44 protein-coding genes (1 of these 44 cut by a window edge) are annotated in these 45896 nt (G+C 73.1%); 20 read left to right on the top strand and 24 right to left on the bottom strand.

Features of this window, described 5'->3' with window-relative positions; genetic code table 11:
• Window positions 1–295, bottom strand: a 295-nt coding sequence (locus tag AB0M16_RS28855) for a biotin carboxylase N-terminal domain-containing protein (protein WP_365347990.1), incomplete at its 3' end; no start/stop codon positions are given.
• A gap of 384 nt (window positions 296–679) precedes the next feature.
• Between AB0M16_RS28855 and AB0M16_RS28850 the strand changes: the two genes are divergently transcribed.
• Window positions 680–1105 carry a hypothetical protein gene (locus AB0M16_RS28850; RefSeq protein WP_365347988.1) on the top strand — a complete coding sequence of 142 codons (426 nt, stop codon included), beginning with the start codon at window positions 680–682 and terminating at the stop codon, window positions 1103–1105.
• A gap of 9 nt (window positions 1106–1114) precedes the next feature.
• Here the strand turns inward: AB0M16_RS28850 and AB0M16_RS28845 are convergent, their stop codons facing one another.
• The 3 genes from AB0M16_RS28845 to AB0M16_RS28835 all read right to left on the bottom strand — a co-directional run bounded on the left by AB0M16_RS28845 (window position 1115) and on the right by AB0M16_RS28835 (window position 2631).
• Window positions 1115–1720 (bottom strand): nucleoside triphosphate pyrophosphatase, encoded by a 606-nt coding sequence (locus AB0M16_RS28845; protein ID WP_365347986.1) that lies wholly within the window; start codon window positions 1718–1720, stop codon window positions 1115–1117.
• Window positions 1721–1759: 39 nt separating this feature from the next.
• Complete coding sequence (locus AB0M16_RS28840) at window positions 1760–1888, bottom strand: hypothetical protein (RefSeq protein ID WP_365347984.1); 129 nt, start codon at window positions 1886–1888, stop codon at window positions 1760–1762.
• A 71-nt stretch (window positions 1889–1959) separates the two neighbouring features.
• A complete protein-coding gene (locus AB0M16_RS28835; protein WP_365347982.1) occupies window positions 1960–2631 on the bottom strand; it encodes a TetR/AcrR family transcriptional regulator in 672 nt (223 codons plus the stop codon).
• Window positions 2632–2768: 137 nt separating this feature from the next.
• Between AB0M16_RS28835 and AB0M16_RS28830 the strand changes: the two genes are divergently transcribed.
• The gene (locus tag AB0M16_RS28830) at window positions 2769–4118 is read left to right on the top strand and encodes an MFS transporter (RefSeq protein ID WP_365348006.1); all 1350 of its coding nucleotides are present in this window, start codon (window positions 2769–2771) and stop codon (window positions 4116–4118) included.
• Here AB0M16_RS28830 and AB0M16_RS28825 read toward each other — a convergent pair.
• From AB0M16_RS28825 to AB0M16_RS28810, 4 genes are all read right to left on the bottom strand, one after another.
• Window positions 4100–8653, bottom strand: a complete 4554-nt coding sequence (locus AB0M16_RS28825) for a caspase family protein (protein WP_365347980.1) — start codon at window positions 8651–8653, stop codon at window positions 4100–4102. The two genes, AB0M16_RS28830 and AB0M16_RS28825, sit on opposite strands and share 19 nt — an antisense overlap.
• A 3-nt stretch (window positions 8654–8656) precedes the next feature.
• Entirely contained in the window at window positions 8657–9106 is a 450-nt protein-coding gene (locus AB0M16_RS28820) for a hypothetical protein (protein WP_365347978.1), read from the bottom strand.
• A gap of 272 nt (window positions 9107–9378) precedes the next feature.
• Window positions 9379–9591, bottom strand: coding sequence for an acyl-CoA carboxylase subunit epsilon (locus AB0M16_RS28815; RefSeq protein ID WP_365347976.1), 213 nt, complete (start codon window positions 9589–9591; stop codon window positions 9379–9381).
• Window positions 9592–9611: 20 nt separating this feature from the next.
• On the bottom strand, window positions 9612–11216 hold the full coding sequence (locus AB0M16_RS28810) for an acyl-CoA carboxylase subunit beta (RefSeq protein WP_365347974.1): 1605 nt from the start codon (window positions 11214–11216) through the stop codon (window positions 9612–9614).
• 134 nt (window positions 11217–11350) lie between these two features.
• Between AB0M16_RS28810 and AB0M16_RS28805 the strand changes: the two genes are divergently transcribed.
• From AB0M16_RS28805 to AB0M16_RS28785, 5 genes are all read left to right on the top strand, one after another.
• The gene (locus tag AB0M16_RS28805) at window positions 11351–12202 is read left to right on the top strand and encodes a biotin--[acetyl-CoA-carboxylase] ligase (protein ID WP_365347972.1); all 852 of its coding nucleotides are present in this window, start codon (window positions 11351–11353) and stop codon (window positions 12200–12202) included.
• Between the two features lie 173 nt (window positions 12203–12375).
• Window positions 12376–13527: an adenylate/guanylate cyclase domain-containing protein gene (locus tag AB0M16_RS28800; protein ID WP_365347970.1), complete on the top strand. Its 1152-nt coding sequence runs from the start codon at window positions 12376–12378 to the stop codon at window positions 13525–13527.
• A gap of 283 nt (window positions 13528–13810) precedes the next feature.
• Window positions 13811–14605, top strand: coding sequence for an enoyl-CoA hydratase-related protein (locus AB0M16_RS28795; protein WP_365347968.1), 795 nt, complete (start codon window positions 13811–13813; stop codon window positions 14603–14605).
• 139 nt (window positions 14606–14744) lie between these two features.
• The gene (locus AB0M16_RS28790; protein WP_365347966.1) at window positions 14745–15860 is read left to right on the top strand and encodes a GGDEF domain-containing protein; all 1116 of its coding nucleotides are present in this window, start codon (window positions 14745–14747) and stop codon (window positions 15858–15860) included.
• 138 nt (window positions 15861–15998) lie between these two features.
• Window positions 15999–16505: a DinB family protein gene (locus AB0M16_RS28785; RefSeq protein ID WP_365348004.1), complete on the top strand. Its 507-nt coding sequence runs from the start codon at window positions 15999–16001 to the stop codon at window positions 16503–16505.
• A 21-nt stretch (window positions 16506–16526) separates the two neighbouring features.
• On the opposite strand, the gene AB0M16_RS28780 is transcribed toward AB0M16_RS28785, so the two are convergent.
• Complete coding sequence (locus AB0M16_RS28780) at window positions 16527–17444, bottom strand: hypothetical protein (RefSeq protein WP_365347964.1); 918 nt, start codon at window positions 17442–17444, stop codon at window positions 16527–16529.
• 410 nt (window positions 17445–17854) lie between these two features.
• Here AB0M16_RS28780 and hutH point away from each other — a divergent pair, with 410 nt between their 5' ends.
• On the top strand, window positions 17855–19396 hold the full coding sequence (hutH, locus tag AB0M16_RS28775) for a histidine ammonia-lyase (RefSeq protein WP_365348002.1): 1542 nt from the start codon (window positions 17855–17857) through the stop codon (window positions 19394–19396).
• Window positions 19397–19463: 67 nt separating this feature from the next.
• Here hutH and AB0M16_RS28770 read toward each other — a convergent pair whose 3' ends face one another.
• The gene (locus AB0M16_RS28770; protein WP_365347962.1) at window positions 19464–19733 is read right to left on the bottom strand and encodes a hypothetical protein; all 270 of its coding nucleotides are present in this window, start codon (window positions 19731–19733) and stop codon (window positions 19464–19466) included.
• A 109-nt stretch (window positions 19734–19842) separates the two neighbouring features.
• Between AB0M16_RS28770 and AB0M16_RS28765 the strand changes: the two genes are divergently transcribed.
• Window positions 19843–20187 (top strand): hypothetical protein, encoded by a 345-nt coding sequence (locus AB0M16_RS28765; RefSeq protein ID WP_365347960.1) that lies wholly within the window; start codon window positions 19843–19845, stop codon window positions 20185–20187.
• A gap of 192 nt (window positions 20188–20379) precedes the next feature.
• On the top strand, window positions 20380–21642 hold the full coding sequence (locus AB0M16_RS28760) for an Ig-like domain-containing protein (RefSeq protein WP_365347958.1): 1263 nt from the start codon (window positions 20380–20382) through the stop codon (window positions 21640–21642).
• A 217-nt stretch (window positions 21643–21859) separates the two neighbouring features.
• Here the strand turns inward: AB0M16_RS28760 and AB0M16_RS28755 are convergent, their stop codons facing one another.
• Complete coding sequence (locus AB0M16_RS28755; RefSeq protein ID WP_365347956.1) at window positions 21860–22726, bottom strand: helix-turn-helix transcriptional regulator; 867 nt, start codon at window positions 22724–22726, stop codon at window positions 21860–21862.
• Between the two features lie 129 nt (window positions 22727–22855).
• On the opposite strand from AB0M16_RS28755, the gene AB0M16_RS28750 reads away from it, so the two are divergent.
• Together AB0M16_RS28750 and AB0M16_RS28745 are read left to right on the top strand one after the other, a co-directional pair.
• Complete coding sequence (locus AB0M16_RS28750; RefSeq protein WP_365347954.1) at window positions 22856–23902, top strand: NAD(P)-dependent alcohol dehydrogenase; 1047 nt, start codon at window positions 22856–22858, stop codon at window positions 23900–23902.
• A 177-nt stretch (window positions 23903–24079) separates the two neighbouring features.
• Window positions 24080–24427: a DUF1330 domain-containing protein gene (locus tag AB0M16_RS28745; RefSeq protein WP_365347952.1), complete on the top strand. Its 348-nt coding sequence runs from the start codon at window positions 24080–24082 to the stop codon at window positions 24425–24427.
• 7 nt (window positions 24428–24434) lie between these two features.
• Here AB0M16_RS28745 and AB0M16_RS28740 read toward each other — a convergent pair whose 3' ends face one another.
• The 3 genes from AB0M16_RS28740 to AB0M16_RS28730 all read right to left on the bottom strand — a co-directional run bounded on the left by AB0M16_RS28740 (window position 24435) and on the right by AB0M16_RS28730 (window position 26927).
• Window positions 24435–24944, bottom strand: a complete 510-nt coding sequence (locus AB0M16_RS28740; protein ID WP_365347950.1) for a hypothetical protein — start codon at window positions 24942–24944, stop codon at window positions 24435–24437.
• Between the two features lie 112 nt (window positions 24945–25056).
• Window positions 25057–25998 carry an RNA polymerase sigma-70 factor gene (locus tag AB0M16_RS28735; protein ID WP_365347948.1) on the bottom strand — a complete coding sequence of 314 codons (942 nt, stop codon included), beginning with the start codon at window positions 25996–25998 and terminating at the stop codon, window positions 25057–25059.
• Window positions 25995–26927 carry an NAD(P)-dependent oxidoreductase gene (locus AB0M16_RS28730; RefSeq protein ID WP_365347946.1) on the bottom strand — a complete coding sequence of 311 codons (933 nt, stop codon included), beginning with the start codon at window positions 26925–26927 and terminating at the stop codon, window positions 25995–25997. The genes AB0M16_RS28735 and AB0M16_RS28730 overlap by 4 nt, the downstream gene beginning before the upstream one ends.
• Window positions 26928–27035: 108 nt before the next feature.
• Here AB0M16_RS28730 and AB0M16_RS28725 point away from each other — a divergent pair, with 108 nt between their 5' ends.
• A complete protein-coding gene (locus AB0M16_RS28725) occupies window positions 27036–28379 on the top strand; it encodes a BTAD domain-containing putative transcriptional regulator (protein ID WP_365347944.1) in 1344 nt (447 codons plus the stop codon).
• 103 nt (window positions 28380–28482) lie between these two features.
• Window positions 28483–29802, top strand: a complete 1320-nt coding sequence (locus tag AB0M16_RS28720) for a hypothetical protein (RefSeq protein WP_365347942.1) — start codon at window positions 28483–28485, stop codon at window positions 29800–29802.
• 96 nt (window positions 29803–29898) lie between these two features.
• Here AB0M16_RS28720 and msrA read toward each other — a convergent pair whose 3' ends face one another.
• Both msrA and AB0M16_RS28710 read right to left on the bottom strand, forming a co-directional pair.
• Entirely contained in the window at window positions 29899–30558 is a 660-nt protein-coding gene (gene msrA, locus AB0M16_RS28715) for a peptide-methionine (S)-S-oxide reductase MsrA (RefSeq protein WP_365347940.1), read from the bottom strand.
• Window positions 30559–30618: 60 nt separating this feature from the next.
• Window positions 30619–31725 (bottom strand): hypothetical protein, encoded by a 1107-nt coding sequence (locus AB0M16_RS28710; protein ID WP_365347938.1) that lies wholly within the window; start codon window positions 31723–31725, stop codon window positions 30619–30621.
• A gap of 83 nt (window positions 31726–31808) precedes the next feature.
• On the opposite strand from AB0M16_RS28710, the gene AB0M16_RS28705 reads away from it, so the two are divergent.
• Window positions 31809–32963, top strand: a complete 1155-nt coding sequence (locus AB0M16_RS28705) for a cystathionine gamma-synthase (protein WP_365347936.1) — start codon at window positions 31809–31811, stop codon at window positions 32961–32963.
• 61 nt (window positions 32964–33024) lie between these two features.
• On the opposite strand, the gene AB0M16_RS28700 is transcribed toward AB0M16_RS28705, so the two are convergent.
• Genes AB0M16_RS28700 through AB0M16_RS28690 form a run of 3 tightly spaced genes read right to left on the bottom strand, consistent with a single transcriptional unit; the run spans window position 33025 to window position 34289 of the window.
• Entirely contained in the window at window positions 33025–33276 is a 252-nt protein-coding gene (locus AB0M16_RS28700; RefSeq protein WP_365347934.1) for a hypothetical protein, read from the bottom strand.
• Window positions 33273–33719: a sigma factor-like helix-turn-helix DNA-binding protein gene (locus AB0M16_RS28695; protein WP_365347932.1), complete on the bottom strand. Its 447-nt coding sequence runs from the start codon at window positions 33717–33719 to the stop codon at window positions 33273–33275. The genes AB0M16_RS28700 and AB0M16_RS28695 overlap by 4 nt, the downstream gene beginning before the upstream one ends.
• A gap of 57 nt (window positions 33720–33776) precedes the next feature.
• Window positions 33777–34289, bottom strand: coding sequence for a MarR family transcriptional regulator (locus AB0M16_RS28690; protein WP_365347930.1), 513 nt, complete (start codon window positions 34287–34289; stop codon window positions 33777–33779).
• A 180-nt stretch (window positions 34290–34469) separates the two neighbouring features.
• Here AB0M16_RS28690 and ilvA point away from each other — a divergent pair, with 180 nt between their 5' ends.
• The 3 genes from ilvA to AB0M16_RS28675 all read left to right on the top strand — a co-directional run bounded on the left by ilvA (window position 34470) and on the right by AB0M16_RS28675 (window position 37883).
• Window positions 34470–35705, top strand: a complete 1236-nt coding sequence (ilvA, locus tag AB0M16_RS28685; RefSeq protein WP_365347928.1) for a threonine ammonia-lyase — start codon at window positions 34470–34472, stop codon at window positions 35703–35705.
• A 229-nt stretch (window positions 35706–35934) separates the two neighbouring features.
• A complete protein-coding gene (locus AB0M16_RS28680; protein WP_365347926.1) occupies window positions 35935–37029 on the top strand; it encodes an ATP-binding cassette domain-containing protein in 1095 nt (364 codons plus the stop codon).
• On the top strand, window positions 37026–37883 hold the full coding sequence (locus AB0M16_RS28675; protein ID WP_365347924.1) for an ABC transporter permease: 858 nt from the start codon (window positions 37026–37028) through the stop codon (window positions 37881–37883). The genes AB0M16_RS28680 and AB0M16_RS28675 overlap by 4 nt, the downstream gene beginning before the upstream one ends.
• Window positions 37884–37923: 40 nt before the next feature.
• Here the strand turns inward: AB0M16_RS28675 and AB0M16_RS28670 are convergent, their stop codons facing one another.
• From AB0M16_RS28670 to AB0M16_RS28655, 4 genes are all read right to left on the bottom strand, one after another.
• Window positions 37924–40254, bottom strand: a complete 2331-nt coding sequence (locus tag AB0M16_RS28670) for a serine/threonine-protein kinase (RefSeq protein WP_365347922.1) — start codon at window positions 40252–40254, stop codon at window positions 37924–37926.
• 20 nt (window positions 40255–40274) lie between these two features.
• Window positions 40275–42713: a serine/threonine-protein kinase gene (locus AB0M16_RS28665; RefSeq protein WP_365347920.1), complete on the bottom strand. Its 2439-nt coding sequence runs from the start codon at window positions 42711–42713 to the stop codon at window positions 40275–40277.
• A gap of 117 nt (window positions 42714–42830) precedes the next feature.
• Complete coding sequence (greA, locus tag AB0M16_RS28660) at window positions 42831–43328, bottom strand: transcription elongation factor GreA (RefSeq protein ID WP_365347918.1); 498 nt, start codon at window positions 43326–43328, stop codon at window positions 42831–42833.
• Window positions 43329–43529: 201 nt separating this feature from the next.
• Window positions 43530–43931: a DUF4307 domain-containing protein gene (locus tag AB0M16_RS28655; RefSeq protein WP_365347916.1), complete on the bottom strand. Its 402-nt coding sequence runs from the start codon at window positions 43929–43931 to the stop codon at window positions 43530–43532.
• Between the two features lie 97 nt (window positions 43932–44028).
• Between AB0M16_RS28655 and mca the strand changes: the two genes are divergently transcribed.
• Complete coding sequence (gene mca, locus AB0M16_RS28650) at window positions 44029–44910, top strand: mycothiol conjugate amidase Mca (RefSeq protein WP_365347914.1); 882 nt, start codon at window positions 44029–44031, stop codon at window positions 44908–44910.
• Window positions 44903–45136 (top strand): hypothetical protein, encoded by a 234-nt coding sequence (locus AB0M16_RS28645; RefSeq protein WP_365347912.1) that lies wholly within the window; start codon window positions 44903–44905, stop codon window positions 45134–45136. The genes mca and AB0M16_RS28645 overlap by 8 nt, the downstream gene beginning before the upstream one ends.
• An 81-nt stretch (window positions 45137–45217) precedes the next feature.
• Here AB0M16_RS28645 and AB0M16_RS28640 read toward each other — a convergent pair whose 3' ends face one another.
• Window positions 45218–45896, bottom strand: partial view of a tetratricopeptide repeat protein gene (locus AB0M16_RS28640; RefSeq protein ID WP_365347910.1) — the 3' end only. It continues 2492 nt past the right edge of the window; 679 of the gene's 3171 nt are visible here — the last part of the coding sequence; its start codon lies beyond the right edge, outside the window — the gene reads right to left on this strand; its stop codon occupies window positions 45218–45220.

Raw genomic sequence — 45896 nt, 5'->3', positions numbered from 1 at the left:
GACCGGCGTCGAGCACGGCCTGCGCGAACTCCGCGTTCTCCGAGAGGAAGCCGTAACCCGGGTGGACCGCGTCCGCACCCGAATCCTTGGCCGCCTGGAGCACCTTGGCCATGTCCAGGTAACTGGTGGCCGGGGTGTCACCGCCCAGGGCGAACGCCTCGTCGGCCGCGCGGACGTGCAGAGCGTCCCGGTCCGGGTCGGCGTAGACGGCTACGCTGGCGATCCCGGCGTCCCGGCAGGCCCGGGCGACGCGGACAGCGATTTCGCCACGGTTGGCGATGAGCACCTTGCGCACGATGGCTCCCTCCTTGAAACAAGCTGAGTTTAGGGACTGCCGACACGGCCTTTCGACCCGGTCCCAGTGGTGAGCTTGCCCACACGGAGCGTGATGCGAGGCTTGCTCGGGTCGTGAAATCCCTTGTCGCACCACGGTACGCAGGGATTCTTTACGGCACAGTAGCTCCGAGGTGTGGCGCAGGTCTCTGTTCGCGCGGCCAGTCGCCAAACGGGTTTCTTTGTGGAGTCCCTACGAATGGCTCAATCATTCTTTGCCCGCACGCCGCCGACCTGTGCCCGTTCCCCTTCCCGTCCCGAACCCTTGTCCAGAGATTTACCGGCCAGTAGCCTTCGGATTGACGTACGTACCGGAGGTAACAGCCGTATTCAGGGGGTGGCCGAGGTGGCCCGCAGACCGATAGCACTCGTGACGGCGGCGGTGCTCTTCCTCGAAGCACCCGGCATCGTGGCGATCAACGCCGTCATGGCCCGCTTCGTGAAGGCCCAGTCGATGTCCCTCGACGGGCTCGACCCGGACGCGATGTACACCGGCACCTGGGCGCTCGGCCTCGGCTCCGGCGCCCTGCTGGTCCTCTGCGGCCTGGTCCCGCTGATCGCCGCGATTCGCGACCGCCGGCCGGGACGCGCCGGCCGTGCGCTGCTCATCGGCTGCGCGGTCGTCCACGGCATCCTGGGCGCCGTGACGGTCGGTCTGCTGGGCTGGGCCGCCTTCACGTTCATGATGGTGGTCCTCGGTCTGATCGTGCTCACCCTCGTGGCGTACGGGGAGGCGCGTGCCGACGCCCAGGAGGCGCCGGCCGCCGCGTGAGGCCGGGGCTCAGGCCCAGAGGTCGGTGATCTCGACCCCGAGCTTGCCGAGCAGCGTGCGCAGCAGGGGCAGGGACAGGCCGATGACGTTGCCCGGGTCGCCGTCGATGCCCTCGATGAAGGGGGCGGAACGCCCGTCCAGGGTGAACGCGCCCGCCACGTGGAGGGGTTCGCCGCTGGCGACGTACGCGGCGATCTCGGCGTCGGTCGGCTCGCCGAAGCGGACCACGGTCGACGCGGTGGCCGACTCGTAGCGCTTGGCCGCCGTGTCGTAGACGCAGTGGCCCGTCTGGAGGATGCCGACGCGGCCGCGCATCGCCTTCCAGCGGGCCGTCGCCTCCGCGGCGTCGGCGGGCTTGCCGAGCGCCTGCTTGTCCAGCTCCAGGACCGAGTCGCAGCCGATGACGAGGGCGCCGAAGGCCTCCGGCCGGGCGGCGACGTGGGCGGCCTTGGCCTCGGCGAGGGCGAGGGCCAGCTCGGCGGGGGTCGGGGCGTGCACCTTGTCCTCGTCGACGCCGCTCACGATGACCTCGGGGGCGAGGCCGGCCTGCCGGAGCAGTCCGAGCCGGGCGGGGGAGGCGGAGGCGAGCACGACACGGCGGCGATCAGCAGTCATGGGGGCAGCGTAGCGATCCCGGGGCCCGTCCTCAGCCCGTCAGCGTGCGCCGACGACGAACATGAGAACCACCATGGCCACGGCGAGCACGATGCCCGCGCGCCGCACCATCGCCTGCATGTCGCGCAGTTCCTCGGGCGGCTCGTTCTCGGGGTCGGACCACAGCATGTTCCCGATGCTGGGGGCCGGACCGGGGTGAGCGCCTGAGTACGGGTACTCAGGCGCCCCGTACCAGGGGACTATTCCGTCCTGCGGCTCTCCGTGGCCGTCTCCGTGGCCGTCCCCGTGAACGCCCCCGCCCGCGCCGCCGCGAGGGCCGCCGTGACGGCCCGTTCGGCGTCGGCCTCCGTCAGCTCCTCGCGGGTGATCGCGAAGCGGTAGTAGAGCGGTGCCGAGACCGCCCGCAGCAGTTCGAGCGCGTCGGTGCCGGCCGGGACCTCGCCGCGGTCCGCCGCCCGGGTCACCACCGGGGCCCATTCGGCCAGGCGGGTGCGGTAGAAGCCGTTCAGGGCGCGGGCGCACTCGTCGTCGCAGGCCGCCGCGGCGATCACGGCACGGAAGACGGCGCCCATGCGGGCGTCGGTGAGCGTGCGGTGGACGAGGGCGGCGTTGGCGCGCAGGTCGCCCGCGAGGCTGCCGGTGTCGGCGGCGGGCAGCGACTGCTCGGCCATGTCGTGCAGGAGGTCGGCGACCAGCCCGACGGGGGAGCCCCAGCGGCGGTAGACGGTGGTCTTGCCGACGCCCGCGCTCGCGGCGATCTGGTCCATGTTCAGGGTGTGGAAGGCGGCCGTGGCGAGGGCGTCCTCGGTGGCGTCGAGGACCGCCCGGCGCACCTTCGCGGTACGGCCTCCGGGGCGCACGGTGCCGGGCACGGCCGACGGGCTCTCGCTCAAACGGGTCTCCTGTTCCATTAACGCTTCTCGTTCTGCTACCGTCTCGGACATCTTAACGGAACCAATTTCCCATTAAGGAGCCCGTCATGGTGGCGCTCGATGTTGCTCCCGCCCCGCCCGTCCCTCCCACCCCGTCCGGTACGGAGTCCACCCGCATGGACGGACGCATGCGGCTCGTCCTCGTCGTCCTCCTCGTCGCCCAGTTCATGCTGGCGGTCGACTTCTCGATCCTGAACGTCGCCCTGCCCGTCATCGGCCAGGGACTCGGCTTCACCCTCGGCGGCCTCCAGTGGATCGCCACCGCCTTCGCGCTCGCCGCCGCCGGGTTCACCCTGCTCTTCGGGCGGGTCGCCGACCTCGTCGGCCGCCGGAGGATCTTCCTCGGCGGCATGGGCGTCCTCGGCGTCGCCTCCCTGGCCGGCGGCCTCGCCACCGGACCCGAGATGCTGATGGCCGCCCGCGTCGCCCAGGGCCTCGCCACCGCCGCCGTCACCCCGGCCGGGCTGTCACTGCTCACGTCCGCGTTCCCCGAGGGCCCGCTGCGCGACAAGGCGCTCGGCCTCAACGGCGCCCTGATGTCCGCCGGGTTCACCACCGGCGCCGTGCTCGGCGGGGTGCTGACCGACCTGCTGTCCTGGCGGTGGGCGTTCTTCGTCAACGTGCCCGTCGCCCTCGCCGTCCTCCTCGTCGCGCCCGCCGTCATCAAGGAGAGCCGCCCGGCCGAGCGGCCCCGGCTCGACGTGCCCGGAGCCGCCACGGTCACCGGCGGGCTGCTCGCCCTCGTCTACGGGCTCACCGCCGCCGGTGAGCGCGGCTGGACCGACCCCGCCGTGCTGGTGGCCCTCACCGCGGCCGCCGTCCTGCTGACCGCCTTCCCGTTCGTCGAGCGCCGCTCGCCCGCCCCGCTCGTACCGATCCGGGTGCTCCGGCGCCGTACGGTCGTCTGGGGCAACCTCGCCGGGCTCGTCGCCTTCGCCACCGAGACCTCGCTGGTCTTCCTGATGACCCTGCACCTCCAGGACGTGCTCGACTTCTCCCCGCTCGCCGCCGGTCTCTCCTTCGGCGTCCTGGGCGCCGGCACGGTCCTCGGCGGGCTGCTCGCCCCGCGCTTCATCGGGCGCTTCTCCGCCCGTGCGGCCCTGATCGGCGGTGGAGTGCTCCAGGCCGCCGCCACCTTCGCGCTGTTCGACCCGTCGTACGGGCTGCTGCTCGCCGGCACCTTCGTCGGCGGCATCGGCAACATGCTCGCCATCGTCGGCTTCATGGTCACCGCCACCTCGGGTCTCCCCGACACCGAGCAGGGCATGGCCACCGGCATCGCCACGATGACCCAGCAGGTCGGCATCACGCTGGGCACCCCGGTGATGAGCGCCGTCGTCGTCACCGCCGCCACGCTCCCCGCCGGCATCAGCCGGGCCGTCCTCGTCAACGCGGGCCTCGTCCTCGCCGGGGCCCTCGCTTCCGCGCTCTTCCTCCGCCGGGGCGCTCAGCAGGACGCGCGGTAGCCGAGATGCGGGAACAGGGCCTTCCACTGGTCGCGTTCGACGCCGAGCGGGTGGGTCGCGCACAGCCGCTCGTACACCTTGTCGGTGTCGCGGTCGAGGAGATGGGTCAGCTGCGGTCCGTCGAGGCCGCTCTCCTCCGGCACCGCGAGCACGTAGGGGGTCGGTCCGGGCAGCAGGGTGATGCTCTTGACGCCGTCCAGCGTGGCGACGGCGGGCATGCGCCAGCTGCCGTCCGGGGCGACGTCCCAGATGCGGTACGGGGACCCGGTGAGGATCCGGCTGCCGTCCGGGGCCCGCTGGACCTCGGTGATCTCGCGGTCGAAGCGCATGGTGCGCACGGGGGTCTTCGGCTTCCGGACGTCGAACAGCTGCACGGTGCCGTCCTGGAGCATGGTGGCGATCAGGTTCCCGCCGACCGGGTGGTAGCCGCCCGGGGCCGCCGGGAGACGGCCGGCGGACTTCGGGTGCCGGATGTCCGCCATGTCCCACAGCCTGGCGTTCTGGTCGGTGCCGTCCACGAGCAGCATCCGCAGGGAGGGGACGTAGACCGCCCGGTTGAGGGCCGCGTCCCGCAGCGGGTCGGGGACCCGGAAGGGGTGCTCTGGGTCCGTGAGGTCCCACAGGCGCAGGTCCAGGCCCCGGCTGCGGCCGTCGCCCTCCACGGTCGCGAGGCCGCGCGGGCCCATGAAGAACAGGCTCTCCTCCTCGATCGAGGGCGTCACCGTGATCACCGCGCGCCGCACCGGCCGACGAGGGTCCCGGATGTCCCAGACCGCGGCCGTCGGCTCCGTCGACGAGCCGATCACGAGCAGTTCGCCGTCGGGGGACACCGCCGTCCGGATGTCCGGCGCCCGCACGTGCATCTCGGCGCCCGGCACGGGCGGCCCGTCCCCGCCGAGGTCCCACACGCGGAAGGCGTGGTCGTCGGTGGCTTCGGTCCACCGGTGGGCGAGCAGCATCGGCCGGTCCCGGCCCGGCAGGAAGAACCGTGCCTCCCACGGGCGGGGCAGGGTGAACCGCAGCGCGGGCGCCTTCCGGCCCCGCGTGTCCGCCGTGCTCATGTCCCAGACCCGGACCACACCGTCCATGAACGAACCGACGTCGCTCTCGTCGGTGAGGACGAACCGGCCGTCGGCGCTGTGCGGTCGCGTCCCCGGGGTTCCGCGGGTCGGGGTGCCCGGCAGGGTCAGGGCGGGGGCGTGGTCCGGCCAGAGGCGTACGTTGCCCCCGACGTCGCCCGTCGCGACGTACGCGCCGTCGGGGCTGTAGGCCACCGCCTGGGCGGGTTCCCCGCTCGGCAGGGTGTCGTGCTCCGCGAGGGAGGACAGCAGTTGGTCCGGGCTGTCGTCGTCACCGACCGCCCGGACCATGGCGCCGCCCGGATCGGCGGCCTGCGCGGCGACGAGCAGGCCTCCGTCGGGGCGGAAGTCCAGGGACGGCAGGCTGCTGCCGTAACCCCACTTGTTCTGGAAATCGTCCTTCGCCACCACCCGGGCGAGCCGCCGCCCCTGCTGGGCGACCGTCCACCAGGCCATCGCGCCCTCCCCGCCGGTCGCCACCAGCAGGTCACGCTTCGGGTGGAACGCCAACGCCATGACGGACGCGGCGGTGGCGGTCGTCAGCAGGGTGGTGCGCGCCGGGTCGCGGACGTCCCACAGGCGCACCTGGGCGGGGCGGTCCCGGCCGGCGGCGTCCTCGCTCACGCCGTTGCCCGTGGCCAGGAAGCGCCCGTCGCGGTTGAACGCCACCGCCATCAGGTGGGTCGGGGCGACGACGCGGTCGAGGAGCGACCTCGGCACGGACGGCGTGGACACGTCCCACAGACGCAGCCGCCCGTTCTCGCCCCCCGCGGCGAGCGTCCGCCCGTCGGGGCTGAAGGCGAGGCTGTACGACTGGGCTGCGGCCAACCGCTGCTCCGCGACCTTCCTCGGTCGGGCGGCGTCGGTCACGTCGTACAGGGTCAGCGCGTCCTTGCCGATCGCGGCGAGCAGCGGGGTGCGCGGGTGGAAGGCGATCGGCGCCGTCCCGTTCAGGCGGAACTCGGCGCCCCGGACCGGCGCGTTGGGGAGGGAGACGTCCCACAGCCGGATCCGGCCCGTGCGCCGGCTGACGGCCAGGACCTTGCCGCCCGCGCCGTAGGCCAGGTTGACGACGGGCTGGCGCAGGTCACCCCGGAGATCCACCTGGGGCCGGGACATGTACGAGGCGTAGAGGCTGGAGCGGGTCTCGCTGGTCTCGGCGGTGCGGTACGCGGCGAGGCTGAGCCGCAGCGCGGTCTGCGGGTCACGCCCGCGCATGGTGTCCGCCTGCGCGGCCAGTTGGTTGGCGACGGCGACGGTCTCGCGGGCCTCGGCGTCCCGCTGGGCGTCGCGGGCGACGACGGCGAGGGTGCCGGCCAGCACCGCGAGGACGGCCACGACGGCCACGACGGTGGTGCGGATCCTGCGGGCGAGCAGCTCGGCACGGTCGCTCGCGCGGAGGAAGTCCCGCTCCACGGGCCGTAAGGGCGCCGTGGGCGCGGCCGGGTCGCCGGCCGCCGGCTCGTTCAGGAGGGACCGGGCGGTCGCCAGCTGGTCCCCGCGGTAGAGCCCGCTGTTCGGGCGCCCGGCCTCGTCCCAGCTGTCGGCCGCGTCGCCGGCCCGGCGCCGTACGAGGAGCCGGACCCGGTCGGCACGGATCCAGTCGCGCAGCCGGGGCCAGCCGTACAGCAGTGAGTCGTGGCACAGCTGCGCCTCGCCCCGGTCGAGGACCACGAGTCGGGCGTCGGCGAGCCGGTCGAGCAGCTCCCGGTCCGCGTCCCCTGCCGTCTCGGGCACGGGGACACGGCGGCGCACCGCACGCCCGTCGGCGTCCACCAGGGTCACCATGCGCAGCAGCAGGGCCCGCAGTCGCGCGCGACCGGCCGCGTCGAGGGCGTCGTGGACCTCGTCGGCCACCCGGGCCACGGAGCGCCGGATCCCGCCGGAGGACTCGTAGCCGGTGAAGGTGAGCAGGGCGCCGCGGCGTCGGGCCCAGGTCTGCTGCAGGGCGTGGGCCAGGAACGGCAGCGCGACGGCCTCGCCGTCCCCGGTCGTCTCCTGGCGCAGCTCGTGCAGCAGATGGTCGGCGAGGCCGTCCTCCAGGCGCAGCCCCGCGTGCTCGGCCGGCCGCTCGATCGCGGCGCGCAGTTCGGTGTCGGACATCGACGGCACGGTGAACTGGCCGGCCTGCACGATCCGGGCGAGCCGCGGGTCGCGCAGGCACAGGGCGTAGAAGTCGGCCCGCAGGCCGAGCACGATCCGCGGTGCGGTCGCCGGGGCGGCGCTGCTCAGGGCGCGGAGGAACAACTCGCGTTCCTCGACGTCGTCGCAGTCGGTGAAGAGCTCCTCCAGCTGGTCGACGACCAGGACGGCCGGTCCCTCGCCGCCGAACCGGCCCGCCCCCAGCTCCCGTTCGACCTCGGCGAACGGGCGGTCCACCGCCCGCGCCCAGTGCTCGACGAGGGTGCGGAACGGCCGGCCGCCCGGACCCGGCACCAGCAGCACCGAACCCGTCCCGCGCTCCTCCAGGCCCGCCACGAGCCCGGCCCGCAGCAGGGACGACTTGCCGGCGCCGGACGCGCCCACGAGCACGACGGGCCCCTGCCCGTGCTCGACCCGTTCCCTGAGCGCGGCGGCCAACTCCTCGCGACCGAAGAAGAGATGGCTCTGCTCCGGCAGGAACGGCCGCATGCCGGGGTACGGGCACGGGCCGCCGGACGGGGCCTCCCGCGCCGCGGCGTCGTCCGGGCCGGCCGGGGCCGCGGCGGGGTAGCCGGCGTTGCGGGCGACGACCAGGTCGCCGGCGCGGCCGACGCCGTCCGCGTACGGGCGGGCCGGGCCGCCCTGGAAGCGGCGGTCGAGGATCCGGTAGAGGTCGATGAGGGTGAGCCACTTCGGGCCGCTCGGGTCGCCCTCCGCGAGGAGCCGGATCAGCTCGCCGGCGAAGAGCGTGTGCTCCTGGCCGACCGGTGCGAACGAGGCGGCGTAGTGGGTCGCCGAGGCGAGCAGGAAGCTTCCGGCGGGGCGGGCGGAGGCGTACGGGTCGCGGTGGGCGGCGCTGGGCGCGGCCTCGGCCCGGCCGGAGAAGCAGCAGTCCAGGACGACGACGGTGCGGGCGGGCGCCTCGGCGAGCAGGTTCCGGACCTCGGCGTACGGCACGGCGGTGACGGTGTCGTCGGGCGTGGTGGTGCTCGAGGTGGCCAGATAGAGCTGCCGGCGCGGACCGAGCAGTCCGTGGCCGACGAAGCAGAACAGCACCGCGCCGCCCTGCGCGCGGTCGACGGCGGTGCGCAGCGCGGTGAGCACCTCCGTCGGGCTCTGCGGGTCGATCACCTCGGTGACCCGACCGGCCATCCCGGCCCGCTCGCGCAGCAGCCGGGCCAGCTCCCGCGCGGACCGCGTGGCCCCCGGCAGATCGGCCAGCCGTGCCCCGTCCCCGGCGGCGCCCTGCCGCCCGGTCCCGACCACGACGGCATGACAGTCCGCGCCGCCCAGGTCCCCCCACTCCTGCGGCATCGCTCAGTCCTCCTGGCCGCCGGGATCCGCGTCGGTGCCGGCGTCCGGCTCCCGGCGCGGTCCGACGGCCGGTGCGGCGTCCCGTTCCACCGGTTTCGGCTCCAGTGCCTCGGCCACCCGTCTGGCCAGGTCGCCGGTGGTCTCGGGGGTGAGCCCGCGGACGCCTTCGGAGGTGACGACGACCTGGGTGCCGTCGGGTCTGGTGATGGTCACGGACTGGGTGCCGCGCCGGGTCTGGAGCCAGGCGACGATCGAGGCGGCCAGGGTGACGGTCAGGCCGCCCGGTTCGAGCAGCAGGGGGACGACCTCGCCGAGGGCTCCCATCGCGCCGGGCTCCGGTTCGGGCGAGGGCCCGCGGCCGACGCGTTCGCGCAGCCCGGGCTCGCCGCGCAGCCACTCCCGAAGATCGAGAGCGGCGTCGCCGGGGCCGGTGACCTGAAGGGTGATTCTCACGTGACCTCCGTTGCCGCAGAGCGACCCGAGGCTATGCGCCCAAGCCCCTTGCTTCCAGGCGAGTTTCGGTCGCGTGAGGCGTTGCCGGAGGGCGGGCGCGAGAGGCGCCGGTCGCAGGCGGGGGCCGGGCGCGGGAGGTGCGGGCGCGGGTGGGCGCGGGCGGGGCGCGGGTGGGGCTCTGGGCGCCGGTCGGTCCGGGCGCCGGCGGCGCCGGATACGGCGAAGGCCGGACCCCCCGCACAAGGGGTCCGGCCTTCGCCGTACGGACGTGTCTAAACGGGCCAGTAGGACCGCGCCCAGGAGCGCGGGCCCGGTCGGTGGCGGACGCTGCGGGCGATGCGTGCCGGGTCCGACCAGCCCTCGGGGACCTGCGGGCCGCCGCCCTCGGCGGCAGCCGCCGCCGTCGCCGCGGCCCGGGCCTGGACCACCGCCAATGCGGCGGCCAGCTCCTCGGGGGTCGGGTTCCCTCGTACGACCTTGATCATCGTGCTGTCCCTCCCGAGGGCTAGAGCGGGATGTTGCCGTGCTTCTTCGGAGGCAGGGATTCCCGCTTCGTCCGCAGCTGACGCAGACCCTTCACGATCTGCGGGCGCGTGTCGGACGGCAGGATCACCCCGTCGATGTAACCGCGCTCGGCGGCGATGTACGGGTTGAGCAGCGTGTCCTCGTACTCCTGGATCAGCCGCGTGCGCACCGCCTCGATGTCCTCGCCGTTCGCCTCGGCCTCGGCCAGCGTGCGGCGGTGCAGGATGTTGACCGCGCCCTGCGCGCCCATGACCGCGATCTGCGCGGTGGGCCAGGCCAGGTTGAGGTCGGCGCCCAGGTGCTTGGAGCCCATGACGTCGTACGCGCCGCCGAAGGCCTTCCGGGTGATGACCGTGATGAGCGGGACGGTCGCCTCGGCGTACGCGTAGATGAGCTTCGCGCCGCGCCGGATGATGCCCTCGTGCTCCTGGCCGACGCCCGGCAGGAAGCCGGGCACGTCGACGAAGGTCAGCACCGGGATGTTGAACGCGTCGCAGGTGCGCACGAACCGTGCCGCCTTCTCGGAGGCGTCGATGTCGAGGCAACCGGCGAACTGCATCGGCTGGTTGGCGACGACGCCGACCGGGAAGCCCTCGACGCGGCCGAAGCCGGTGAGGATGTTCGGCGCGAACAGGGCCTGCGTCTCCAGGAATTCACCGTCGTCGAGGGCGTGCTCGATCACGGTGTGCATGTCGTACGGCTGGTTCGCGGAGTCCGGGATCAGCGTGTCGAGCTCGCGGTCCTCGTCCGTCGCCTCGGTGTCGGCGACCTCCGGGAAGGCCGGCGGTTCCGAGAGATTGTTCGAAGGGAGGTAGGACAGAAGGGACTTGACGTACTCGATCGCGTCCTTCTCGTCCCCCGACATGTGGTGGGCCACGCCCGAGGTGGCGTTGTGGGTGCGGGCGCCGCCCAGTTCCTCGAAGCCGACGTCCTCGCCGGTCACCGTCTTGATGACGTCCGGGCCGGTGATGAACATGTGCGAGGTCTGGTCGACCATCACCGTGAAGTCGGTGATGGCGGGCGAGTACACCGCGCCGCCCGCGCACGGGCCGACGACCAGCGAGATCTGCGGGATCACGCCGGACGCGTGGGTGTTGCGGCGGAAGATCTCGCCGTACATGCCGAGGGCGCTCACGCCCTCCTGGATGCGGGCGCCGCCGGAGTCGTTGATGCCGACGACCGGGCAGCCGGTCTTCAGGGCGAAGTCCATCACCTTGATGATCTTCTGGCCGAAGACCTCGCCGAGAGCGCCGCCGAAGACGGTGAAGTCCTGCGAGAAGACCGCGACCGGGCGGCCGTCGACCGTGCCGTAGCCGGTCACGACGCCGTCTCCGTACGGGCGGTTCTTCTCCAGGCCGAAGTTGGTGGAGCGGTGCCGGGCGAGTTCGTCCAGCTCCACGAACGAACCTTCGTCGAGCAGCAGTGCGATCCGCTCGCGCGCGGTCAGCTTGCCCTTCGCGTGCTGCTTCTCGACCGCCCGTTCGGAACCGGCGTGCGTCGCCTCGCCGATCCGGCGCTGCAGGTCCGCGATCTTGCCCGCGGTCGTGTGAATGTCGATCTCGTTGTGCTCTGCCGGCTCGGACATCGGGATGCGGCTCCCTGCCTGGTCACGGGGGGTTCGTTGACTACGAATGGGCTAGCCCTTGGCTACTGACCCGTAGCGTATCGGCGTCGATACGGTTCGGCAGTGCGGCGTTTGCCACACCTACGCTGGCTTGCATGACGTCCTCCCAAGGCTCAGCGGGACGCTGGTCGGACCTCGACCGGCCGCCCCTCAACGCTCCCGCGCTGCGCCACGCGCTCGTGCTCCCCGACGGACTGTGGACCTCCCTCGACGTGGTCGAGTCCACCGGCTCCACCAACTCCGACCTCGCCGCCCGCGCCGACGAACTGCCCGAAGGCGCCGTCCTCGTCGCCGAGGAGCAGACCTCCGGACGCGGCCGTCTCGACCGCACCTGGACCGCCCCGGCCCGCTCCGGCATCTTCGTCTCCGTCCTCCTCAAGCCGGCCGTGCCCGTGCACCGCTGGGGCTGGCTGCCGCTGCTGACCGGCGTGGCAGCCGCCGGCGGCCTCGCCAAGGCCGGCGGCGTCGACCTCTCCCTCAAATGGCCGAACGACCTGCTCGTGCGGGTCGGCGGCGAGGAACGCAAGGCCGGCGGCATCCTCGCCGAGCGGGCCGGAGCGGACGGCATCGTCGTCGGCCTCGGCATCAACGTCACCCTCCGTGAGGAGGAGCTCCCGGTCCCCGCGGCCGGTTCCCTGCTCCTCGCCGACGCCGTCTCGACCGACCGCGACACCCTCCTGCGGGCCATCCTGCGCTCCCTGGAGCACGGGTACGGCGACTGGGTCCGCGCCGACGGCGACCCGGTCGCCTCCGGGCTCCAGGAGGCCTACACGGCCGGCTGCGCCACCCTGGGCCGCCGGGTCCGCGCCGACCTGCCCGGCGAGCGCATGCTCGAAGGGGACGCCGTCGCCGTCGACGGCGACGGGCGGCTGGTGGTCGAGACCGAGGGCGGCGGCACGGAGGCCGTCGCGGCCGGCGACATCGTCCACCTGCGGGCGGCCGACTGACCCGGCCGGGAAGCGTCCGAACCGGTCGGCTGCCGCGCGCACGGCCGGTTCGGGCGTGAGCCAGCACACACCTGTCGTATCGTGGAGCGCGATTCGTGGAGCGCGACGCGTGAAGGGTCATCCACGCGACAGATCGGCAGGACAGTGGGCAGGGAACGGGCAGGAGGCGGCCGGTGACCGTCGACGACGCGAACAACGGCGCCGGGGCCGAGCAGCCAGCCACGAATCCCACCTATCCCACGCCCCACCATGTCGTCGACCACACGGCCGAACCGACCGACGACCCCCTGGCGATCCGCCTCGAACAGCTCATCCTCGGCGCAGACCGCCGCTACACCCCGTTCCAGGCCGCCCGCACCGCCGGCGTCTCCATGGAGCTCGCCTCCCGCTTCTGGCGCGCCATGGGCTTCGCCGACATCGGCCAGGCCAAGGCCCTCACCGAGGCCGACGTGCTCGCGCTGCGCCGCCTCGCCGGTCTGGTCGAGGCCGGACTGCTCAGCGAGCCGATGGCCGTGCAGGTGGCCCGTTCCACCGGTCAGACCACCGCCCGGCTCGCCGAGTGGCAGATCGACTCCTTCCTGGAAGGCCTCACCGAACCGCCCGAGCCCGGCATGACCCGCACCGAGGTCACCTACCCGCTGGTCGAGCTGCTCCTGCCCGAACTGGAGGAGTTCCTGATCTACGTGTGGCGCCGCCAGCTCGCCGCCGCCACCGGCCGGGTCGTGCAGGCCGCCGACGACGAGGAGATGGTCGACCGGCGGCTCGCGGTCGGCTTCGCCGACCTCGTCGGCTTCACCCGGCTCACCCGGCGCCTGGAGGAGGAGGAGCTCGGCGAGCTCGTGGAGGCCTTCGAGACCACCTGCGCCGACCTGGTCGCCGCGCACGGCGGCCGGCTCATCAAGACCCTCGGCGACGAGGTGCTCTACTGCGCCGACGACGCCGGCACCGCCGCCGAGATCGGCCTCCGGCTCATCGAGACCCTCAGCCACGACGAGACCATGCCGGCGCTGCGCGTCGGCCTCTCCTTCGGCACCGTGACGACCCGGATGGGCGACGTCTTCGGCACCACCGTCAACCTGGCCAGCCGGCTCACCTCGATAGCGCCCAAGGACGCCGTCCTGGTCGACAGCGCCCTCGCCGAGGAGCTCACCAGGACCGGCGAGGCGCCCGTCTCCGAGACGAAGGCGGCCGAGGAGGCCGCCCACGCCGAGAAGGAGGGCGAGCAGCCTCCGACGTACCGCTTCGCGCTCCAGCCGATGTGGCAGCGCCCGGTGCGCGGACTCGGCGTCGTGGAGCCCTGGCTGCTGAGCCGCCGTCCGACCTAGCCGGGGCCCGTCCGGCCGATCAGGGCCGGGCCCGCGGCGCCCGGCACGCCGCCCGGCCGCGCTGCCGACGTGCCTGGACGGCTCCGCGCTGCCGACGTGCCCGGACGGCCACGCGCTGTCGACGTGCCCGGGCGGCTCCGCCACGAAGGCGCTCCGGCGCCTTGCCGTGCACCGTGCCGGATGCCGCGGCCCATCCGGCCCCGATCCGCCGGGCAGGCCCTAGGATCTCCGGTGAACAGCCGTTAACACCCGTTAACAGGCGTCGACCGGGAGGGCCCTCAGCATGTCCGAGCAGCGTTTTGGTGAGTTCGTGGTGGTCCGCAAGGAGGGGGCCGGGCACGTCGCCGAGCTCGTCCTCGACCGGCCCAAGGCGATGAACGCGGTCTCCTCGGAGATGGCCCGCTCGCTCGGTGCCGCCTGCGACGCCCTGGCCGCCGACCCTTCCGTACGGGTCACCGTGCTGACCTCGTCCAACGACCGCGCCTTCTGCGTCGGCGCCGACCTCAAGGAGCGCAACTCCTTCAGCGACGCCGAGCTCGTGCGGCAGCGGCCGGTCGCCCGGGCGGCGTACACCGGCGTCCTGGAGCTGCCCATGCCGACCGTCGCCGCCGTGCACGGCTTCGCCCTCGGTGGCGGCTTCGAGCTGGCCCTGGCCTGTGACGTCATCGTGGCCGACGCGACCGCCGTGGTCGGGCTCCCGGAGGTCTCCGTGGGCGTGATCCCCGGCGGCGGCGGTACGCAGCTGCTGCCGCGCCGCGTGGGCGCGGCGCGCGCCGCCGAGCTGGTCTTCACGGCCCGCCGGGTGGAGGCCGCCGAGGCCCGTGAGCTCGGTCTGGTCGACCTCCTGGAGGACGACGCACGGACGGCCGCCCTGGAGCTGGCCGGCCGGATCGCCGCCAACTCGCCGGTCGGCCTGCGCGCCGCCAAGAAGGCCATGCGCCTCGGTCAGGGGCTGGACCTGCGGGCGGGCCTGGAGGTCGAGGACGCGGCCTGGCGGTCGGTGGCCTTCTCGGGCGACCGGGCGGAGGGCGTGGCGGCCTTCAACGAGAAGCGGAAGCCGGAGTGGCCGGGCGAGTAGCCGCGCGCCGTCGGCGAGGGGCGCCGACGGGGATGCCGTATCGGGAATGCCGTATCCGAACCATCCCCATTCTCACTATGTGTAACTTTCTGTGACGTCCCGGAAGGGAAAACCGATCAAACCTCCCTAAGCTGGAGGAATGGGTGAGGACGTGCGGTTGCGGGCCGTAGTGGCGCTGGCGCAGGCGATGGCGGCGGCGCACACCCCGCGCGAGTTCTGGCGGGCCGCGGCGCTGGGCGCCTGCGAGGCGCTCGGCGGCAGCTTCGCGGCGCTCTCCGTCTGGGAGCGGGACCACGGCCGCCTGAAGGTCCTGGTGAACGCCGGGGAGCGGGCGCCGGGGGAGGAGGAGTTCCCGGACTCCGAGACGTACCCCGTCCACCAGTTCCCGGAGATCACCGAGTTCCTGCACGAGCAGTGGGCGGGCGGCGGCGAGCCAGACGCCTGGGTCGAGACCGCGGCCGACCGGGTCCCGACCGGCCGGGTCACCGGCCTGCGGCGGCGCGGGCGCGGCTGCTGCGTGGTCGCGCCGATCGTGCTGCACGGGCGGGCCTGGGGCGAGCTGTACGTGGCCAGGCCGGCCGGGGCGGTGTCCTTCCGCCGGGACGAAGCCGACTTCGCGACCGTGCTCGCGGCGGTCGTCGCGGCGGGGATCGCCCAGGCCGAGCGCCTGGAGGAGGTCCGCAAGCTCGCCTTCACCGACCCGCTGACCGGGCTCGCCAACCGTCGGGCCGTCGACACCCGGCTCGACCAGGCGATCGAGCGCTACCGGGTCGACGGCTCCGTGGTGAGCCTGATGGTGTGCGACCTGAACGGCCTGAAGCACGTCAACGACACTCACGGGCACGCGGTCGGTGACCGGCTGCTGGAACGGTTCGGCTCCGTTCTGTCACGGTGCGGGGCGATGCTCCCGGGCGCGCTCGCGGCCCGGCTCGGAGGTGACGAGTTCTGTCTGCTCACGGTCGGACCGACCGCCGACGAGGTGGTGGCGGTCGCGGAGGAGCTGTGCGTGCGGGCCGCGGAGCTGGAGCTCGGAGAGGGCGTCGCGTGCGGGGTCGCCTCGACCGGTGACCCGATCGGCCCGCTGAAGTCGGCCCGCCGTCTCTTCCGTCTCGCCGACGCGGCCCAGTACCAGGCCAAGGCCGCCCGTTCGGCGAAGCCCGTGGTGGCGGGGCGCGACGGCGCGGTCATCCGCCTCGCCGACGCCCCGCCCGGCGCCCGTGACCGCCGCCGCTTCCGCGACGCCCCGCCGTTGTAGGGACGGGCGTGGCCGCCCGGAGGTGACAACTCGGTGGCGGACGGAGTCGAGGTGCACCACGATGCGTCCGTGGATTCGGAAGAGCGTGGCAACGAAGCGGCGGTGACGCGGTGGACCCCCGCCACCGTCTATCCCGACATGTGGGTCGACCCGGACGACGACCCGCGCGAGACCGAGGTCGAGACGGTCGACGAACGCGGCTCCCTGCTGGAGAGCCTGCGCTACTTCCGTCTCACCGTGGAGATGAAGTGCGGGGGCCTGGACGCCGAACAGATGGCCCGGCGCTCCGTACCGCCGTCCACGATGTCCCTGCTCGGGCTGGTGCGGCACATGGCCGAGGACGAGCGGCACTTCCGCCGGATGGCCGGCGAGGACTCGCCCAGGATCTACCGGACCGCCGAAGACCGCGACGGCGACTGGAACGGCGCGACCGCCGACCCTGCGCTCGTGGCGGACGCGTGGCACCGCTGGCGGACCGAGAGGGAACTGACCGACCGTTTCATCGCAGGTCACGCCGACCTCGGCACGCGGACCGGGGAGGCCCCGCTCCGCGAGATCCTGGTGGCCCAGATCGCCGAGTACGCGCGGCACTGCGGGCACGCCGACCTCCTGCGCGAGCGGATCGACGGCCGAGTGGGCCAGTGACTGCACCCCGGCGCCCCACCCTCACGGGACGGGACTGACAGGGGAACAGGCGGGGCAGAGCGTCTCGCCCCCGACCGGCCGGAACAGCATCGGCTGCAGGTGCTCGCCCTCGCACTCCCGGGCGGCGGCCAGCCGCGCCGAGAGGCGGGTCCGGGAGGGAGGCTCGGGCGGCGGGGGTACGGGGCTCACGGGCGGGACCTCCCGGAGCAGGTACCGTACGAGCCCGCCGGGCCGGTGCACGGGCGTGCCGTCGCCGGGCAGACCGCGTAGGACGTGGGCCCGGATGTCGGCGGCGCTGTGGCCGGCGGCCAGCCAGCGGGCGGCGAGCCCGGCCAACTCGGGCCGCATACCAGGCGGGATGTGCCGGAGGGCGGGCGAGAGGGCCGACAGCGCACCGGCGAGAGCGTGGGCCTCTGCGGGGATGTCCGGCGGGGGCGCGTACGGCTCGGGTACGGCCTGCTCCGACGTATCCGGCTCGGGCGCGCTCTGCCCGCGCAGGTACGGCGCGGATGGAGGGTGGGAAGTGTCTTCGACACGGTCTTTCTCGGGATGACCGTCGGTGGACCGGGGTGTCGGATCACCGACGGCCGGAATCCCCGGACCCGGTACGGGCATCCGCCCGAACAGCTTGGCGGCCTCGGCCGCACTCAACGGCAGGTTGGAGACGAGCTGTTGGGTCACCCAACGCCCACCGGGCCCTTGCACCCGCCGCTCGTGGACGAACCCCTCCTCCTTCAGCTGCCGCTTCGCCCGGGTGAACGCGCATGCCCCGATCCGGGCACGTTCGGCGGAGCGCGACAGCGACTCCCGTGCGCCGTCGGGCAGTGAAAGCTGCCAGGTCAGAAGCCGTACGGCGTCTGAGCTGAGGCGCGGGTGCCGGATGATCTCGTGGGAGAACTGGGTGTAGCCGCACGAGGGCGCGATAAAGTTCCTGTACATCACGGTGGACTGGCTTCCACTAGTGGTCGAGGCCCTCGCGGATGGGTGCAACCATCGCGGGGGCCGTTTTGCGTGAACCGTACCGCACGGAGAGTGATGGCGCGGATGCGGCGAGTGAATATGCCCCTTGCGAGTGAAGGGCCGTCTCTACGGGCCGAGTTGCTCTCCCGGTCCAGCCGCGCGGTCTGAGCGCCGACGGCGACGGTCGGCCCGACCCGCTCGAACCGGGTCGCCCGTGCGCCCCGGCATCGTCGCCTGCGACGTACCCCGAGGTGGGCCGCCACTTCTTCGCCGACCGGGGCCGCTGCCCAGGACCGGACCGCACCGCTCGCGCAGACTGGGAACGAGAGCCTCACGCCGGCCATCTAGTGACATGGCGCTCTTCAGTCCGTAGGGTGCTGAATATGGATATGCAGACTGTCGTCCTTGGGACGTCCGGCACCACCCCGCAGGACGTCATCGACGTCGCCCGCCACGGCGCGCGCGTCGAGCTGTCATCCGAGGCCGTCCAGGCGCTGGCCGCCGCCCGCGCCACCGTGGACGCGCTCGCCGCCAAGCCGGAGCCGGTCTACGGCGTCTCCACCGGCTTTGGCGCCCTCGCCACCCGGCACATCGGCCATGAGCTGCGCACCCAGCTCCAGCGCAACATCGTCCGCTCGCACGCCGCCGGCATGGGCCCGCGCGTCGAGCGCGAGGTCGTGCGTGCGCTGATGTTCCTGCGCCTCAAGACCGTGTGCTCCGGTCACACCGGTGTCCGCCCCGAGGTCGCCCAGACCATGGCCGACCTGCTCAACGCCGGGATCACCCCCGTCGTCCACGAATACGGCTCGCTCGGCTGCTCCGGCGACCTCGCCCCGCTCTCCCACTGCGCCCTGGCGCTCATGGGCGAGGGCGACGCCGAGGGCCCCGACGGTGCGGTCAAGCCGGCCGGCGAGCTGCTCGCCGCCGCCGGCATCGAGCCCGTCGAGCTCCGCGAGAAGGAGGGCCTGGCCCTCCTCAACGGCACCGACGGCATGCTCGGCATGCTGATCATGGCCCTCGCCGACCTCGACAACCTCTACAAGTCGGCCGACGTCACCGCCGCGCTCTCCCTCGAGGCCCTCCTCGGCACCGAGAAGGTCCTCGAGCCCGAGCTGCACGCCATCCGCCCGCACCCGGGCCAGGCCGCCTCCGCCGCCAACATGCTGGCCGTCCTCAAGGGCTCCGAGCTCACCGGCCACTACCAGAGCGGCGAGGCCCCGCGCGTCCAGGACGCCTACTCGGTGCGCTGCGCCCCGCAGGTGGCCGGCGCCGGCCGCGACACCATGGCCCACGCCCTGACCGTCGCCGAGCGCGAGCTCGCCGCCGCCGTCGACAACCCGGTCGTCCTCGGCGACGGCACGGTCCGCTCCAACGGCAACTTCCACGGCGCCCCGGTCGCGTACGTCCTCGACTTCCTCGCGATCGCCGCCGCCGACCTCGGCTCCATCGCCGAGCGCCGCACCGACCGGCTCCTCGACAAGAACCGCTCGCACGGCCTGCCGCCGTTCCTCGCCGACGACGCCGGCGTCGACTCCGGCCTGATGATCGCCCAGTACACGCAGGCCGCCCTGGTCAGCGAGATGAAGCGGCTCGCCGTCCCGGCCTCCGCCGACTCCATCCCGTCCTCGGCCATGCAGGAGGACCACGTCTCCATGGGCTGGTCCGCCGCCCGCAAGCTGCGCACGGCGATCGACAACCTCAACCGGATCATCGCCGTCGAGCTCTACGCCGCCACCCGGGGCATCGAGCTCCGCCACGGCCTGAGCCCGGCGCCCGCCTCCGCCGCCGCCATCGCGGCCCTCCGCGCCGCCGGTGTCGAGGGTCCCGGGCCGGATCGTTTCCTCGCCCCCGACCTGGCCGCCGCCGACGCCTTCGTGCGCGAGGGCCGACTGGTCGCCGCCGTCGAGCCGGTCACCGGCCCCCTCGCGTAACCCGCGACACGGCGCGAGGGCCGCTCCCGGACTCCGGGGGCGGCCCTTTCCGCGTCTCCCGCGGACGTCAGGAGGCCCGGCCCCCGCGGCGCATCGCCAGGGTCACGAAGCCCGCGCCCACGCCCAGGAACAGCGTCCCCCCGAGCACGTACGGCGTGGTGTCGACGCCGCCGGTCTCCGCGAGCCGCCCGTCGTCCTGGGGCTCCGTCACGACCGACGGGGAGTGGTCCGCTCTGCCCTGGTCGCCGGTGGCGTTCGCGGACGGCACGAACCACAGCGCGCAGAGCAGGGTCCCCGCGGCAGTGGCGGTGAGCAGCGGGCGTCGGGCGACGGACACGAGTTTCTGATCCCCCTTGCGGAAACCGCGAATTGGTAGGTGGGGCGATGCTACGGAACACAGCGGGTCGCAGGAAAGCCGAGGCCTCCCGGCGCTCTACGCTCCGCCCATGAGCACTTCCGAGACATCTCGCTATGTACGCCTTCGGGTCGATCTGGTCCTGGAGGTCGACGGACCCGCCGAGCTGGCCGAGGCCGCCGTCGGCCGGATCGACGCCGACGAGTTCATGCCGGAGGAGGAGCGGGTGCACGCCCGCGCCGCCGTCGCCGAGGACAGCGCGGAGGCGCTGGCCTACCTCGTCGAGCCCTTCGACCTGGTCACCACCGTCCCCGGCGTCGAGATGGTGCAGGCCTCCTGGAGCACCGAGGAGATCGAGTACGACCCCGATGCGATGGAGTGGGAGCTCGACGACGAAGATAATGGGCGGGAAGACGACGAGGAAGAGCGCACCTGAGCCCACGACCCCCCGCCAGGAGGGCCTCGGGGCGGAGTCGTCCCGGGGCCCTCTCCCGTGCCGGGAAGGACCCGGGAACCGCTCGCTCCGCCGGTGCGTGTCGATCAGTGGTGTTCCCCACAAACCCCCCGGTGACGGAACCGGAGGGTCGGCATGGGCGTTTCAGTGGGAAGTGGCAGGTAATCGGCGACGATGGAGAAGCGTGTGATGACGTACGGCAAGCGCCGTAAGAGCCTGGCGGCGGCCGCCGCGGTGCTCGGCGGCGTGCTGGTGCTCTCGGCGTGCAGCGACAGCGACAAGGGCGGCGCCGCCGACGCCTCGCAGCAGTCACAGGCCCAGGTCGACGAGGCCGCCGCGCAGAAGACCTCCAAGGCGCAGATCACCATCTCGCCGAAGAACGGCTCCCAGAACGCCTCGATCAACGACGACGCCAAGGTCACCGTCGCCGACGGCAAGCTCACCGAGGTCACCATGACCTCCGCCGAGGGCGAGACCGTCAAGGGTGAGATAGCCGCGGACGGCCTCAGCTGGAAGCCGAGCGGCCAGCTCAAGCGCGGCACCGTCTACAAGATCGCCGCGACCGCCAAGGACGCCGGCGGCCTTGAGGCACACGAGAACGCCTCCTTCACCACCGTGTCGAAGGCCAACAGCTTCATCGGCAACTTCACGCCGGAGGACGGCTCCACCGTCGGCGTCGGCATGCCCGTCTCGATCACCTTCAACAAGTCGATCACCGACAAGAAGGCCGTCCAGGGCGGCATCTCGGTGACCTCCAGCTCCGGCCAGGAGGTCGTCGGCCACTGGTTCAACGCGCAGCGGATCGACTTCCGTCCCGAGAAGTACTGGACCGAGGGCTCGACCGTCACCATGAAGCTGGACCTCGACGGAGTCGAGGGCGCCAACGGCGTCTTCGGCGTCCAGAAGAAGACGGTCACCTTCAAGATCGGCCGCAACCAGGTCTCCGTCGTCGACGTGTCCGCCAAGACCATGACGGTCAAGCAGGACGGCCGCACGATCAAGACCATCCCGATCTCGGCGGGCTCCCCGGAGAACACCACCTACAACGGTGAGATGGTGATCTCCGAGAAGTTCAAGGAGACCCGGATGAACGGCGCCACCGTCGGCTTCACCGACTCCGACGGCAAGGGCGAGTACGACATCAAGGACGTGCCGCACGCCATGCGCCTGTCCACCTCGGGCACCTTCATCCACGGCAACTACTGGGGCTCGCGCTCCATCTTCGGCAGCGTCAACACCAGCCACGGCTGCGTGGGCCTCGCCGACGTCAAGGGCGCCGGCGACCCCAACCAGCAGGCCGCCTGGTTCTTCGACCACTCGATCATCGGTGACGTGGTCGTCGTCAAGAACTCCAAGGACAAGACGATCGCTCCCGACAACGGCCTCAACGGCTGGAACATGAGCTGGTCGGAGTGGAAGGCCGGCTCCGCCGCCTGACCGACGGTCCGCACCCGTGCGAACGGCCCCCTCGCCCGAAGGCGAGGGGGCCGTTCCGCTTCCGGGGCCGCGTCCCGGGGGCGCGCCCGCAGTCCGTGCGGGCCCCGCCGGCGTTCGGGCGGGGCCGCGCCGGCGGTCCGTGCGGGGCTCCGTCCACCGTCCGTGAGGGGCGGCCCCCGCCGGTCCGTGCGGAGCCGCGCCGGCCGTCCGCGGCGGGCTACGGCCGTGCGTCCGCCGGCTCGTCCACGCCCCACTGCGCGAGCAGCCGCAGCGCGTCCGCCGACGGCGAGCCCGGCTCCGCGTGGTACGTCACCAGGACCAGGTCCGGGTCGTCGCCGGACACCCTCAGGGACTCGTACGCCAGCGTCATCTCGCCCACCAGCGGATGCCGCAGCCGCTTCGTGCCGTGCCCCTTGTCGGTCACCGTGTGCGCCGCCCAGAGCGAGCGGAACTGCTCGCTCCTGACCGACAGTTCGCCCACCAGGGACAGCAGCTCCTGATCGTCCGGATACATGCCGGCGTACAGCCGCAGCACGCTCACGACCTCGGTCGCCTTGCACTCCCAGTCGACGTACAGATCGCGCGCGTTCGCGTCGAGGAAGATCATCCGGGCCATGTTCCGCTCGCGCGGCTCCCAGGCCTCGAAGTCGCCGAGCAGCGCCCGCGCCATCCGGTTCCACGCCAGGATGTCGCCCCGCCGCCCCAGGACGAAGGCCGGCACGCCCTCCATGGCGTCGAGGAGATGCGCGAGGCCCGGCCGCACCTTCTGGGGGCGGGTGATCGCCGCCCGCTGCCGCTTCTTCACGGTCGGCTTCGCCAGGTGCGTCAGATGCGCCCGCTCGGTGTCGCTGAGCCGAAGCGCCCGCGCGATCGCGTCAAGGACCTCCATGGACACGTTCTTGCCGTTGCCCTGTTCGAGGCGCGTGTAGTACGCCACGGACACCCCGGCCAGCTGCGCCAGCTCCTCGCGGCGCAGGCCCGGCACCCGGCGGTGGCGCCCGAACTCGGGCAGGCCCACGTCCTGCGGCTTCAGGCGTGCCCGGCGGGTCCGGAGGAATTCGCTGAGTTCGGCACTGAGGTCCATACCTCCCCAGTATTCCCGGTCCGGCGCGGCACCGGACGTACGTTCCTGACCCTGCCAGTGGTAGGAACACCGGTCGTAGGCAGAGCAGGGGGCTGGGTACGTCCGGATCCGTCCGGCAGGCTTTCAGCCATGACCACGACGACCGTCTCCGCCATCGCCGCACCCGCCCCCGACGCCCCGCTGGAGCGCACCACCGTCCCGCGCCGTGCCGTCGGGGAGCACGACGTCCTCATCGAGATCAAGTACGCCGGCATCTGCCACTCCGACATCCACCAGGCCCACAACGGCTGGGGCGAGGGCATCTTCCCGATGGTCCCCGGCCACGAGATCGCCGGCATCGTCACCGAGGTCGGCCCCGGCGTCACGAAGCACCAGGTCGGCGACCGCGTCGGCGTCGGCTGCTTCGTCGACTCCTGCCGTGAGTGCGAGTACTGCCGCCAGGGCCTGGAGCAGTACTGCGTCAAGGGCATGACCGGCACGTACAACGCCCTCGACAAGAACGGGGAGCCGACCTACGGCGGCTACTCCACCCACATCGTCGTCGACGAGAACTACACCCTGCGCATCCCCGAGGGCGTCCCGCTCGACGCCGCCGCCCCGCTGCTGTGCGCCGGCATCACCCTCTACTCCCCGCTGGCCCACTGGCAGGCCGGCCCCGGCAAGAAGGTCGCGATCGTCGGCCTGGGCGGCCTCGGCCACATGGGCGTCAAGATCGCCCACGCGCTCGGCGCCGAGGTGACCGTCCTCAGCCAGTCCCTGAAGAAGCAGGAGGACGCCCTCGAGCTGGGCGCCGACCACTACTACGCCACCAGCGACCCGGAGACCTTCGCGGCCCTGCGCGGCAGCTTCGACCTGGTGATCTCCACGGTCTCGGCGCCGCTGGACTTCGACGCCTACCTGAGCCTCGTCAAGACCGACGGCGCGCTGGTGAACGTCGGCGCCCCGGAGGAGCCGGTCAAGGTCGGTCTGTTCTCCCTCATCGGCGGCCGCAAGACGCTGGCCGGTTCGATGATCGGCGGCATCAAGGAGACCCAGGAGATGCTGGACTTCTGCGCCGCGCACGGCCTGGGCGCCGAGATCGAGCTGATCACCGCCGACCAGGTCAACGAGGCCTACGCGCGGGTCGAGGCGTCCGACGTGCGCTACCGCTTCGTGATCGACGCGTCGACGATCTGATCACCGGCCGGGCGGTCCAAGGCCGCCCGGCCTTGGACCGGGCGCCCGGCCCTCGACCGACCGCCCCGGCCTTCGACCGACCGCCCGGCCTTCGACCAGCGGTCCGGCCGACCGGCGTGCCGGGGCATGACGTCGGGGGTAATCGACCCGCAGGGCATGCCCCGGCACGCTGTTCCCATGACCGCATACGCCATCGGAAACCTGCACCCGAAGCCCGTCCTCGACGAGGAGGTCTTCGACTACATGGAGCGCATCCAGGACACCCTCGACCCCTTCGGCGGCCGCTTCCTGGTGCACGGCGCCCCCGCCCGCGAGGTCCGCGAGGGCGCGTGGCCCGGCGCCGTCGTCATCATCGGCTTCCCGAGCCTCGCGGACGCCCGCGCCTGGTACGACTCCGAGCCCTACCAGGCCCTGATCCCGCTCCGCACCCGGCACATGCACGGCGACGTCCTGCTGATCGACGGAGTCCCCGAGGGGTACGAGGCCGCCGCCACCGCGGCGGCCCTGCGCGCGGCCACGTACTGAGGAACCGTCAGTCGATCTTGTCGCAGAGGGCGTCGGTCGAGCCGGACAGCATGGTCAGCGTCTTGTACCCGGTGGGCGAGACGTCCAGCGTGTAGATGCCGTCCACCGTGTACAGGCCGCGGGCGACATTGCCGCCGCCCTCGCCGAAGCCCGCGAGGATCGGTCCCGCCACGTACCAGCGCTGAGAGCGGTCCGGCCGGACCTCGACCAGCGCACGGCCGCTCGCGTCCGCGTCGTACGAGGCGCCGGTCGCGGAGTTGACGACCCGGACCACCAGATCGCCCTTGTACTCCACCACCTTCGTGCCGTCCGCGTAGGTCGCGACCGTGCGCTTCACGACCTCGTCGACCACCGGCGCGCCCCGGACGGCGAAGTCGCAGCGCGCACCGGCCGGGTAGGACCAGGCGGGGGAGGGCGCGGGCTCCCAGCCGCCGACGGGATCCTGGGCGGCCGCGGGGGCCGCCGTGGCGAGCAGGGCGGCTCCGGCCGCCGCGAGCGGGACGAGCGTGCGTCGCATGGGAACTCCTTGGTGGGAGGGATGGTCGGGTCTTCGGCGCTTCGCCGCGCCGTCGTCGCTCACCCTCCCGGCGCGCTCTGACCACATCCTGACCACGCCCCGCACCCGCAGGTCAGCCGCGCGCGGCCCGGCGCGCCCGCTTCACCTCCTCGGCGATCGCCCAGCCGTCCGCCACCGGCCCCAGGTGCCCGAGCTTCTCGGGGTTGACCACGGTGTGGATCGACCGGACGTGCCCGTCGACCATGTCGAGCGTCCAGGTGGTGAGCACCTTGCCGTCGCGGTCGCGGAAGACGGCACCCGGCCGGCCGTTCACCTCGTGGGTCTCCAGGGTCACCGCGATGCTGTCGAGCGCGCCGATGTACGAGGCGAGCAGGCGGGACACCTTGTCGGCGCCGACGATGACGCGGGCCAGCTGAGGTGCCTTGCCGCCGCCGTCCCCGACCAGTTGGGCGTCGGCGGACAGCAGCTCGCGCAGCTCCTCGACCTCGCCCTCCCGCAGCGCCTGGAAGAAGCGGGCCGCGAGCTCCTCCCGCTCCGCACGGTCCGCCTCGTAGCGGGGGCGGCCCTCCTGCATGTGCTTGCGCGCCCGTACGGCGAGCTGGCGGCAGGCCGCCTCCGAGCGCCCGACCGCCGCGGCGACGTCGGGGAAGCCGAAGGCGAACACCTCCCGCAGCACGAAGACGGCGCGCTCCAGCGGGCTGAGGCGTTCGAGCAGCAGCAGGGCCGCCATCGACACCGAGTCGGCCAGCTCCGCCGCTCGCTCCGGGTCCTCGTACGGGTCGGAGAGCAGCGGCTCGGGCAGCCACTGCCCGACGTACTCCTCCCGCCGGACCCGCGCCGAGCGCAGCACGTCGATGGAGATCCGGGTGACGGTCGCCGACAGGAAGGCCTTCGGCGAGACCGGGCGGGTCGAGGACGCCGCGTAGCGCAGCCAGGTCTCCTGGACCGCGTCCTCGGCCTCGCTCACGCTGCCGAGGATCCGGTACGAGATCGAGAACAGCAGCGGCCGCAGTTCCTGGAACTCCTCGGTCTTCTCCGCGTCCCTCTGGTTCACGCCAGCTCCTCCTCGAATCCCTGCCGCCACGACGGGTGCCGCAGCTGCCAGCCCCACTCCGCTCTGGCCTTCGCGTTGGAGAAGCCGCGCCCCTCCGTCATCATGATCACCGCAAGATCGCCCGCGAGCAGGCGAACGGACCATCTGGGCAGCCGCAGGGGCCGTGCCGCACCCGCGCACGCGGCGAGGTGCGGCAGCCACTCGCTCGCCGGGGCCGGTTCGTCGTCGACGATGTTGAACACCCCCCGCGCCCTCCGTTCCACGGCGAGCACGGTCGCGTCCGCCGCGTCGTCCAGGTGCACCCACGAGGTGTGGCCGGTACCGCCACCGGTGAGCGGCAGCCGCCTCCCGCGCACCAGCCCGACCTGGGCGACGACGGCGCCCGGCCCGTAGAGGCAGCCGTAGCGCAGGGCCGCGCCGCCGTACGCGAGGACCGCCTCCTCGACATGGCGGACGGCGACCATGCCGGGGAACGCCGGAGTCCCCTCGTACAGGTCGAGCGGGTCCTCCTCGGTCTTCACCCAGCCGCCCCGGCGGATCCCGTTCCAGGAGGCGAGGCTCTGCGCGACGACGTGCGGCACCCCGATCGCCTCGGCGGCGGCCAAGAGGTGGTCCGTGCCCTCGGTGCGCAGCCGGATCGTGGTCCCGGGCAGACGGTCCGGACGTCCGATGCCGGGCTTCCCCCGGAGCGTCGCCGGGAGCGCGGTCATCTGGTGCACGATCACGTCCGGCCGCGCCCTGCCCACCGCCTCACCGACCGACATCGCGTCGAGCCCGTCCATCAGCACGCCCCGCGCGCCGAGCCGGGCGGCCACGGCGAGCCCGGCCCCGCTCGTCGTCGTCGCCGTCACGCGGTGCCCACGCGCCACGAGCCGCGGGACGAGCCGTCGCCCCAGCGCCCCGGTCCCGCCCGCCACGAACACCCGCATGATCATCACCATCCCGCCGGGAGGACCTCTCCCCTCAGGGGACGAGACGGCGGAGCGGCCTGTGACACGGGTGCCGCGCGGCTCCGATCCCGCCTACGCTCCCGGCCCATGGACTTCCGCCTCCTCGGCCCCTTCGAGGCCCGCCACCAGGGGATACGCGTCGAGCTCGGCACCCGCCGCCAGGAACGGTGCCTGCTGGCGATCCTGCTGCTCGACGCGGGCCGGGTCGTGCCCGTGCCCCGGATCGCCGACCTGCTGTGGAACGGCGCCCCGCCCGCCTCCGCGCGCGCCACGGTGCACACCTACGTCGGCCGGGTCCGGGCCGCCCTCAGGCCGTACGGCGTGACCGTGACCACCCGGCACGACGGCTACGCGGTCGACCTGGCCGAATACACCGTGGACGTGCGCGAGTTCCTCGATCTCGCCGGCCAGGCCGCGGTGGCCGGCGACCCCGGCGAACAGGTGCGCTGCTACGACCGGGCGCTCGCCCTCTGGCGCGGCCCGCTGCTCGACGGCACCGTCGACGCGACCCTGCGCGACCGGCTCGGCGGACGGCTCGCCGAACTGCGCCGCACCGCCCTGGAACAACGCGCCGAGACCCAGCTCACCATGGGCCTGCACACCCGCGTCCTCGCCGACCTCGGCCCGCTCGCCACCGAACTCCCCGGCAGGGAACGGCTGACGGCCGCCCTCATGACCGCCCTCTACCGGGCCGGCCGGCAGGCCGAGGCACTGGAACTCTTCCGCACCACCCGCCACCACCTCGTCACCGAACTCGGCATCGACCCCGGCCCCGCCCTCACCACCCTCCACGACCGCATCCTGGCCGGCGACCCCCGCCTGGACCGCCCCCCGGCCCCGCTCTACGCGGTCCGCGTCCGCGACCAGTGGCTCCCCTGGACCACCAGCGGCCATCCGGCCCTGGAGTTCTGCAACACCTACGCCGGCTGGCACCACAGCCCCGAGGTCCCCGGCTCCGACTGGCTCCGCGGCTACGAGACCCTCGCCGTCTGGGCCGGCCACCACGACCTGGCCGACGTCCCCCTCGTGGACCACCTCCTCAAGGAGGCCGCCGCCCGCCCCGAGGCGGCCGCCACCGCCCTCGCCGAGGCCAAGGCCTTCCGCGCCGCCCTCTACGCCTGCCTCACCGACCCGGCCGACACCCGCGCCTTCCGCACGGTCGCCGCCGTCGCCCAGCAGGCCGCCCGCGCCGCCGTCCTCACCCTCGGCCCCGACGGTCTGGCCCAATGGCGCCTCGCCCCCTCCGCGGGCCTCGACCTCCCCCTGCACGCCACCGCCCGCGCCGCCGCCGATCTCCTCACCGACCCCCGCCGCCTCACCCTGCGCGCCTGCCCGAGCGCCGACTGCGGCTGGCTCTTCCTCGACGAGTCCGGCCGCCGCCGCTGGTGCTCGCTGGCGACGTGCGGAGAGGGGCGGGCGGACCGGAACTGACAGCACGCCGCCCTGAATTCCGTGGCCCCGTTCCCGCAGCACGGCTTAGGCTCCGCGCAGCTCCGCCGCACACCGCGGCGGCCGAGGAGGGGAACGAGCGCACGTGCGCACGAGGAGATTCGCGGGGGTGGCGGCGACGGTCACGATCGCCGCGTCGCTGTCCGTCCTGACCGTTCCGGGCAGCGCGCTGGCCGACAGCGCCCATGTCCTGCCCGTGTCGTCGCACCGGCAGACCGTCGCCGACGGCACGCACCGGCAGGTGTACAGCAGCGCGCCGGGCAACGACGCCGTGGTCGTCAGCGATTTCGACGGCCGGCTCATCACGACCATCGAGCACCTCGAGGGTGCTTGGGGGCTGGCCCTGTCCGGCGACGAGAAGACGCTGTACGTCGCCCTGCCCGAGGCGGACGCCATCGCCGCCGTCGACACCACCACGCTGAGCGAGACACGTCGGTTCGCCATCGGCGGGGTCGGCGAACCGGAGAACCTGGCCGTCGCCGGGGGCAAGCTGTGGTTCTCCCACGGCGACACCGGCAACGGCGGCATCGGCTCGATCAGCATCGGGGCACCGGAGCCGACGGTGGACCTCGGCGACGTGCCCCCCGGGACCTGGTACGGGCAGCCGCTGCTCAGGGCCGCCTCGGCCGACAGCGACCGGCTCGTGGCCGGCGAGACCGAGGTGTCGCCCGGCGCGCTGAGGGTCTACGACGTCGGCTCGGGCCTCGCGCGGGAGACCGCGTACAACGAGGCCCCCGGAGGGACGGTGCAGGACATGGCCGTCACGCCGGACGGCCGGAGCGTCGTCACCGCCGCCACGGCGCCCGAGTACCACCAGGAGTTCCGGCTCTCGGACCTCACCGAGGTCCACCGCTACGAAACCGGCGTCTACCCCATCACGGTGGCCGTCGCCCCCGACGGCACCGTTGCCGCGGGCATCGGGCTCGGTGAGGAGAAGGACGTCTGGGTGTACCGACCCGGCGCGACCACTCCGGTCCAGACCGTCGACCTGTCCAGCGGCTACTACCCCGAGCTGGTGCCCCAGTCGCTCGCCTGGGCACCTGACAAGAGCCGGCTGTTCGCCGTGCGGTTCACCATGGACTCCCAGGTGATCCTGGACGTCGTCGAGGACCCCGACAAGGCGCCGGGCACGCTTGCCGTGGACGCCCCTGCCACCGCTCTCGTCGGCAGGGAGTTCACGATGCGCGGCACCCTGAGCTCGTCACTGCCCTACGGGGCCGGTACCACCGTCGTCGTGAAGCGCGACGGCGTGCCCGTGGCGGCCCCGGCCGTCGCCGCCGACGGGACCTTCGCCGTCACCGACCGCCCGACGCGGCTCGGCACCTCGGCGTACACGGTGACCTACGCCGGGGACGCGGACCACGTCGCGGCGAGCACCGTCGCCACCGTCGAGGTCGTTCACTGACAGGAGCACCGGGAGCCGGGCCGTTCCCCGCGCGGACGGGGGACGGCTCCGGCTCGCGCCGCCCGTCGGCGCGGGCCGCCGCCGACCCCGCGCGCCCTACTCCGCCTTCGCCACCCCGATCGGGCACGAGACGCCCGTCCCGCCGATGCCGCAGTAGCCCGCCGGGTTCTTGTCCAGGTACTGCTGGTGGTAGGCCTCGGCCGGGTAGAAGGCGCGGTCCTCGGCCGGGAGGATCTCGGTGCTGATCGTGCCGTAGCCGGAGCCGGTCAGGACCTGCTGGTAGGCCGCGCGGGAGGCCTCGGCGGTGGTGGCCTGCTCGGGCGAGTGGGTGTAGACGGCCGAGCGGTACTGGGTGCCGACGTCGTTGCCCTGGCGGAAGCCCTGGGTCGGGTCGTGGGACTCCCAGAAGAGCTTCAGGAGGCGCTCGTACGAGACCTTCGACGGGTCGAAGACCACGCGGACGACCTCGGTGTGGCCGGTGAGGCCCGAGCAGACCTCCTCGTAGTGCGGGTTCTCCGTGTAGCCGCCCTGGTAGCCGACCAGGGTCGTGTACACGCCCTCGGTCTGCCAGAACTTGCGCTCGGCGCCCCAGAAGCAGCCCAGGGCGAAGTCAGCGATCTCCAGGCCCTCCGGGTACGGGCCGAGGAGCGGGGTGCCGAGGACCGTGTGGCGCTCGGGGACCGGGAACTCGGGCTCGGGGCGCCCGCGCAGGGCCTGGTCGGGAGTGGGGAGGACGGGGGTGCGGGACAGGAACATGCTGCATCTCTCCTCGACGGTGGGCTCTCGCCACAACGCTCCCCGCCCCCCGGGGATTCCCTACCGCAGCAGCGTCGCCGGGCTGCCGCCGTTGGACTCGTAGCCGGCCACCGCCAGGTTCCGGCACGCCGTGTACGCGGCCGCCGGGTCCTCGGTCAGCGTCCACGGCAGCGCGCCCACGTACCCGTCGACGTGCACGAGCAGCGCCATCGCCTCGCCCCAGCGCTCCGCGCCGATCAGGAAGGACACCAGCAGATGGCGTACGTGCGCGAGCATCGGGTCGTCCGGCCGCGCCGAGTGCGCCGCGTACAGGGCGCCGGAGACGGCCTTGGTGACCACGGCCGTGCGGTGGAAGTCCACGCCGACCACGATCTCCGGCTGGTTCTCGAAGACGGCGAACAAGGGCAGCGCGGCCAGCAGCGAACCCTGTGGGGCGCGGGCCGCGGCCGTCGTCGCGAAGTGGTCGGCCTCCTCGCGCGAGCCGTGCCACTTCTCGCACCAGTAGTGCAGGGCCGCCAGGTGCGCCCCCATGTGCGCGGGCGCGCGGTCGATGACCTTCGCCCACAGCAGGTCGAACTCCTCGTGGGCGTAACCGAGTCCACGGGCCACGGCCAGCTCGGAGATGTACGGCACGGGGTCGCCCGGGGCGAGCAGCGCCGCCTCCTCGCACGCCTTGCGCGCCTCCTCCAGGATGACCCGGAAGTCGTCGCTCCCAGCTGTCGAGGACCGCCAGGCCTGCTGCACCAGGAACTCCGCGTACACCTGGGCGCCGCCGGCGTCCTTCGGCGCCTCGGCCTTCCACGAGCGCAGCCACGCGCCGCCCACGCCCGGCCGCTCGGCCAGCTCCAGGGAGGCGGCGCCCGCGAAGGCCTGGACCCGCTGCCAGCGCGTCTCCCCCTCCTTCTCGGTGCCCTTCAACAGCTGCGCGGCGGCCCGCCAGTCCTGGGTCGCCTGCACGACGTCGAGCACGTCGAGCAGATCGCGGTCCGGCCCCGGCAGCCGTACGTCCTGCTCCTCCTGGCGCACGAATCCGTACGCCTCGGGATCCGCCGCGTCGGGGGTGCCGGGTGCCACCTGCCGGATGCCGCCGCCGCGCCGGCGGAACACCAAGGGGCCCAGGACGCCGACGATCAGCCCGAGCGCGATCAGGAACCAGAGAATCTCCATGTGTCCATTGTCCAGGACACCGGGGAACGCCTGCTGAGACGTGGGGCGGCGACCGGGCCCCCACGGGACTACGCTCCTGCCTCATGAGCGACCAGCACACCCACCAGAGCTTCGAGACCCGCGCCATCCACGCGGGCAACACCGCAGACCCGCTGACCGGCGCGGTCGTCCCGCCCATCTACCAGGTGTCCACCTACAAGCAGGACGGCGTGGGCGGGCTGCGCGGCGGCTACGAGTACAGCCGCAGCGCCAACCCCACCCGGACCGCGCTGGAGGAGAACCTGGCGGCCCTGGAGGGCGGCCGCCGCGGCCTCGCCTTCGCCTCCGGCCTCGCCGCCGAGGACTGCCTGCTGCGCACCCTCCTCGTCCCCGGCGACCACGTCGTCATCCCCAACGACGCCTACGGCGGCACCTTCCGTCTCTTCGCCAAGGTCGTCGAGCGCTGGGGCGTGGACTTCTCCGTCGCGAACACCTCGGACATCGAGTCCGTGCGCGGCGCCCTCAACGAGCGCACCAAGCTGATCTGGGTCGAGACCCCGTCGAACCCGCTGCTCGGCATCACCGACATCGAGGCCGTCGCGGGCGTCGCCCGCCAGGCCGGGGTGAAGCTGGTCGTCGACAACACCTTCGCCTCGCCCTACCTGCAGCAGCCGCTGTCGCTCGGCGCGGACGTCGTCGTGCACTCGCTCACCAAGTACATGGGCGGCCACTCCGACGTCGTCGGCGGTGCCCTGGTGACGGCCGACGCGGAGCTCGGCGAGGAACTGGCCTACCACCAGAACGCGATGGGCGCCGTCGCCGGCCCCTTCGACTCCTGGATCGTGCTGCGCGGCATCAAGACCCTCGCCGTCCGCATGGACCGGCACAGCGAGAACGCCGGCAAGATCGTCGAGATGCTCACCCAGCACCCGAAGGTCACCCAGGTCCTCTACCCGGGCCTGCCGGAGCACCCGGGGCACGAGATCGCGGCCAAGCAGATGCGGTCCTTCGGCGGCATGATCTCGTTCCGCGTGCAGGGCGGCGAGGAGGCGGCCGTCGAGGTCTGCAACCGCGCCAAGCTGTTCACCCTGGGCGAGTCCCTCGGCGGCGTCGAGTCGCTGATCGAGCACCCGGGCCGGATGACGCACGCGAGCGTCGCGGGCTCGGCCCTGGAGGTCCCGGCCGACCTGGTCCGCCTCTCCGTCGGCATCGAGAACGTGGACGACCTGCTCGCGGACCTGCGCGAGGCGCTGGGCTAGGACGCCCCCCGGGCCGGGTCCTCCCCGTGGGGGCCCGGCCCCGGCCGCCTTCCGGCCGGCCTCACCAGCCTTCGAGCGGTGGCGTCGTCCCCGCGGGCGGCACCTCCCAGGGCCGCACGACCGAGGCCCACACGACGAAGGCGACGACCGCGGCCGCGAGCAGCGCCCACCCGATCCGCCGGACCACCCGGTCCCGGTGCAGCAGCCGGGTGCCCCGCTCGACGGCCCGCGCGGCGAGGTCGCCGGGCACGTGCGGATGCGGGGTGTCCATCATCCGGCGGACCTCGTCCTCCTTGTGCTCGTGGCGGTTCACGAGGCCGCCCGCAGGGCGCTCACGGAGCGGGCGCAGACGGCCCGGATCCGCTCCTCGGGCAGGCCGAGCAGGGCGCCGGTCTGCTCCTCGGCCACCCCCTCGTACAGCCGGAGCACCACGACGAGGCGTTCCTGCGGGGTGAGCGCGGAGAGCACGCCGCCGCGGCCGCGGTGGTAGCGCCAGGCGGTGCGGGCGAAGCGGGTGGCGAGGTCGGCGCGGGTGACGTCGTACGGGTCCTCGCCGCGCAGCCGGTCCCAGTGGGCGTAGGTGTGGGCGAGGGCGGCCGTCAGCAGGGCCTGGGCGAGCGGGTTGCGGTGCGCGGGCTCGGTGGTGAGCAGGGTCGCCGCATGCAGCAGCCGGCCCGACGCCCCGGCCACGAACGCGTTGAACTCCCGGGTGCGAGCGGTGTTTTCGCCATGGTGGCCATGATTCGACTCGCGCACGTCCTCATATGAGGACAGCGCGCGCCGCTGGTCAAGACCCGTGCCGGAGACCCCGGGTCACGACTTGGGCGCGGCCTCGTCCGGCGTCACGGGCAGCCCCGACTGGCGTGCCGAGAGGGCCGAGTTGAAGCGGGTGAGCAGGGTGCAGAACGACTCGCGCTCGGCGGGCGTCCAGCCGTCCGTGACCTCCGCCATCAGCTGGCGCCGCGAGGTGCGGACCTCCTCCAGGCGGGCCTGGCCGCGGGGGGAGAGCTGGAGGACGACGGCCCGGCCGTCCTCGGGGTGCGAGGTCCGCTTGACCAGGCCGGTGTCGACGAGAGGCGCGACCTGGCGGGTGACCGTGGAGGAGTCGATGCCCATGCCGGCGGCGAGCGCCTTGACGCCCATCGGGCCTTCCTGGTCGAGCCGGTTGAGCAGCAGGTACGCGGCGCGGTCCATGGAGTTGCGGAGCTGCCCGGTGCCGCCGAGCCGGGTCTGCTCGGCCCGTCTCGCGAAGACGGCCACCTGGTGCTGGAGGGCGTCGAGGAGACCGGGGTCAAGCTCAGTCGTCATGTCCTGAGATGTGGGCATGGCTGTGGTGGCTCTCTCGTGCGGTGGGCAATTGGTGGGGGACAGAGTACGCGGACCGGCCCGGGTCCGTACCGGCGCTGCGCGAACCCGATGCGAACCCGGAACCGACGGGGGTCCGGTCCGGGCGGCGCGCCGTCGCTCCGGCGGCCGGGGCCCCTGTGAGCTGCGAGACTTGCGGTCATGAGCTTCCGTACGCCAGACCCCTTGCACCGCCTCATGCTCGACGACGTGCGGGGGGCGCAGAGGATGCTCGCCGGGGTGGCCCGGGTGACCCCCATGGAGGGCAGCCGGCACCTGTCCTCGATGGTGGCGGCGCCGGTCCACCTCAAGTGCGAGAACCTGCAGCGGACCGGCTCGTTCAAGCTGCGCGGCGCGTACGTGCGGATCGCGGGGCTGCGGCCCGAGCAGCGCGCGGCCGGCGTGGTCGCGGCCTCGGCGGGCAACCACGCGCAGGGCGTGGCGCTGGCCTCCGCGCTGCTCGGGGTGCACGCGACGGTCTTCATGCCGGTGGGCGCGCCGCTGCCGAAGGTGGCGGCCACCCGCGAGTACGGGGCGGAGGTGCGGCTGCACGGGCACGTCGTGGACGAGACGCTCGCGGCGGCCGAGGAGTACGCGCGGGAGACCGGCGCGGTCTTCATCCATCCCTTCGACCACGTCGACATCATCGCGGGCCAGGGCACGGTCGGCCTGGAGATCCTGGAGCAGTGCCCGGAGGTGCGCACGATCCTGGTGGGGGTCGGCGGCGGCGGCCTGGCGGCGGGGATCGGGCTCGCGGTGAAGTCGGTGCGCCCCGACGTGCGGGTGATCGGCGTGCAGGCGGAGGGCGCGGCCGCGTACCCGCCCTCGCTCGCGGCGGGGCACCCGGTGGCGATCGACTCGCCGGTGACGATGGCGGACGGCATCAAGGTGGGGCGGCCGGGCGACGTGCCGTTCGCGATCGTGCGGGAGTACGTGGACGAGGTCCGCACCGTCACGGAGGACGCGCTCTCCTCGGCGCTGCTGCTCTGCCTGGAGCGGGCGAAGCTGGTGGTGGAGCCGGCCGGGGCGAGTCCGGTCGCGGCGCTGCTCGCGGACCCGGAGGCGTTCCGGGGCCGGGGGCCGGTGGTGGCGGTGCTTTCCGGCGGGAACGTCGACCCGCTCCTGATGCAGCGGGTCCTGCGGCACGGCATGGCGGCCGGCGGGCGCTATCTGAGCCTGCGGCTGAAGGTCACGGACCGGCCGGGCACGCTCGCGACGCTGCTCGCGGTGCTCACCGTGGTGGACGCGAACGTGCTCGACGTGAGTCACGTGCGGACGGATCCGCGGCTGGGGCTGACGGAGGCGGAGGTCGAGCTGCACCTGGAGACGAAGGGCCCGGAGCACTGCGAGGAGGTCGCGGAGGCGCTGCGGGACGCCGGGTACACGGTGCTGGGCTGAGAGCCGTGCGGTTGGACAGCCGTGTGGGGTCGGGAGTCGTGCGGGGTCGGGAGTCGTGCGGGCCGAGAGCCGTGCGGGGCCGAGAGGCGCCGTCCCCCGGTGGCGCGAACCGGTTGTGTGTCGCGATGTATCGCGTTAGTGTGTGGCCGTGGTCACGGAACGCCGGGCGAGGTGTGTCCGGCCTCTCTAGACTTGTCCGGAAACGCCCGAAACTGCTGGGAGAACCCACATGCCAGGCGCGATCCACGCCGAAGGTCTGGTGAAGACCTTCGGCGACGTACGAGCTCTGGACGGCGTGGACCTCGACGTCCCCGAGGGCACCGTCCTGGGCCTCCTCGGCCCTAACGGCGCCGGGAAGACCACCACCGTCCGTGTGCTCACCACCCTCATCACACCCGACAGCGGCCGCGCCTCCGTGGCGGGGATCGACGTGCTCGAGCACCCCGACGAGGTGCGCCGCTCCATCGGTCTGTCGGGCCAGTTCGCCGCCGTCGACGAGTATCTGACCGGCCGTGAGAACCTGCAGATGGTCGGCCGGCTCTACCAGATGGACGCGCGCAGCGCGAAGGCCCGCGCGAGCGAGCTCCTGGAGCGCTTCGGCCTGGCGGACGCCGCCGACCGCACCGCCAAGACCTACTCCGGCGGCATGCGCCGCCGCCTGGACCTCGCCGCGGCCCTCGTGGTCTCGCCACCCGTCATGTTCATGGACGAGCCCACCACGGGCCTCGACCCCCGCAACCGCCAGGCGCTGTGGGAGGTCATCCAGGAGCTCGTCGCCGGCGGCACCACCCTGCTCCTCACCACGCAGTATCTGGAGGAGGCCGACCACCTGGCCCACGACATCTGCGTCGTCGACCACGGCAAGGTGATCGCCCGCGGCACCTCCGACGCGCTCAAGGCCCAGACCGGCGGCGAGCGCGTCGAAGTCGTCGTCCACGAACGCCAGATGATCCCGCCCGCCCGCGAGGTCCTGCACCGCTACGGGATGCCCGGCCAGGGCGACGTCAGCGTCGAGGACCACACGCGCAAGCTGACCGTCCCGGTCGCCGGTGGAGCCAAGCTCCTCGCCGAGGTGATCCGCGACCTGGACGCCGTCGGCGTCGAGATCGACGACATCGGACTGCGCCGCCCGACCCTCGACGACGTCTTCCTGTCGCTCACGGGCCACACGGCCGAGCGGGCGGAGGACGAGAACGGCGAGGGGCCGCCGAAGGACCCGCGGGGCCGGCGCGCGAAGGCGAAGGGGCAGGAGGGGCCCGAGGCGCGGGAGCAGCGGGAGACGGGCGCCGAGGACCCGGAGCAGGCCAAGGAGGCGGCGACATGACCACCCTGACCGACGCCGTCACCCGGCGCAGGAGGCGCGGCGCCATCGCCCAGTCGATCGGCGACTCGCTGGTCGTCACCAAGCGCAACCTCATCCGGATGAGCCGCATCCCGGAGATGGTCATCTTCGGGCTCATCCAGCCGGTGATGTTCGTGATCCTCTTCACGTACGTCTTCGGCGGCTCCATGCAGATCGGCAACTCCACCGACCCGGACGTCTACAAGAACTTCCTGATGGCCGGCATCTTCGCCCAGACCGTCACCTTCGCCACGGCCGGCGCGGGCGCGGGCATCGCCGACGACATGCACAAGGGCCTCATCGACCGCTTCCGCTCCCTCCCGATGGCCCGCGGCGCGGTCCTCACCGGGCGCACCCTGGCCGACCTCGTCCAGACCGCGCTGACGCTGACCGTCCTCGCGCTCGTCGCCCTCCTCGTCGGCTGGCGTCCCGGCTACGCGGCGCCGACCAACTTCGCCAAGATCATGGCCGGCTTCGGCCTGCTCCTCCTCCTGGGATACGCCTTCACCTGGATCGGCGCGCTCATCGGCCTCTCCGTCCGCACGCCGGAGGCGGCCACGTCGGGCGGGCTGATCTGGCTGTTCCCGGTCACGTTCATCTCGAACGCCTTCGTGGACAGCAGCAACCTGCCCGGCTGGCTCCAGCCCATCGCGGAGTGGAACCCGTTCAGCGCCACGGTGCAGGCCTGCCGCAAACTCTTCGGCGACCCGGGCCTGTCCCCGTCCGACGCGTGGCCGATGCAGTACCCGGTGTGGGCGTCGCTGATCTACTCGGTCCTGATCGTCGTCATCTTCCGGACGCTGTCGGTACGGAAGTACCGGTCGGCCACGGCGTGAGGCGTGCGCCCCGGCCGCATGCCCCGACCCGGACCACGGGTCAGGGCATGTAGCCGGAGATGACGAGGTCGTCGAAGGGGAGGAACACGGCCCCTCCGGCGACCAGCGCTTCGTACGGGATCAACTGGTCGTCGTCGACGCCCTCGGGGAGGGCGGCGTCACGCTCCTCGGTGTCCCGGTCGCCCACCGGCCCGGTCGCGGCGAAGGACTGGGTCTCGTTCTTGCCCGCGACCAGTACCCGGTCGCCCGCGAAGTAGACCAGGCTCGGCGGGTTGTCGAAGAGGTCCCCCGTCCTCGTGCGCCTCAACTGGCGTCCGCTCTCGAGGTCGTACGTGACCACGCTGCGGCGGTTGCCCTCCTCGGCGATCACGGCCACCGTCCCGCTCCCGCTCACCGCCGGACCGGCCGCGATCGTCAGGTCCGCGCCCAGTGTGCGCTTCGGTCGCAGGGTCCCGGCGTCGAGGACGGGCACGCCGCCGTCGCGTGAGGTCTGGCAGAGCACGGACTCCTCGTGCACGACCATGGTGGCGCACTGCACGCCGTCGGCTCCCCGGGCGGTTTCCTCGCCCGTCGCCGCGTCGAGGGCCACCGGCACGACGCCGTCGACCGGCACGTACACCCGGCCTCCGGCGGCGACCACCTGCTCGGGGATGCCGTCGAGTTCGTGCCGCCACAGTTCCTTGCCCGCGCCCTTGCCGTCCAGCTTCACGGCCGTGAGGAGTCCCCGGCCGTCGGCGGCCCGGTTGACGTAGCTGGAGTAGAGGACGCCGCCGTGCAGGTCGGAGCCCTTCTGCGCCCAGTCGGCCCCGGGCGCGGGGATCCGGCCGCGCTCCTTGCCGTCCGCGACCCCGTAGGCCGTCACCCCGTCGCGGCCCGTGACGTACGCGGTGTCCCCGACGACGGCCGGGTACCCGGGCGAGGAGAGGACGCCGAAGTCGTCGGCGTTCTGCCGGGCCGGCGCCGACCACAACTTCTTCCCGTCCGCCGCGTTCAGGCCGAGGGCCGCGCCCCCGCTGCCGGTGCACACGAGCACCTTGGGCGTGAGCGCACAGGCGTCGATCCCGGTGTCGATCCTGGTGGTCCAGGGCGACCAGCCCGCCGGCCGCGACGCCCGGTCCGTCCCCGCCTTCCCGAAGTCGCCCGGACGACCCTCGCCGCCGTACGGCAGGACGACCTGGCTGAGCGTCTTCGGCGCGGCGGGACCGGACGCCGAGCGGGAGGGGGTCCCCGAGGGGCCTTGCCCCGCCGAACCCCGCTTCCCGTCCTGTCGGTCGACGATCACGACACCCGCCGTCGCCACGACCGCCACCGCCACGGCGGCGGCGACGATCCGCCCCCACGGGCGGCGTCGCGGCTCGGGCTCCGAGGGGGCGGCCGACGGCAGGTGGCCCGCCGCCGTGGGGGAGTACGGCACCACCGGCGCCAGCGTCGGCAGGTCCGCCACGCCCGCGCCCGACGCCGCGGCCTCGCCGATCCGGCGCGCCGCGTCCCCGTACTCGGCGAGGAGCGACAACACGCCCGCGGGCCAGGGGAAGACCTCCGGCGCACCCCCGCCGTCCAGCAGCTCCACCAGTTCCGCCGTCGACGGCCGCTCCGCCGGATCGAGCCGCAGGCACCGCTCGACGACCGGCCGCAACTCCTCGGGCACACCCGAGAGTTCGGCCTCGGCCCGGCTGATCCGGTAGATCACCGCCGCCATCTCGTCGTCCTGGAACGGCCCCCGCCCGCTCGCCGCGAACGCGAGCACCGCGCCCAGACAGAAGACGTCGGACGCGGGCACGACCGCCCGGCTGCCGACCAGATGCTCCGGAGACATGAAGCCGGGCGAACCGACCACCAGTCCCGTCGACGTCAGCGCCGTCGCCTCGAAGGCCTGCGCGATGCCGAAGTCGATCAGCTTCGGCCCGGTCGCCCCGAGCAGTACGTTCGCCGGCTTCAGGTCCCGGTGCAGCACCTCCGCCCCGTGTACCGCCTGCAACGCCCGTGCCAGCGTGGCCCCGAGGGCCCGCACCGTCGCGACCGGCAGCGCCCCGGCCCGGACGACCGCCTCGGCGAGGGACGGCCCCGGCACGTACTCGGTCGCCAGCCACGGCGAGGGCGCGTCTGCGTCCGCGTCGACGAGCTGGGCCGCGTACGGGCTGCGGACCGCCCGTGCCGCCGTGATCTCGCGCCGGAAGCGGGTCCGGAAGTCCCCGTCGACCTCCAGGTCCTCGCGCACGGTCTTCACGGCGACCATCCGGTACGGATCGGCCGTCGGCGTGTCCGCCCGGCAGGCCAGATGGACCTCGCCCATGCCGCCCGCGCCGAGCCGGGCGAGCAGCCGGTAGGGGCCGACGAGCCGCGGCGGCCCGGTGGGCAGTGCTTCCAGCACGTAAAAGTCCTCTCAGCGCGTCACTTGGGCAGCTCTACGGAGACGACGGCGCCCTTGTCGTAGACGACGTAGGCGATCCCGCCGACGGGCAGGACCTCGGGCTGCCGGACCATGCGTTCGTAGATGATTCCGTAGTCCGGGTCGCGGGCGTCCTCCTCGGCCCGCGGGCCGGGCGCGCCCCGTACCGGGGTCACCTTCAGGTCGCCGGGCTTGCCGTCCGGCCCGAGCCGCAGGGTGTGGAGGGCAGCGTAGTCGGCGTACACCACCTGGTCGCCGGCGAGCAGGGGCGCAGACCACTTCTGCGCGAGACCGGAGGGCGTGGGCCTGGAGGCGTACGAGGCGAGCTCGCGGCCGTCCTTCGGGTCGGTGACCCTCAGCGTGCCGTCCGAGCCGCCGGTGCGGATGCCGCTCGGTTCGGTGGTCCACTTCAGCTCGAAGGTGACGGCGGCCTTCGGCGTGACCACGTCGGGCGTCAGCTTCCCGACGGGGACGGGCAGACTGCCCTTCGAGGCGAGGGTGGCCGCGTCCAGGAGCCGGAGCTGCGGCTGCTCGCCGTTCCTGTGCGGGACGGTCACGCAGAACGCCGAGGTGCCGACCACCTTCACCGTCTCGCAGTCGCGTGCCTCCCGGTCGGCCTGTCCACGCAGGGTGCCGGTCCTGGCGTCGTACGTGACGAGCCCGCCGTCGCTGAGCGCGTACACCTGCCCCGCGGCGTACGCGACCGGCTCGAAGCCCCGGAAGTCGGAATACGCGATCTCGTCGTTCGTGAGCTCCTTCGACCACAGCGTGCGCCCGTCGGCGAGGGAGTACGCGGCCATGGCGGCCTTGTACTCGCTGGCGCCACCCGCGGGCCGCGTCGCCGCGAACACGATGCCGTCGGCGACGATCGGCCTCGACCCGGTCCCCTGGGTGCCACGGATCAGGTCGCGCTTCTCCCAGCGGACCGCCCCGCTGCGGACGTCGCGCACCTGGAGCTTCCCGTCCCCGGCGAGGACCACGACCGCGTCGTGGACCGTCGGCCGCGTGGCGTCGTCGGTGATCCAGGGGCGGCCGTGGTCGGTCATGTAGCTCCTGCCGCCCCGCTTGCCCCCCTTGAGCCCCGCCTCCCACAACTTCTTCCCGCTCGCCGGATCCAGCGCCTCGTACCACCCGTCCGTCGTCCGGCACACCAGCGCCTTCTCGTTGCCCGAGCAGCCGAACGCCGGCGCCGTCAGCTTCGCCTGCCACGGCTTCCAGCCGGCCGGCCGCTGGGCGGCGCTCTGGGGGACGATCCCCGAGGCGTCGGCGAGGCCGCGGTCGTCGACGCCGGGGATGCGGGGGCCGGCCGGCGGGGCGGCCGTCGTCGGCTGCTTCGGGTCGGCCGGCTGCGGCCACAGCAGGTACGCGCCGAGGCCGCCGCCCAGGACCGCGAGGGCCACCACCGCGGCGATCAGCGCCCGGCGCCGCCGCTTCGGGGCGGGCGCCGCAGGCGCGGGCGCGGGGGCGATCGTCGGCGCGAAGTGCAGGCCGGGCGGGCCTGACGTCACCACGGGGGCGGGGGTCGCCGGGACCTCCAGGAGCGGGCCGCCCGCCGCCACCAGCTGGGCCAGCGCGCGGCCGTACTCGCCGATGTGGTCGAGGACCGGGCCCGGCCACGCCGGGAGGCGCCCGTCGGCGCCGCCCAGGAGGTCGGCAAGCGTCTGCGGGGCCGGGCGGGCGTCCGGGTCGAGCGCCAGGCACGCGGAGATCACGGCGCGCAGTTCCTCCGGGACCCGCTCCAGGTCCGCCTCCGCCTGCGAGACGCGGTAGAGGACGGCAGCGACCGGGCCGTCGCCGAAGGGGTCCTCGCCGGTCGCCGCGTAACAGAGGAGGGAGCCCAGGCAGAAGACGTCCGACGCCCCCGTCACCTTCCGCGCGCCCGCCACGTGCTCGGGGGACATGAACCCGGGCGTGCCGACCATCATGCCGGTCGCGGTCATCGTGGTGGCGCCCTGCGCCCGTGCGATGCCGAAGTCGATCAGGCGCGGCCCGTCGGCGGCGAGCATGACGTTGCCGGGCTTGAGGTCGCGGTGCAGGACCCCGGCCGTGTGCAGGTCGGCGAGGGCGCGGGCGATGCGCGCGCCGAGCGCACGCACCGTGGCGACGGGCAGCGGGCCGCCGCGCCGGACGGCCTGCGAGAGGCTGGGGCCGGGTACGTACGCGGTGGCCAGCCACGGCACCTCGGCGTCGGCGTCCCCGCCGACGGGCGCGGCGGCGTACGCGCTGTCCACGAGGCCGGCGACCTCGATCTCGCGGCGGAAGCGGTCGCGGAAGGCGGGGTCGCCCGCGACGTCGCGCCGTACGGTCTTGACGGCGAAGAACTCACCGGAGGCGTCGCGCCGGGCGAGGTACACCTCGCCCATGCCGCCGGCGCCGAGCCGGGCCAGGACCTCGTACGGTCCGATCCGTCGTGGAGTTCCCTCGCGCAGTGGTCCCAGCATCCGCCCCGTCCCCCTTCACCGGCCGATCCCGAAGATCATTGCATGGGCATGACGAAGGGCCGGCCCCTTTCGCGGGGTCCGGCCCTTCATCGCGCGCAAGGGTGCGCGGAGGACGACTCAGCCGGTGTACGGCTTCGCGCTGAGGATCTTCACCATGGCCATCTTGCCGTTCGGCAGCTCGTACTCCGCGTCGTCGCCGGCCTTCTTGCCGTTGACGCCGACGCCGAGCGGGGACTGCGGGGAGTACGTCTCGATGTCACCGCTCGCGTACTCGCGGGAGGCGAGCAGGAACGTCATCGTGTCGTCCTCGTCGCCGTCGAAGGCGATCGTCACGACCATGCCCGGCTCGACGACGCCGTCGTCCGCCGGGGCCTCGCCGACCTTGGCGTTCTGCAGGAGCTGCGTGAGCTGGCGGACCCGGAGCTCCTGCTTGCCCTGCTCCTCCTTGGCCGCGTGGTACCCGCCGTTCTCCCGCAGGTCGCCCTCCTCGCGCGCCGCGGCGATCTTGGCGGCGATCTCGGTACGCGCGGGACCAGACAGGTACTCAAGCTCGTCCTTGAGCTTGTTGTACGCCTCCTGGGTGAGCCAGGTGACGTTGTCGCTGGTCTGGGTCACAGGTGCTCCTCGTAGGTACTGGGAATACAAAGCATCGCCCTGCGCGAAAGGCTGCCTCTTCAGCATGCGCCTTTCGAGCGGGCGAAACCACGAGCCTAACAATGAGTGGCGAAAAGCGGGAGGACATAAACCACGGGATTCACGTCACCCCAGGTCACCGGGGTGACCCGCCGGGGCTCGTCCCGGGCTCCCTACCCACCGCTACCGGGCCGTACACCCGATGAGCTCGGCACTGGTGGCCCTCGCGGTGGTGCGGATCGTCCAGACCCGGTCGAGGCGGTCGCCCGGCTCGTCGATCCGGACGTCCTTGCGGCCCACCTCGGCCCCGTCCTCGGAACGCGAGCGCAGCGTGCAGACGCCCTTGGCGTCGGCGTCCTTGCGGATCTCCAGATGGACCTGGACCTCGCTGTCGCTCACCACGTCGAACTTGATCATCTCGGCGCTGATCTTGTTGTCGACGACGTAGTACCAGCCGAACCAGCCCATCACGACGAGGAGGGCCGCGCCGAGCGCGGCACCGACGATCTTCAACGTGCGATCGGCGCGCTCGTCCGCGGAGCGCCCGTAGCGCCCCTCGGGCAGGCCCTCGCGCACCGCGCTCATGATCGTTCCTCTCGCCGCAGGGGTGCCGGAATTTTTCCCACCCCCGATTCCGTCACTATAGAGACCTCCCTAGGCGACGAATCACTGAGGATGAGTCTTGACTGAGCAGCTGCGACTGATGGCCGTTCACGCCCACCCCGACGACGAGTCGAGCAAGGGCGCGGCGACGATGGCCAAGTATGTGTCCGAGGGGGTGGAGGTCCTTGTCGTGACCTGCACGGGCGGGGAACGCGGCTCCATCCTCAACCCGAAGCTCCAGGGCGACCCCTACATCGAGGCGAACATCCACGAGGTGCGCCGCAAGGAGATGGACGAGGCCCGCGAGATCCTCGGCGTCCAGCAGGAGTGGCTGGGCTTCGTCGACTCGGGCCTGCCGGAGGGCGACCCGCTGCCCCCGCTTCCCGAGGGCTGCTTCGCCCTGGAGGACGTGGACGCGGCCGCCGGCGAGCTGGTCCGCAAGATCCGCGCGTTCCGCCCCCAGGTCGTCACGACCTACGACGAGAACGGCGGCTACCCGCACCCGGACCACATCATGACCCACAAGATCACGATGGTGGCCTTCGACGGCGCGGCCGACACCGAGAAGTACCCGGAGGACGAGTTCGGCCCGGCCTTCCAGCCGCAGAAGCTCTACTACAACCAGGGCTTCAACCGCCCCCGCACCGAGGCCCTGCACCAGGCCCTGCTCGACCGGGGCCTGGAGTCCCCCTACGGGGACTGGCTGAAGCGCTGGGACGAGTTCGAGCGCAAGGAGCGCACGCTCACCACCTTCGTGCCCTGCTCGGAGTTCTTCGAGATCCGTGACAAGGCGCTGATCGCCCACCGCACCCAGATCGACCCCGACGGCGGCTGGTTCCGGGTGCCCATGGAGATCCAGAAGGAGGTCTGGCCGACCGAGGAGTACGAGCTCAGCAAGTCCCTCGTCGCCAGCAGCCTCCCCGAGAGCGACCTCTTCGCGGGCATCCGGGACAATGCCTAGCATGAGCGCACACCTGGCACTGACCCAGCTCGCCCCTCTCGCCGCCAAGGAGCTGGACGAGAACAAGGTGACCCCCGGCGTCCTCGGGTTCGTCGTCTTCGCCGTCCTGGCCCTGGCCGTCTGGGGTCTGATGAAGTCGATGAACCGCCACATGCACAAGATCGACTTCGCTGAGGCCCCGGACCCGGCCGCCGCCGGCGCCGCCCCCGAGGGCACGAAGAAGTAGCGGCGGCGCGCGTTCGGGCCCCGGGACCGCCCGGGGCCCGAACGCGCGCCGTCCGGGGCCGGTACGCGACCGGCGCCCGCCCTACGCCACCTCGACCGGCACGCCCAGCACCTCCCGCGCGTGCCGTCCCGGCACCATGCCCAGGGACCAGGCCGGCCAGTCGGCGTCGGGCGCGGTGCCGCGTTCCAGGACCAGGGCGTAGGCCTCCGCACAGTCCTCCAGCCGGGGATCGCGGGCCGGATGGCGGGACTCGGCCAGAGCCGCGAGCTCCTCGCGGGCGGCGGCCGCGTCCGGCAGCAGCGTGCAGCGGAGGAAGCGGGCCCAGTCGGAGCCCCTGCGGTCGCCGTACGAGCCGAAGAGCCGGTCCGCCTCCTCGCACAGCTCCCGGGCCTGGGCCACGCGGCCGTTGCCGGCGTCGACGATCGCCAGCTCCAGGCAGGTCCACGCCTCGCCGTGGGCCACCCCGATGCGGTGGAAGTCGGCCCGGGCGTCCATCAGGAGCTGACGGGCGAAGCCGGAGTTGCGCAGGTTGCCGGTCCGGGCGGCCCGCTGGTCGCGGGTGACCCGCCCCGCGTGATGGCGGGCGCATGCCAAACCGTAGACGTCGCGCATCCGCGAGAACATGCTCCGGGCCCGCTCCAGCTCCCGTACCGCCTGGTCCCGGTCACCCCGCTCCTCCAGCGCGTGCCCCAGGTAGTACAACGTCCAGGCCTCGCCCCGCGCGTCCTCCTGCTCCCGGTGCCGGGACAGCGCCTGCCGC

It is taken from the genome of Streptomyces sp. NPDC051921, from assembly GCF_040680975.1.
Taxonomy (GTDB): domain Bacteria; phylum Actinomycetota; class Actinomycetes; order Streptomycetales; family Streptomycetaceae; genus Streptomyces.
Note: the sequence above shows the minus strand (reverse complement) of the source record. Positions and strands in the feature narration are given on the sequence as shown.

Excerpts from the sequence above, each read along its gene's own strand:
- AB0M16_RS28845 (WP_365347986.1), bottom strand. The coding sequence starts at position 1,720 with ATGACTGCTGATCGCCGCCGTGTCGTGCTCGCCTCCGCCTCCCCCGCC.
- AB0M16_RS28840 (WP_365347984.1), bottom strand. The coding sequence starts at position 1,888 with ATGCTGTGGTCCGACCCCGAGAACGAGCCGCCCGAGGAACTGCGCGAC.
- AB0M16_RS28835 (WP_365347982.1), bottom strand. The coding sequence starts at position 2,631 with ATGGAACAGGAGACCCGTTTGAGCGAGAGCCCGTCGGCCGTGCCCGGC.
- AB0M16_RS28830 (WP_365348006.1), top strand. The coding sequence starts at position 2,769 with ATGGACGGACGCATGCGGCTCGTCCTCGTCGTCCTCCTCGTCGCCCAG.
- AB0M16_RS28825 (WP_365347980.1), bottom strand. The coding sequence starts at position 8,653 with ATGCCGCAGGAGTGGGGGGACCTGGGCGGCGCGGACTGTCATGCCGTC.
- AB0M16_RS28815 (WP_365347976.1), bottom strand. The coding sequence starts at position 9,591 with ATGATCAAGGTCGTACGAGGGAACCCGACCCCCGAGGAGCTGGCCGCC.
- AB0M16_RS28810 (WP_365347974.1), bottom strand. The coding sequence starts at position 11,216 with ATGTCCGAGCCGGCAGAGCACAACGAGATCGACATTCACACGACCGCG.
- AB0M16_RS28805 (WP_365347972.1), top strand. The coding sequence starts at position 11,351 with ATGACGTCCTCCCAAGGCTCAGCGGGACGCTGGTCGGACCTCGACCGG.
- AB0M16_RS28795 (WP_365347968.1), top strand. The coding sequence starts at position 13,811 with ATGTCCGAGCAGCGTTTTGGTGAGTTCGTGGTGGTCCGCAAGGAGGGG.
- AB0M16_RS28790 (WP_365347966.1), top strand. The coding sequence starts at position 14,745 with ATGGGTGAGGACGTGCGGTTGCGGGCCGTAGTGGCGCTGGCGCAGGCG.
- AB0M16_RS28785 (WP_365348004.1), top strand. The coding sequence starts at position 15,999 with ATGTGGGTCGACCCGGACGACGACCCGCGCGAGACCGAGGTCGAGACG.
- AB0M16_RS28780 (WP_365347964.1), bottom strand. The coding sequence starts at position 17,444 with ATGTACAGGAACTTTATCGCGCCCTCGTGCGGCTACACCCAGTTCTCC.
- hutH (WP_365348002.1), top strand. The coding sequence starts at position 17,855 with ATGCAGACTGTCGTCCTTGGGACGTCCGGCACCACCCCGCAGGACGTC.
- AB0M16_RS28765 (WP_365347960.1), top strand. The coding sequence starts at position 19,843 with ATGAGCACTTCCGAGACATCTCGCTATGTACGCCTTCGGGTCGATCTG.
- AB0M16_RS28760 (WP_365347958.1), top strand. The coding sequence starts at position 20,380 with ATGGAGAAGCGTGTGATGACGTACGGCAAGCGCCGTAAGAGCCTGGCG.
- AB0M16_RS28755 (WP_365347956.1), bottom strand. The coding sequence starts at position 22,726 with ATGGACCTCAGTGCCGAACTCAGCGAATTCCTCCGGACCCGCCGGGCA.
- AB0M16_RS28750 (WP_365347954.1), top strand. The coding sequence starts at position 22,856 with ATGACCACGACGACCGTCTCCGCCATCGCCGCACCCGCCCCCGACGCC.
- AB0M16_RS28745 (WP_365347952.1), top strand. The coding sequence starts at position 24,080 with ATGACCGCATACGCCATCGGAAACCTGCACCCGAAGCCCGTCCTCGAC.
- AB0M16_RS28740 (WP_365347950.1), bottom strand. The coding sequence starts at position 24,944 with ATGCGACGCACGCTCGTCCCGCTCGCGGCGGCCGGAGCCGCCCTGCTC.
- AB0M16_RS28730 (WP_365347946.1), bottom strand. The coding sequence starts at position 26,927 with ATGCGGGTGTTCGTGGCGGGCGGGACCGGGGCGCTGGGGCGACGGCTC.
- AB0M16_RS28725 (WP_365347944.1), top strand. The coding sequence starts at position 27,036 with ATGGACTTCCGCCTCCTCGGCCCCTTCGAGGCCCGCCACCAGGGGATA.
- msrA (WP_365347940.1), bottom strand. The coding sequence starts at position 30,558 with ATGTTCCTGTCCCGCACCCCCGTCCTCCCCACTCCCGACCAGGCCCTG.
- AB0M16_RS28710 (WP_365347938.1), bottom strand. The coding sequence starts at position 31,725 with ATGGAGATTCTCTGGTTCCTGATCGCGCTCGGGCTGATCGTCGGCGTC.
- AB0M16_RS28705 (WP_365347936.1), top strand. The coding sequence starts at position 31,809 with ATGAGCGACCAGCACACCCACCAGAGCTTCGAGACCCGCGCCATCCAC.
- AB0M16_RS28690 (WP_365347930.1), bottom strand. The coding sequence starts at position 34,289 with ATGCCCACATCTCAGGACATGACGACTGAGCTTGACCCCGGTCTCCTC.
- ilvA (WP_365347928.1), top strand. The coding sequence starts at position 34,470 with ATGAGCTTCCGTACGCCAGACCCCTTGCACCGCCTCATGCTCGACGAC.
- AB0M16_RS28680 (WP_365347926.1), top strand. The coding sequence starts at position 35,935 with ATGCCAGGCGCGATCCACGCCGAAGGTCTGGTGAAGACCTTCGGCGAC.
- AB0M16_RS28675 (WP_365347924.1), top strand. The coding sequence starts at position 37,026 with ATGACCACCCTGACCGACGCCGTCACCCGGCGCAGGAGGCGCGGCGCC.
- AB0M16_RS28665 (WP_365347920.1), bottom strand. The coding sequence starts at position 42,713 with ATGCTGGGACCACTGCGCGAGGGAACTCCACGACGGATCGGACCGTAC.
- AB0M16_RS28655 (WP_365347916.1), bottom strand. The coding sequence starts at position 43,931 with ATGAGCGCGGTGCGCGAGGGCCTGCCCGAGGGGCGCTACGGGCGCTCC.
- AB0M16_RS28645 (WP_365347912.1), top strand. The coding sequence starts at position 44,903 with ATGCCTAGCATGAGCGCACACCTGGCACTGACCCAGCTCGCCCCTCTC.